The 41,393-nt window shown below is 34.8% G+C and carries 36 protein-coding genes and 1 tRNA gene (1 of these 37 cut by a window edge); 25 read left to right on the plus strand and 12 right to left on the minus strand.

The features are described from left to right. The 3 genes from FNW38_RS04800 to thiL all read right to left on the minus strand — a co-directional run. On the minus strand, nt 1-287 hold the 5' portion of the coding sequence (locus FNW38_RS04800; protein WP_143387004.1) for a type II toxin-antitoxin system RelE/ParE family toxin. Its footprint begins 7 nt before the window's first position; 287 of the gene's 294 nt are visible here — the first part of the coding sequence; it begins with the start codon at nt 285-287; its stop codon lies off the left edge, out of view. Next, the gene (locus FNW38_RS04805) at nt 284-523 is read right to left on the minus strand and encodes a hypothetical protein (RefSeq protein ID WP_143387005.1); all 240 of its coding nucleotides are present in this window, start codon (nt 521-523) and stop codon (nt 284-286) included. Before FNW38_RS04805 ends, FNW38_RS04800 begins: the two co-directional genes overlap by 4 nt. A gap of 430 nt (nt 524-953) precedes the next feature. Next, entirely contained in the window at nt 954-2,000 is a 1,047-nt protein-coding gene (gene thiL, locus FNW38_RS04810; RefSeq protein ID WP_143387006.1) for a thiamine-phosphate kinase, read from the minus strand. Nucleotides 2,001-2,106: 106 nt separating this feature from the next. On the opposite strand from thiL, the gene FNW38_RS04815 reads away from it, so the two are divergent. Then, a complete protein-coding gene (locus tag FNW38_RS04815) occupies nt 2,107-3,039 on the plus strand; it encodes a 1-phosphofructokinase family hexose kinase (RefSeq protein WP_144064618.1) in 933 nt (310 codons plus the stop codon). A gap of 327 nt (nt 3,040-3,366) precedes the next feature. On the opposite strand, the gene lepA is transcribed toward FNW38_RS04815, so the two are convergent. Then, nucleotides 3,367-5,163, minus strand: a complete 1,797-nt coding sequence (lepA, locus tag FNW38_RS04820; RefSeq protein WP_144064619.1) for a translation elongation factor 4 — start codon at nt 5,161-5,163, stop codon at nt 3,367-3,369. A 324-nt stretch (nt 5,164-5,487) separates the two neighbouring features. Between lepA and dusB the strand changes: the two genes are divergently transcribed. Continuing rightward, nucleotides 5,488-6,480: a tRNA dihydrouridine synthase DusB gene (dusB, locus tag FNW38_RS04825; protein WP_144064620.1), complete on the plus strand. Its 993-nt coding sequence runs from the start codon at nt 5,488-5,490 to the stop codon at nt 6,478-6,480. Between the two features lie 120 nt (nt 6,481-6,600). On the opposite strand, the gene FNW38_RS04830 is transcribed toward dusB, so the two are convergent. Both FNW38_RS04830 and rbfA read right to left on the minus strand, forming a co-directional pair. Continuing rightward, the gene (locus FNW38_RS04830; RefSeq protein ID WP_143387010.1) at nt 6,601-7,800 is read right to left on the minus strand and encodes an ABC transporter permease; all 1,200 of its coding nucleotides are present in this window, start codon (nt 7,798-7,800) and stop codon (nt 6,601-6,603) included. 3 nt (nt 7,801-7,803) lie between these two features. Then, the gene (gene rbfA / locus FNW38_RS04835) at nt 7,804-8,196 is read right to left on the minus strand and encodes a 30S ribosome-binding factor RbfA (RefSeq protein WP_143387011.1); all 393 of its coding nucleotides are present in this window, start codon (nt 8,194-8,196) and stop codon (nt 7,804-7,806) included. A gap of 252 nt (nt 8,197-8,448) precedes the next feature. Between rbfA and FNW38_RS04840 the strand changes: the two genes are divergently transcribed. The 5 genes from FNW38_RS04840 to FNW38_RS04860 all read left to right on the plus strand — a co-directional run bounded on the left by FNW38_RS04840 (nt 8,449) and on the right by FNW38_RS04860 (nt 18,759). Continuing rightward, on the plus strand, nt 8,449-12,147 hold the full coding sequence (locus tag FNW38_RS04840) for a UvrD-helicase domain-containing protein (RefSeq protein ID WP_143387012.1): 3,699 nt from the start codon (nt 8,449-8,451) through the stop codon (nt 12,145-12,147). Nucleotides 12,148-12,194: 47 nt separating this feature from the next. Next, a complete protein-coding gene (gene kbl, locus FNW38_RS04845; protein WP_143387013.1) occupies nt 12,195-13,388 on the plus strand; it encodes a glycine C-acetyltransferase in 1,194 nt (397 codons plus the stop codon). A gap of 134 nt (nt 13,389-13,522) precedes the next feature. Beyond that, on the plus strand, nt 13,523-14,956 hold the full coding sequence (locus FNW38_RS04850; protein WP_143387014.1) for an OmpA family protein: 1,434 nt from the start codon (nt 13,523-13,525) through the stop codon (nt 14,954-14,956). A gap of 63 nt (nt 14,957-15,019) precedes the next feature. Next, nucleotides 15,020-17,785, plus strand: coding sequence for a PD-(D/E)XK nuclease family protein (locus tag FNW38_RS04855; RefSeq protein WP_143387015.1), 2,766 nt, complete (start codon nt 15,020-15,022; stop codon nt 17,783-17,785). A 302-nt stretch (nt 17,786-18,087) separates the two neighbouring features. Then, nucleotides 18,088-18,759: an ATP-binding cassette domain-containing protein gene (locus FNW38_RS04860; RefSeq protein WP_143387016.1), complete on the plus strand. Its 672-nt coding sequence runs from the start codon at nt 18,088-18,090 to the stop codon at nt 18,757-18,759. On the opposite strand, the gene FNW38_RS04865 is transcribed toward FNW38_RS04860, so the two are convergent. The 4 genes from FNW38_RS04865 to FNW38_RS04880 form a co-directional block, all read right to left on the minus strand. Further along, nucleotides 18,756-19,538 (minus strand): alpha/beta fold hydrolase, encoded by a 783-nt coding sequence (locus tag FNW38_RS04865; RefSeq protein WP_143387017.1) that lies wholly within the window; start codon nt 19,536-19,538, stop codon nt 18,756-18,758. The two genes, FNW38_RS04860 and FNW38_RS04865, sit on opposite strands and share 4 nt — an antisense overlap. Nucleotides 19,539-19,808: 270 nt before the next feature. Beyond that, nucleotides 19,809-20,609 carry a TIGR00266 family protein gene (locus tag FNW38_RS04870; RefSeq protein WP_143387018.1) on the minus strand — a complete coding sequence of 267 codons (801 nt, stop codon included), beginning with the start codon at nt 20,607-20,609 and terminating at the stop codon, nt 19,809-19,811. Between the two features lie 328 nt (nt 20,610-20,937). Continuing rightward, complete coding sequence (locus tag FNW38_RS04875; RefSeq protein ID WP_143387019.1) at nt 20,938-22,230, minus strand: aminopeptidase P family protein; 1,293 nt, start codon at nt 22,228-22,230, stop codon at nt 20,938-20,940. Between the two features lie 154 nt (nt 22,231-22,384). Beyond that, nucleotides 22,385-23,746, minus strand: coding sequence for a hydroxymethylglutaryl-CoA synthase family protein (locus tag FNW38_RS04880; RefSeq protein ID WP_143387020.1), 1,362 nt, complete (start codon nt 23,744-23,746; stop codon nt 22,385-22,387). Between the two features lie 369 nt (nt 23,747-24,115). On the opposite strand from FNW38_RS04880, the gene FNW38_RS04885 reads away from it, so the two are divergent. The 4 genes from FNW38_RS04885 (at nt 24,116) to FNW38_RS04900 (ending at nt 28,474) form a co-directional block, all read left to right on the plus strand. Further along, a complete protein-coding gene (locus FNW38_RS04885) occupies nt 24,116-24,781 on the plus strand; it encodes a succinate dehydrogenase cytochrome b subunit (protein WP_143387021.1) in 666 nt (221 codons plus the stop codon). Between the two features lie 13 nt (nt 24,782-24,794). Beyond that, complete coding sequence (locus FNW38_RS04890; protein WP_143387022.1) at nt 24,795-26,795, plus strand: fumarate reductase/succinate dehydrogenase flavoprotein subunit; 2,001 nt, start codon at nt 24,795-24,797, stop codon at nt 26,793-26,795. 83 nt (nt 26,796-26,878) lie between these two features. Then, nucleotides 26,879-27,625, plus strand: coding sequence for a succinate dehydrogenase/fumarate reductase iron-sulfur subunit (locus FNW38_RS04895; RefSeq protein ID WP_143387023.1), 747 nt, complete (start codon nt 26,879-26,881; stop codon nt 27,623-27,625). Between the two features lie 81 nt (nt 27,626-27,706). Next, entirely contained in the window at nt 27,707-28,474 is a 768-nt protein-coding gene (locus FNW38_RS04900; RefSeq protein WP_143387024.1) for a nitrilase family protein, read from the plus strand. A 5-nt stretch (nt 28,475-28,479) separates the two neighbouring features. On the opposite strand, the gene FNW38_RS04905 is transcribed toward FNW38_RS04900, so the two are convergent. Then, nucleotides 28,480-30,132, minus strand: coding sequence for an Ig-like domain-containing protein (locus FNW38_RS04905; RefSeq protein ID WP_143387025.1), 1,653 nt, complete (start codon nt 30,130-30,132; stop codon nt 28,480-28,482). 227 nt (nt 30,133-30,359) lie between these two features. On the opposite strand from FNW38_RS04905, the gene mce reads away from it, so the two are divergent. The 3 genes from mce (at nt 30,360) to FNW38_RS04920 (ending at nt 31,401) form a co-directional block, all read left to right on the plus strand. After that, a complete protein-coding gene (gene mce, locus FNW38_RS04910; RefSeq protein WP_143387026.1) occupies nt 30,360-30,761 on the plus strand; it encodes a methylmalonyl-CoA epimerase in 402 nt (133 codons plus the stop codon). Nucleotides 30,762-30,903: 142 nt separating this feature from the next. Continuing rightward, nucleotides 30,904-30,977 (plus strand) — tRNA-Ile (locus FNW38_RS04915). Between the two features lie 238 nt (nt 30,978-31,215). After that, entirely contained in the window at nt 31,216-31,401 is a 186-nt protein-coding gene (locus FNW38_RS04920; RefSeq protein ID WP_143387027.1) for a hypothetical protein, read from the plus strand. A 38-nt stretch (nt 31,402-31,439) separates the two neighbouring features. Here FNW38_RS04920 and FNW38_RS04925 read toward each other — a convergent pair whose 3' ends face one another. Continuing rightward, nucleotides 31,440-32,027 carry a riboflavin synthase gene (locus FNW38_RS04925; RefSeq protein ID WP_143387028.1) on the minus strand — a complete coding sequence of 196 codons (588 nt, stop codon included), beginning with the start codon at nt 32,025-32,027 and terminating at the stop codon, nt 31,440-31,442. A gap of 58 nt (nt 32,028-32,085) precedes the next feature. Between FNW38_RS04925 and pdxA the strand changes: the two genes are divergently transcribed. From pdxA to FNW38_RS18045, 11 genes are all read left to right on the plus strand, one after another. Then, on the plus strand, nt 32,086-33,135 hold the full coding sequence (pdxA, locus tag FNW38_RS04930) for a 4-hydroxythreonine-4-phosphate dehydrogenase PdxA (protein WP_143387029.1): 1,050 nt from the start codon (nt 32,086-32,088) through the stop codon (nt 33,133-33,135). An 84-nt stretch (nt 33,136-33,219) separates the two neighbouring features. Further along, nucleotides 33,220-33,771: a YceD family protein gene (locus FNW38_RS04935; protein ID WP_143387030.1), complete on the plus strand. Its 552-nt coding sequence runs from the start codon at nt 33,220-33,222 to the stop codon at nt 33,769-33,771. A gap of 9 nt (nt 33,772-33,780) precedes the next feature. Further along, complete coding sequence (gene rpmF / locus FNW38_RS04940) at nt 33,781-33,975, plus strand: 50S ribosomal protein L32 (RefSeq protein WP_007137315.1); 195 nt, start codon at nt 33,781-33,783, stop codon at nt 33,973-33,975. 173 nt (nt 33,976-34,148) lie between these two features. Beyond that, on the plus strand, nt 34,149-35,147 hold the full coding sequence (locus FNW38_RS04945) for a beta-ketoacyl-ACP synthase III (protein WP_143387031.1): 999 nt from the start codon (nt 34,149-34,151) through the stop codon (nt 35,145-35,147). A 22-nt stretch (nt 35,148-35,169) separates the two neighbouring features. Continuing rightward, nucleotides 35,170-35,649 carry an acetyl-CoA carboxylase biotin carboxyl carrier protein gene (accB, locus tag FNW38_RS04950; protein WP_143387032.1) on the plus strand — a complete coding sequence of 160 codons (480 nt, stop codon included), beginning with the start codon at nt 35,170-35,172 and terminating at the stop codon, nt 35,647-35,649. 93 nt (nt 35,650-35,742) lie between these two features. Then, entirely contained in the window at nt 35,743-37,089 is a 1,347-nt protein-coding gene (gene accC, locus FNW38_RS04955) for an acetyl-CoA carboxylase biotin carboxylase subunit (protein ID WP_143387033.1), read from the plus strand. 408 nt (nt 37,090-37,497) lie between these two features. Beyond that, nucleotides 37,498-38,343, plus strand: a complete 846-nt coding sequence (locus tag FNW38_RS04960) for a helix-turn-helix domain-containing protein (RefSeq protein WP_235891378.1) — start codon at nt 37,498-37,500, stop codon at nt 38,341-38,343. Between the two features lie 105 nt (nt 38,344-38,448). After that, a complete protein-coding gene (locus FNW38_RS04965; protein WP_143387034.1) occupies nt 38,449-39,024 on the plus strand; it encodes a sugar O-acetyltransferase in 576 nt (191 codons plus the stop codon). Between the two features lie 99 nt (nt 39,025-39,123). Further along, entirely contained in the window at nt 39,124-40,092 is a 969-nt protein-coding gene (locus tag FNW38_RS04970) for an alpha/beta hydrolase (RefSeq protein ID WP_235890146.1), read from the plus strand. A gap of 366 nt (nt 40,093-40,458) precedes the next feature. After that, the gene (locus tag FNW38_RS18040; RefSeq protein WP_262710397.1) at nt 40,459-40,797 is read left to right on the plus strand and encodes an SDR family NAD(P)-dependent oxidoreductase; all 339 of its coding nucleotides are present in this window, start codon (nt 40,459-40,461) and stop codon (nt 40,795-40,797) included. Between the two features lies 1 nt (nt 40,798). Continuing rightward, the gene (locus FNW38_RS18045; RefSeq protein WP_262710396.1) at nt 40,799-41,212 is read left to right on the plus strand and encodes an SDR family oxidoreductase; all 414 of its coding nucleotides are present in this window, start codon (nt 40,799-40,801) and stop codon (nt 41,210-41,212) included. The last annotated feature ends 181 nt before the right edge of the window (nt 41,213-41,393 follow it).

Genomic DNA, 41,393 nt, shown 5'->3' on the forward strand with positions numbered 1-41,393 from the left:
ATAAACTTTTTTGGATTTCTACGAGTAGAAAATATATCAAGGATATAAATTCTTTCAACTTCTATTCGATAAACAATTTTATAATTCCATTTTGGAAAAAAGCGAATCATTTTTGAATTAAATAGAGGTTCAATAGGGTTTTTCTCTGGAAAAATATTAAGGTTTTCTCCTATCTCAAATAGCGTATTGATAACTAATTCCGCATTTTGAGGACTGTCAAAAAAAATAAAATCATATATGTCCTGAATGGATTTGATAGATTCATTTGACCAAATTACAGGCTTCATTTTCTAACTATATTACTTCTGGCTTCTTCTGTGGTATATCCTTTTTCTCCAGAATCAGAGGCAATCATAATTTGGTTCAGGTGGTTTTCGTATTCTTTCACAGAAAGCGGTTTTCCTGAAGTAGTATAGGTATAAATCTCATCGTCCAATAATGCTTCAATTTTGCTTAATAACCGTGAATTGGAGACATCTAAAATCCTGTGAACAATGTTTTTGCGTTGGGTTTCTACATTCATGATTTTTAATTTATTTCAAAATGATTAAAGTTTTCATTACTATAAAATATAAAACACAAATATACAAAAATCGTGCTATCTTGTTGCGTTACAATTTATGGCAAATGGATTGCACATTATAGGTATAGTTTGTATAAAACCATTTAGTCTTTGAAATTACTGTATTATTTTTTTATCAATTGCCGCTGGTTTTAACCAGCGGATTGGAATGAATAAGTTGATTGGCTTTAGCCAAAATGAGCACTGTATTTTGGCTAAAGCCAATGCTAGCTTGAAATTTAAAATTCCGTTGGTTAAAACCAACGGCAATTCATCTGAGTTGTTTGATTATAATTTTTAGCCTTAAACAGGTTACAGTAATTTCTAACCAAAAATGGTATAAAACCAGATTGTAGAATTTAGGGTAGTTTTTTGTTTCTTTAAAGACTTTTTATTCGCTCAAAGCATCCCAACCACGGGCTTTTAAAGCAATTTTTGTGTTGGCTCGAGTGACTAAGTGAATGCCTTCACTTTCTTGTGTCATGTGACCAATAATGGTGAAATTTGGATTACCTTTTATTTTTTCAAAGTCTTCCATGGCAATGGTAAAAAGTAATTCATAATCTTCCCCTCCATTTATCGCAACTGTCGTGCTATCGATATTGAATTCTTCACAAACATTAATAAATTGAGGATCGATTGGTAATTTGTCCTCATATAAATTACAGCCCACTTTGGATTGCTTGCACAAGTGCATAATTTCAGATGACAATCCATCAGAAATATCAATCATAGAAGTCGGTTTTATCTCTAAAGCATGCAATAAAGTGCGCACATCCTTACGTGCTTCCGGTTTTAATTGTCGTTCTATAAGATAGGTGTAAGCGTCTAAATCAGGTTGTGAATTTGGATTCACCTGAAACACTTGTTTCTCGCGCTCCAAAACTTGTAAGCCCATATAAGCAGCACCAATATCGCCTGTTACAACTAATAAATCGGTTTGTTTGGCACCGTTTCTGTACACTATTTCATTTTCATCAGCTTCGCCAATAGCGGTAATGCTGATAATCAATCCTTTTTGTGATGAAGTAGTGTCGCCACCTATAACATCTACATTATATTCACGTGCTGCATGCGTAATTCCTGCAAATAATTCATCTAAAGCTTCTAATGGAAAACGATTAGACACCGCAATTGAAACCGTGATTTGTGTTGGCTTTGCATTCATGGCGCAAATATCAGAAACATTGACCACGACCGCTTTGTAACCTAAATGTTTTAACGGCATATAAGCCAAATCAAAATGTACACCTTCAATCAATAAATCAGTAGAAATAACTACTTTTTTAGCTGCAAAATCCAAAACGGCAGCATCATCTCCAATTCCTTTTAAAGTCGAAGGTTGATTGATTTCAAAGTTTTTTGTCAAATGGTCTATCAATCCAAATTCTCCTAATTGAGCTATACTTGTGCGTTGTGGGGTTTTATCTTCGATCATTTTTTTTCTTTGTTTTGAGGTTGCAAATATACGAAGAAATATTCGCCTTGAATTGCATCCGTTTTTACGAATTTTATCCGACCTTTAGGGTATTAAATTTGTAAAAATGAAGTCATTTGATATTGTTACACTTACGGTTAATCCTGCTTTGGATAAAAGTGCTCATTTTAGAGGTTTAGTCCCGGAACAAAAAATTCGATGCGGATTACCACGTTATGATGCAGGTGGAGGCGGAATTAATGTTTCGAAAGCAATTTCTCGTTTAGGGGGCCAATCATACTGTGTGTTCACTTCGGGCGGACCTATTGGCACGATGCTCAAAGAACTTGTTCAGAAAGAAAAAATAGAATATGAAGCCATAGAAATCCAGAGTTGGACAAGAGAAAGCTTTGTTGCGGTTGATGATAATACAAATTTACAATACCGTTTTAGTTTCCAAGGAGCCGAAATAACAACATTGGAAAAAGACAAAATTATTCAGACAATTCAAAAATTAAAATCCAAATATTTAGTTATCAGTGGGGGTTTGAATGAAGGATTGTCATCAGATTTTTATCAAGTTTTTGCTACTATCGCGAAAGAATCCAATTCCAAATTGATTGTGGATACTTCGGGTGAAGCTTTGAAAAAAGTGATTGAAGCGGGTGTTTATATGATAAAACCGAATATTGGCGAATTAGCAAAACTGATAGATGTCGAAAGTCTCGAAATGGAAGAAGTAAATAAAGCCGCAAAACAAATCATTGCCAAAGGCGGAGCCGAAATCGTAGTCGTTTCCCTTGGTCCACAAGGTGCAGTATTGGTTACAAAAGATTCTTATGATTTTGTTCCTGCTCCCAATGTGGTAAAAAAAAGTACCGTTGGTGCAGGTGACAGTATGGTTGGTGGAATGGTTTGGGCACTTTCGCAAAATAAAAACCTGAAAGAAGTTATTCGTTGGGGTGTAGCCTGCGGATCAGCAGCAACGATGAATGAAGGAACCCAATTGTTTAGATTCGAAGATGCCAAACGATTGTTTGAATGGTTGAAGAATAAATAAATTTGAAATCCGATTATTATTTGAATTGTTGTTTGAATTGCCGTTGGTTTTAACCAACGGAAGGAAATGTATAAATCTTGCTGGCTTTAGCCAAAATTGCGCTCTATTTTGGCTAAAGCCAATGCTACTTGAATCCCTATTCCGTTGGTTAAAACCAACGGCAATTCATACGGGCAGTGCGAATGTAATCATAGGTTCTTTATAAACAGATGTAAATATTTCTAAATCAGAAATGACTATGTATAAAAAAACCTGACAATTTTCATTGTCAGGTTTCCTATTTATTTCAACAAAGTCCTTCCTTTCGGGAAGGATTTAGGATGGAATTTAATCATTCAATTTCAAAACCGCCATAAACGCTTCTTGCGGAATTTCAACATTCCCCACAAGTCTCATACGTTTTTTACCTTTTTTCTGTTTTTCCAATAATTTACGTTTACGAGAAATATCCCCACCATAACATTTGGCGGTAACGTCTTTACGCAATGCTTTTATCGTTTCACGCGAAATTACTTTAACACCGATTGCTGCTTGGACAGGAATGTCAAATTGTTGGCGTGGGATTAATTCTTTCAGTTTTTCACACATTTTTTTACCAATAGAATACGCATTATCGGCATGCATCAAAGATGACAAAGCATCCACAATGGTAGCGTTCAACAAGATATCAACTTTAACCAAATTAGAAGTTCGCATCCCAATTGGCGTATAATCAAAGGAAGCATATCCTTTAGAAACTGTTTTCAAACGGTCATAAAAGTCAAATACAATCTCTGCCAACGGCATATCAAAAGTCAATTCTACACGTTCCGTAGTCAAATACGTTTGATTGGTAATCAACCCACGTTTTTCGATACACAAACTCATTACATTCCCAACATAATCGGATTTAGTGATGATAGTTGCTTTAATAAAAGGTTCTTCAACATGGTCTAAACGAGATGGCTCGGGCAAGTCCGAAGGATTGTTTACTATAAGTGGTGTTGTAGGATCTTTTTTGGTATAAGCTAAATACGAAACGTTGGGAACCGTAGTAATAACAGTCATATTGAACTCACGCTCCAATCGTTCTTGGATAATTTCCATGTGCAACATTCCTAAGAATCCACAACGGAAACCAAATCCCAAAGCTGCCGAGCTTTCCGGTAAAAACACCAGAGAAGCATCATTCAACTGCAATTTTTCCATAGAGTTTCTCAACTCTTCGTAATCTTCGGTATCTACGGGATAGATTCCAGCAAAAACCATTGGTTTCACATCTTCAAAACCATGAATTATATTCGTTGTTGGATTTTTTGCATCCGTCAATGTATCTCCTACTTTTACTTCTTTGGCTTCTTTAATTCCAGAAATCAAATAACCAACATCACCTGCCGAAATTACTTGTTTCGGAACTTGGTTTAATTTCAAAGTACCAATTTCATCCGCAAAATATTCGTTTCCGGTAGCCATGAATTTAATCTTTTGGCCTTTTTTTATTTGCCCGTTTTTCACACGAAAAATAACTTCGATTCCTCGAAACGGATTGTAATGCGAGTCAAAAATTAAGGCTTGTAATGGCTCATCAATATTTCCTGTTGGAGGTGGAATTCTTTCGATAATGGCTGCCAAAATATTTTCTACACCCAAACCGGTTTTACCCGAAGCATGAATAATATCTTCCAGTTTGCAACCTAACAAGTCCACGATATCATCGCTCACTTCTTCAGGATTGGCACTTGGTAAATCCACTTTATTCAAAACCGGAATAATTTCCAAGTCATTCTCCAAAGCCAAATATAAATTCGAAATCGTTTGTGCCTGAATACTTTGTGCTGCATCTACAATCAAAAGTGCACCTTCACAAGCCGCGATCGACCGGGAAACCTCATACGAAAAATCCACGTGTCCCGGAGTATCAATCAAATTCAGGATGTATTCTTGTCCTTTATAAGTGTATTCCATCTGAATCGCATGACTCTTAATCGTAATCCCACGTTCGCGTTCCAAGTCCATGTTATCAAGCAATTGCGCTTTTTCTTCACGAGCGGTAACGGTTTGTGTTGCGCCTAATAATCGGTCAGCAAGCGTACTTTTTCCGTGATCAATATGTGCAATAATGCAAAAATTCCGTATGTTTTTCATTTTCTGTTTATATCAAATTTATTTAGGTTTACCCTGAATTTGTTTCAGGGCGTGACCACAAGGGTCGGGCTATTCGTTTCAAGTCCTCACAAAGTTCCGCTGTCGCTGCACTTTGTTGCGGGCTTTCCACTTTTATCCCTCACGCAAACCGTCGCTTCCTCAAAATCTCGTTTAAATAGCGGCAATTAATCTGCAAATATAAGCTAAATTCAACAGTTTCAAAGTCCCGAATTCGCAAACTAATCGGTTTAATACTAAGTCTTTCTTCTTTCTTCTTTTATCCTTTCATCTAAAAAACGTAATTTTGCACCAAATTAAATGAAGATGATTAAGATTGGCAACATAATATTACCCGAATTTCCTTTACTTCTCGCACCTATGGAAGATGTGAGCGATCCGCCTTTTCGCAGATTGTGCAAAGCCCATGGTGCCGATTTGATGTACTCGGAATTTATTTCTTCTGAAGGATTAATTCGGGATGCCATCAAAAGTCGAATGAAATTAGACATTTTTGATTACGAAAGACCTGTTGGAATCCAGATTTTTGGGGGAGACGAAGAAGCGATGGCCATGTCTTCCAAAATTGTTTCAGCAGTAAATCCGGATTTAATAGATATTAATTTTGGTTGTCCCGTTAAGAAAGTGGTTTGCAAAGGTGCCGGTGCCGGTGTTTTGAAAGACGTTGATTTGATGATTCGTTTGACTCAGGCTGTGATCGATAGTACCCATTTGCCTGTAACCGTAAAAACCCGTTTGGGTTGGGACGATAATTCCATTAATATTGATGAAGTTGCGGAGCGTTTGCAAGACATTGGTGTTGCCGCTTTGAGCATACACGCCAGAACTCGTGCCCAAATGTACAAAGGACACTCTGATTGGTCGCACATTGCCCGAGTAAAAAACAACCCTAGAATTACCATGCCTATTTTTGGGAACGGTGATATTGATTCTCCGGAAAAAGCATTACACTATAAAAATGAATATGGTATTGACGGAATAATGATTGGTCGTGCCGCTATTGGTTATCCTTGGATTTTCGACGAAATCAAGCATTACTTCAAAACCGGAGAACATTTACCAAAACCCACCGTTGTTGATAGAGTTGAAGCAGTGAGAAATCACCTCACCTGGGCGATGGAATGGAAAGGAGAGCGTTTAGGTATTGTTGAAACCAGACCACATTATACCAATTATTTCAAAGGAATTCATTCTTTTAAAACCTTCAAACAAAAATTAGTAACGCTAGATCGACCTGAAGAGTTGTTTGCTGCTTTGAATGAGATTGAAGAAGCGTATGCGGGTTATGAAGTAGTGTAGCTAAATAATTTAAACACGAATTCCGCTAATTTGCACAAATTAATTCGTGTAAATTAGTGGAATTCGTGTTTTATTTTTTTAAACCTGAAACCTGAAACCTGAAATCATTAATCTTCAATCTTAATCCAACAACTTCTTACTCACGCGACTACTTGCAATCAGCGAAGCAATAAAGCCAAGCGAGACAATAGTTCCCATAACAATCAATACATTTTCGAGAGAGAAAACTACGGGATACGCCAGTGTAGGTGTAATCATAACCAGTTGAAAATGTTGTTGCAGTAACACAATTATAATTCCTAAAACCAACCCGATAATTCCGCCGAAAACACTCAATAAAGTGCCTTGAAGCAGGAATATTTTTCGTAAATCCTTGATTTCAGTTCCTAGATTAAAAAGGGTTTTTAGGTTTCCTTTTTTATCCAAAATCATCATAATCAGCGCGCCAATTAAGTTGAAAAGTGCCACAACAATCACCAAAGTAAAGATTAAATACACGGCAATATTCTCCGTATTCAACATTTTATAGAGCGATTCGTTGAGTTGAGCCCTGTTTTTTACGGTAATGGTATTGTTGAAAATTGTTTGAAGTTGGTCTGTGATGGCATTTTCATCAGCGCCAGCTTTTTCTTTGATTTCAATCCCTGAAACCTGATTGGTTTTATATTCCAATAATTCCTGCGCTAAACCTAAATCGGCAAAAACATATTTAGAATCAAGATCTTCGCTGATGGCGTAAATCCCAACAGGAATAATCTCAGTTTTATTAAAAGCCTGTTCTGGATTTTCGATAGCGCCTTTCCCTGGTTTTGGAACTAAAACTTCCAATTGATGATTGAAATCAAGCAATCCCATCGAGAATTTTTGGGCAATTCCGTAACCAACTACTACTTGATAGGTGTCCGGTTTGAGCCACTGCCCGTTGAAAAGTTTCTTTTCAATAGCATTTACTTTGCTAAAGTTGGAATCAACTCCCTTGAGATAAGTAACTTCTTGTTTTCCGTCAAAAGTGAATAAAACACGCTCTTCTATTATTTTTGTATAAGAAGCTAGCCCATCAATTTTCTTGATTTGGCTTTCTTGCGTTGGAGAAATAAGGAATGATTTCCCTAAAGTACTGCTTATTTTTAAATCGGGATCAATGTCATTCGTAAACGAAAGACTAAAAACTTTCAACCCGCTAAAAACAGATAAAACCACAAACAAAGCCATTGCGCCAACAATAATCCCCATGCTGGCAATTCGATTGATGATATTGATCGCATTGTTTTTACTGTTGCTAAGAATATAGCGTTTGGCTATGTAAAGGGGGAAATTCAAATTTTATGAATGTCTGCGTTTTTCTAGAAGATCTCTGTTTTCTATAGGATTTTCCTTGTTGTTCAGTGCATTGTCAATCTTTTCGATGTAGTCTAACGAATCATCGATAAAGAATACCAAATTAGGTACTTTTCTCAATTGCAAGCGAACGCGTTGTGATAAATCATGTTTTATCAAAGTCGAATTCGTCTTAATCGCTGCCAAAGTTTCCTTAGCTTTATCCTGAGGAAAAATGCTTAAATGTACCGTAGCTACTGATAAATCTGAAGTTACAACAACCTTGGATACCGAAATTATCAAATTTGTAACTCCGTTTTTTCTCACTTCACCTTGCAGAATGTCAACCAAATCTTTTTGGATAACCCCACCTATTTTTTTCTGTCTATTTGTTTCCATGCTGCAAAAATACTACTTTTAAGTTTTATACGAACAAATTTTGAAAGTAACCTATTAATACTTGTGTTTTTAGGAGCTATTTCCTGCTGTACGCTATATCTTTCCTGCCGAACACCGGCAGGAAAGGATGCCGCTTCCATCAGGGCTAAGGCATTTGGAAACTATCGAAATTTAGATTATAGACAAACTAATTCCGCCCTGTCTCCCTTCCCTTTGGGGAGGGCCGGGGAGGGGAAAATATAAAACATCAAAATGCAAAGACCTTCATTCTCCATATACGACGCATCGGCAGGTTCTGGAAAAACCTATGCGCTTGTCAAAGAATATCTGAAAATCATACTGGTTGCTAAGAAAAATGATGCCTACCGAAACATTCTCGCCATTACGTTTACCAATAAAGCGGTGCACGAAATGAAAAGCCGAATCGTAGGCAGTTTATCCGAATTTGCCAAAGACGAACCAAGTTCAAAAGCACAGGATTTAATGCAGGATTTGTCCGTAGACACAGAGCTTTCTATTATTGAAATCAAAACCAAATCACAGCAAATCATCAAGCATATTATTCATAATTATGCCGCTTTTGATATTTCGACCATTGATAAATTCACACATAAAGTGATTCGTGCTTTTGCGCATGATTTGAATTTACCCATGACTTTCGAGGTCACTTTGGATACCGAAAATTTATTGATAGAAGCCGTCGATGCCATAATTGCCCAAGCCGGAGAAGATGAAACATTAACAAAACTGTTAATCGATTTCACGATGGAAAAAACCGATGATGACAAATCTTGGGATATTTCGCGTGAAATTCTCGAAACCGGTCGTTTAGTTTTAAACGAAAATAATAGAAATGAAATTACCCATTTTCAGGATAAATCCATTGCTGAGTTTGTCGAAATAAAAAACAAACTAGCCGAAGCCTGTAAAGTTTTGGAAAAAGAAAGTGTCGTTTTTGCGGAGGAAGCATTGTCATTAATTGAAAAAAACGGAATTGATACCAAATCCTTTTCAGCAGGACATTTTCCAAAACATTTGTCGAGTATTCAAGAAGGAAAATTTAATCCAAAAAACAAAACCTATCACGAATTTGATGACATAAAAATCAATAAAACGGCAAAAGACCGTGCAATTATTGAAAACATAATTCCTGATTTATTGCAATTTCTAGACAAAGTTTACAAAACTTTCGAAAAGATAAATTTCTATAAAGCCTTCTTAAAAAACATTACACCTTTGTCATTGCTAAATACGGTCAGTAATGAATTGGCCAAAATTCAGGAAGAACAAAACGTACTTTCTATTTCCGAATTCAATGCAATCATTCACCGTGAAATTCAAAATCAACCTGCGCCTTTTATTTATGAACGATTGGGGGAACGTTACCGTCATTTTTTCATTGATGAATTTCAGGACACTTCCGAAATGCAATGGCAGAACCTGATTCCGCTGATTGATAATGCACTTTCGGGTCAGGATGATTTTGGTGTAAAAGGGACTTTGATGATTGTGGGTGACCCGAAACAGTCTATTTATAGATGGCGTGGTGGAAAAGCGGAACAGTTTATTGAATTGAGTAAAGACCAAAATCCGTTCAATAATCCCGATAAAAAACTCGAACATTTAGATAAAAATTACCGCAGTTATTCGCAAATAATCGAATTCAATAATGATCTCTTTAAATTGTTGTCGAATGAATTCGAACATCTGGATTATAAAGATTTGTATGAAAATCACAGTTATCAAAAGACAAACAACAAAACGGGTGGCTATGTAAATATTTCCTTTATCCCGAAAGTAGAGGAAATAGATAATAATCCCGAAGCTTCGGGAGATGAAGAAGCCTTGGATAAAACCGATTTGTATGTTTTAGCAACATTAAATACGATTCAAAAAGTACTACAACAAGGATTTGAATATAAGGATATTGTGATTCTGACCAGAAAGCGAGATCAGGGAATTGCAATTGCAAATTATTTGACGGAGCAAGGAATTCCGCTTTTGTCCTCAGAAACGCTAATGATTCAAAACGCTACCGAAGTTCGGTTAATTATTCATTTATTAAAATACCTGAAAAATAGTTCTGATTTGGAATCCAAAGCGCATTTCCTTCAATATTTAGCTCAAAACAGTCAGGATAAATTACCGATTCACGATTTTATTGCTCAAGGAATGGCATTATTTAAGGAAACTGATTTCGAAAATTGGTTGATGAGTTTTGATGTTTCACTTTCATTTCAAAACATTAGAAAAAAATCATTATATGAAGCAGTGGAAACTATAATAGCAAAGTTTCTCCCCCCAGCCCCCTCCGAAGGAAGGGGTGACGGAGTGGTTAACTATGTGAATGATAGTTTTGATAAATTAGGGTATATGACAGGCGGAAATTATTCTCATCTTTTGATAGAAAAAGCAAAAAAAATGAGGAAGAACCCGACAAATGCTGAAAAAATATTGTGGTTGGAGCTTAAGTCCCAGTCTTTAGATAGTAAATTTAGACAACAACATTTGATAGATGATTTTATTATTGATTTTGTTTGTTTGTCAAAAAAACTGGTAATTGAAGTTGATGGCGATTATCATTTTACTGAAGAACAAGTTGAGTTAGACAATGATAGAACAATTACCCTAAATAAATTAGGGTATAAAGTCATTCGATTTAAAAACGAAGAAATCATAGGGAGTATTTCGATAGTTTTAGAAAAAATAAAAAACGAATTAATTTCACAAGAGAATTTTTTTATTGAGAATTCGACGGTATCGGATAAAACGGAAGAGAATTTTTCTATTGACAAAGTAACCGTTCAGTCTCCCTCCCCTTTGGGGAGGGTCGGGGAGGGGAATGCCTACGTTCAATATTTTCTGGACATTGTTCTCGAACGAGACATTCGCAACCAAGCTGGAATTTCTGATTTCTTAAATTATTGGGATAAAAATGCGGATAAATTTAGTATTCCGTCTCCGGAAGGGACTAATGCAGTTCGGATTATGACCATTCACAAGTCAAAAGGTTTGGAATTTCCGGTTGTCATTTTTCCTTTTGCCGAGGAAGATTACAATCGAAAACCAAAAGATAAATTATGGCTCAATACCGAGGAACAAGATTTCGGTTTGCCCAAAGTTTTAATCGACAACAGCAGTGCGGTAGAAGGATTTGGAGAGGAAGCTGCTGAGGTTTACAATCAAAAAAAGCAGGAAGAATTATTGGATAATATCAATGTTTTGTATGTGGCTTTGACCCGAGCAGAGGAACAATTGTATGTGATTTCGAATATGAACTTGTCCAGTAAAGGAGAAGTTCCAAAAAATAATATGTGTGCCTTTTTTATTAATTATTTAGGTAATAAAGGCGAATTCGATGAAAATAAATTGAAATATGAATTTGGGAGCTCAACGAAATTATCTTCAGCAAAACAACACATCGATACTTCAAAAAAGATTCCTTTAGTTTTAGAAATTCTAAATCCAAAGAATATAAAAATCGCACAGCGAGAAGCATTAATGTGGGGGACACTCCAACAAGAAGCTATAGAATATGGGAATGTTATTCACGAAATTTTATCTTTTGTAAAAACTAAAAACGATGTCGATTTGGCAATTACAAAGTCTATTGAAAACGGATTAATTACACTAAATCAAAAGGAATTGGTTTATAAAACGATTCAGGAAATTGTCGATCATTTAGAGCTTTCAACTTATTTTGCTGAAGGAAATGAAATTTTGAATGAACAAACGATTATTCAAAAAGAAGGGAAAACAGTAAAACCGGATCGAATGGTTTTAACGAAAAACAAAGAAGTATTGTTGCTGGATTATAAAACAGGAACGCATAATGTTAAATACCAACAACAATTGGAGAATTATCAGGATGCTATTGAGAAAATGGGGTATAAAGTAGTTAAAAAGGCACTGGTATACATAGGGAAAGAAATCGATGTAGTAAATTTGTAAGCTACTATTGAAATGAATAAATAACAGCCTAAATAAACATATCAAAAATGTACGGAAAAATCAAAGAATACTTACAGTCAGAATTGCAAACTATTGAAGATAATGGAATTTTCAAAAAAGAAAGAATCATCACTTCTCCGCAAGGAGCAGAAATCACGATTTCGACAGGGGAGAAAGTTTTAAATTTTTGTGCCAATAATTACCTTGGATTGTCATCGCATCCAGAAGTGATCCAGGCTGCTAAAGATACTTTGGACACGCATGGTTTCGGGATGTCATCGGTACGTTTTATCTGTGGAACCCAAGATATTCATAAAACACTGGAAAAAAAGATTTCTGAGTTTTACGGAACAGAAGATACTATTCTTTATGCAGCGGCTTTTGATGCCAATGGTGGTGTTTTCGAACCCTTATTAGGAGAGAACGATGCAATAATCTCGGATAGTTTGAATCATGCTTCTATTATAGATGGTGTTCGTTTGTGTAAAGCGGCTCGTTATCGCTATGAAAATAGTAACATGGAAGATTTGGAAGAGCAATTAATCAAAGCTAACGAAGCTGGAGCCCGATTCAAATTAATTGTTACTGATGGCGTTTTTTCTATGGATGGTGTTGTGGCTCCTTTGGATAAAATTTGTGATTTGGCTGATAAATATGATGCCATGGTTATGGTGGATGAATGTCATGCTGCTGGATTCATTGGTGCAACCGGAAAAGGAACATTGGAGGCAAAAGGTGTAATGGGAAGAGTTGATATCATCACCGGAACATTAGGGAAAGCACTTGGTGGTGCCATGGGAGGATATACCACAGCCAAAAAAGAAATTATTGAAATATTACGTCAACGTTCCAGACCTTACTTGTTCTCTAATTCTTTAGCACCAGCAATTGTTGGAGCTTCAATAAAAGTATTTGAACTATTAGAAAAGGATACTTCATTGCGTGATAAGCTAGAATGGAATACAAACTATTTCAAAGAAGGAATGAAAAAGGCTGGTTTTGATATTATTGATGGTGATTCTGCGATTGTTCCTGTGATGCTTTATGATGCAAAATTGTCTCAAACTATGGCAAATGAGCTCTTAAAAAAAGGTATTTATGTTATAGGCTTCTTTTTTCCGGTGGTTCCTAAGGATAAAGCGAGAATTAGAGTGCAGCTCTCCGCAGCACATACAAAGGCGCATTTGGATAAGGCAATTGGTGCTTTTGTTGAAGTTGGGCGTCTGTTGGATGTTATATAATTTCTGTTGAATGTTATATAATTTCCACTTTGCATCCATATTTTTGTTTTTTTTTAACATTTCATTTTGTAGTTAAAAATTTACGAGTTACTTTTGTCTGTAATTAACTAAATTGTAATTAAAAAAAATTAAGTATGAAACATCTTAACAAACTTCTAGTTGCTGTGATGATGGTGATGGGTTTAAGCTCTCACGCACAAGACGGTAACAATCCATGGGCAATCTCTTTTGGGGTTAATGCCGTTGACACTAAAACTAGTGCAGGTGGTGGGCATAATTGGTTAGACAAACATTTTTCTCAGCCATTCGCTGTTAAAGATAACTGGAATATTCTTCCTTCTGTATCATACCTTAGTGTATCTAGATTCATAGGAGATAATTTCTCTTTTGGACTTAGTGGTTCTGTAAATAAAATTGATAAATATGTGAAATTTGATCCAACTGCTGTTGGTCATGATTCTCGCGGATACGTAGTATCTAATCCTGGGGATTTAATGTATTATGGTATTGATGCAACTATCAAATACAGTTTGATGAACTTAATCAACTCTAAAGTAATTGATCCGTCATTATCTGTTGGTGGAGGATATACATTCTTTGGTGATAGTAGTTATGGAACTCTTAATCCAGGTGCTGGTCTTACTTTATGGTTTACTGAAGCTATTGGGCTAGAACTTGCAACAAAATACAAAAAATCTTTTGGTGATAGAGAAGATGCTTCTGGAACTCCAGACGCTCCATCACATTTTCAACATTCTGCAGGTCTTGTTTTCAAATTTGGAGGTAAAGATACTGATGGTGATGGAATATATGACAAAGATGATGCATGTCCAGAAGTTGCTGGTTTAAAACAATTCAACGGATGCCCTGATACTGATGGTGATGGAATTCAAGATAGTGCTGATGCTTGTCCAGAAGTTGCTGGTTTAGCTGCATTAAATGGTTGTCCTGATGCTGATGGCGATGGAATTGCTGATGGTAATGATGCTTGTCCAGATGTATTTGGTTTAGCTGCATTAAAAGGTTGTCCAGATGCTGATGGCGATGGAGTTGCTGATAAAGATGATAAATGTCCAACTGTTGCAGGTCCTAAAGAAAACGCAGGTTGTCCTTGGCCAGACACTGATGGAGATGGTGTTTTAGATAAAGATGATGCATGTCCTGAAGTAAAAGGTACTGTTGCTAACAACGGTTGTCCTGAAATTACAGAAGAGCAAGTAATGAAATTAAATACTTATGTTAAAACAATTTTGTTCAACAGTGGTAAATCTACTTTTAAAGAAGAAACTTACCCTGTATTGCAAAACATTGTAGCTATCTTAAAAGAATATCCTACAGCAAAATTCATGATTGAAGGACATACTGATAGTGATGGTAGTAATGCTATGAACCAAACGTTATCTGAAAACAGAGCTGCTGCAGTTAAAAATTATTTAATTGAAAACGGAATTGCTGCTGATAGACTTAGATCTACAGGTTTTGGTGAAACTAAACCAATTGGCACTAATAAAACAGCTAAAGGAAAAGCGAAAAACAGAAGAGTTGAAGTGAAATTAATCAAAGAATAATTTCTTTCAAATATTTATAGAAAACGCCTCGATTTATCGAGGCGTTTTTTTTATTTTTATAAAATGACAAATACTTCTTTTCTTGATAAGATAGCTTCGGTTTTAATCGAAAACTATTCAGACAATCTTTCGAATACGATTGTAGTATTACCAAACAAAAGAGCCAAAATATTCTTAATTGAGGCTCTAAAAAATCAAGTAACGACAAACATACTTTCGCCTGAAATTATAAGTATTGAAGACTTTGTTCAAAACATAGCAGGCATCCGTACGATTGATCCGATAGAGCTGTTATTCGAATTCTATGAAGTCTATTTGTCAATTACTGAAAAAGTAAATCAACAATCATTTGAATTATTTGCGAATTGGGCTAAAACGCTTTTACAGGATTTTAATGAAATCGACCGCTATTTATTGGAACCTTCGCATGTTCTTTCTTATTTGAAAGATATCGAGGATATCAAAAAATGGGGAATTGAAGTCGAAAATAAAACTGTCTTATTAGAAAAATACATCGATTTTTGGAAATTACTGCCCAATTACTATCAATCCCTTTATACCCATTTATTGAATAAAGGAATCGGGTATCAAGGATTGATTTATCGTGAAGCGGTAAACAACTTAAACCATTTTTCGAATTCAGTACAAAACAAACAATTCCTGTTTGCGGGTTTTAATGCGCTGAATACAGCCGAAGAAAAAATAATCCAACATCTTATTGCTTCTGATCAAGCAAAAATATATTGGGATGTAGATCAAACGTTCCTAAATGACCCGTATCATGATGCAGGACTGTTTGTAAGGCGTTTTAAAGAAAGTTGGAAGTATTACAAGTCCAATCCTTTTGAATGGATTCTAAATGATTTTTCGCAGACTAAAAATATTCAGGTTATTGGGACACCAAAAACTATCGGTCAAGCTAAAATCGCCGGAAGTATTATTGAAAATGTCATCAATGAAAATCCTGAGGGTAAGTTAGATAAAGTAGCAGTTGTACTGGGTGAGGAAAATCTTTTGGTTCCGCTTTTATATTCGTTGCCATCAACTGTTGGTGCTTTGAATATTACAATGGGTTATTCGAGTAAGAACAATCCAGCGCAGATTTTGATTGCAAAATTGTTTAAAATGCATACGAATGCTTTGTCCAGAAATGCCAAAAGTTATGTATTGTATTATAAAGATGTATTGGATATTTTGACACATCCTTTGGTGGAACCTTTTGCAAAAACGAATGCATTAGTTAAGATCATTAATCAAAATAATTACACATTTATCACCCATCATAAATTGATGGAGCTTAATGGGAATCCATCGGAGTTATTTCTTTTATTATTCCAAAAATGGAAAAACGGATCGATTCCAGTATTAGAGACTATTTCTAAATTATTGCAAACCATAAAGAACAATTTGAGTAACGACAATGAAGAAGAGAAAATCACCAAAGCTTTCGTTTTTGCAATTTTCAAAGTGATTAATAAACTAATTAATTACTATTCGAAACACAAACATATTGATAAAATAGAAACGCTTTATGCTATTTACAAGCAAGTAATTGATTTAGCCGAAGTTTCCTTTGAAGGAGAGCCGTTGAATGGTTTACAGATTATGGGAGTCTTAGAAAGTCGGGTATTGGACTTTGATACTGTAATCGTTACCTCTATGAATGAAGGGAAATTTCCAGCCGGAAAATCGCAAAATTCATTTATTCCGTATGATGTAAAACGCGAATTAGGTTTGCCAACTTTTAAAGAAAAAGATGCGATTTATACGTACCATTTCTACCATTTATTACAACGCACTAAAAATATTTACTTGCTTTATAATACCGAAAGCGAAGGTTTGGATGCGGGTGAAAAAAGCAGATTCATCACGCAATTGGAAGTGGAAAAACAAGGGAATCATACTTTGTCTCATGAAATTTACAATGCTGTTCTTCCTGAAACTGCCTATCAGCCGATGGTAATTCCAAAGTCGGAAAGTGTTATGGTTCGTTTGAAAGAAATTGCCGAGAAAGGTTTTTCTCCATCTGCTTTGACGAGTTATATCAGGAATCCAATTCAGTTTTATTTCCAGAAGATTTTACGCATCAGCGAAGTCGAAGAAGTCGAAGAAAATATAGCACTAAACACGTTAGGAACTATTATTCACGAAACGCTGAAAGTCCTTTACGAACCGTTCATTGGGAAGTTTATTTCGGAAAGTGATATTTTAAATTGTTTCAAACAAATTGATGTTGAGGTTCTGAAACAATTCAAATTGGTTTACAAAGAAGGAGAAATCAAAAAAGGAAGAAATTTATTGGCTTTTGAAGTTGCAAAACGAAATGTTTCGAATTTCCTGAAAGTAGAATTAGAGAGTATTAAGAATGGTGACGCAATCAAAATTATCGCTTTGGAACAAACATTCGAGCGACTATTAAATCATCCTAATTTGCCTTTTCCGGTATTGATAAAAGGAAATGTGGACAGAATTGAAGAGCGTAACGGAATCATTAGAATTATCGATTACAAAACGGGTAAAGTAGAAAAAGCAAGCGTCACTTTAAAGTCATGGAAAGGATTAACAGAAGATATTAAAAGCGACAAAATCATTCAGGTTTTGGCTTATGCGTTTATGTACGAAAATGAGGCAAAGGGAAAACCAATTGAAGCCGGAATTATTTCTTTTAAGAACTTGAAAGCAGGATTTCTTCCGTTTAATTTTAAAGAAGACAAAGAGGTCAATTCAATCATAAACGAGGATATTTTGAGTAATTATCTCGAACAAATGGTTCTTTTATTAAGCGAAATTTTGGATGAGAATATTCCTTTTGAAGAAAAAATAATTTAAACATAAATCCCCATTAGAAAATTAGCCAACATCTTTGAGTTTTATAAAAGCACTTTGACGATAGCCTTGTCTATAAGTGCTTTGTCATGGGTTTTTGGGGGATTTGAAACCTTCAAATACGTACTTATTGTTTTTGGTTTCTTCATTAGTATTTTGATAAAAGAAGTGAATTCTAAAAATGAATATTTGTTTTATTACAACAACGGAATTTCAAAACTGAAATTGTTGACTTTTAGTTTTCTAATGAATATTGTTTTTTCAATGCTGTTTATTTTAGTCATTAATTTAATGCTGCAATTAATATGACTAAAAGTATTTTAGAAGTTGACAGCGTTCAAAAACAATACGATGGGAAAATCATAGTTTCAGATGTGTATTTGAAATGTGAAACTGCTGATATTATTGGCATTTTAGGAAGGAATGGTTCTGGAAAATCGACATTGTTAAAAATCATTTTCGGAATTGTAACTGCCGATTTTAAATTTGTTCATGTAGATGGTGAAGTGAAATTAAAAACCAGTGATTTACTAAACCAAATAAGTTATTTGTCTCAAGATAATTTTATTCCAAATTTATTTTCTGTAAAAAAGACTATTGTATTGTCTATTGCCAAAGATAAACTGCAGGAATTTTATGCTGACGACATGATTCAAACGATACTTAATAAAAAAATAAAGAATTTGTCCGGCGGAGAATTGCGGTATTTAGGAATTAAATTAATACTCAATAACCCTTCAAAATTTGTTTTGCTTGACGAGCCTTATAACGGTTTGTCGCCAATTATGATTGAAAAGATAAATGGATTAATCACTGAAATGTCAATTGCAAAAGGAATTATCATTACGGATCATAATTATGAAAATGTGATTAAAGTCTCCACAAAATTAGCGTTGATGAAAGAAGGAAAACTGCACCACTTAAATGATAGAAGTGAATTGGTTGAAAAAGGTTATTTGAACTCAGAAATGATTTAGATACTTTTAAAAAAAGTTAACAATACTTTCAATAATTCCTCTTGGTTCTCAATATGACTCATGTGTCCATCTGGAAAAGAAACCAGTTGCACAGTAGTATTTTCTATTTGTTCTTTAGTTTCTTCGTAATTTAAAACAGGATCTTTTTCGCCCAGAATCAATAGTTTTGGATAGGGGGTAAGGTGTAATAAAACTTCACGATCTTTTCTTATTTTCATTCCTTCGAGTGAAGCAACAATTCCTTGAAGGGGCGTTTTTAAAGCTTCTTTTTTAACGCTTTCAATTTCTGATGAAAGTCTTTCTCGATTCGACTCGCTGAATAAATTAGCGATGGATAGTGAAACAAAATTCATAAAAGATTGTTTTACCGCTTTAATAGCTCGGTCCCGATTTGTTTTTCGTTCCTCGCTGTCGGCTCTTGCGGTTGAATTTAATAAAACGGATCCTTTTATGTTTTCAGGATATAATTCTGCGAAAGCCAAAGCTACATAACCACCCATAGAATGTCCTACAAAAATTGCTTTCCTGATGCGCAATTCCGATAAAACGGCGTGAACGGCATCGGCATTATCCTCCATTGTTTGTACATAACTCAAACATTCCGATTCGCCATGTCCTAATAAATCAATGGTAATAACACGGTTTTTTTTAGCAAATTCCGGAATGTAAAAATCCCACATGTCTTTGTTCTCCAAAAAACCGTGGAGCAAGACAATAGCAGTTCCTTTTCCAGTATCGGAATAGGAGATGTTGGTGTTTTTAAAGAGAATTTGTTTCAAAATGGAAATTTAGTCTACAAAAATAACATTTTTATTTTTTATGATTATCCATTATAATAACCATGCAAAATTGGTTGCCTCCGATTAGGTAAAAAAGCATTAATTAAAAATTGGTAAAATTAGTTAAAGGGAATAATTAAATAAAAAAAGGGGCTCGCACTCCTGAAAGCCGTTATCATTTTGTCATTTCGACGAAGGAGAAATCACATAAAGCATAGGGATGCGATTTCTCCTGCGTCGAAATGACAAATGGAAAGTTTAAATTACATGCTAAAATCGATTATCCCCATCAAGAAGGTTTCCTAATCCACCTAATAAACTGCCTTCGTCACGACTGCTTCCGCCAGCTTTTGGTGCGGATGCGATGATTCTGTCGGCAAGTCGGCTGAAAGGCAATGATTGCACATAAACGGTTCCTGGTCCACGAAGTGTGGCGTAAAACAATCCTTCACCACCAAAAATGGAATTCTTGATGCCACCTATAAATTCAATGTCATAATCCACATCTTTAGTATAACCTACAATACAACCAGTGTCTACTTTTAGGATTTCGCCTGTTGCTAATTCTTTTTTGGCTAATGTTCCGCCGGTATGTACGAACGCCAGCCCGTCGCCTTCTATTTTTTGCATGATGAAACCTTCACCGCCAAAAAGTCCGCGTCCCAGTTTTTTAGAGAATTCGATTCCAACTGAAACACCTTTGGCAGCGCAAAGAAATGAATCTTTCTGACAAATGAATTTCCCTTCAAATTGCGTTAAGTCAATTGGGATTATTTTCCCTGGATACGGTGATGCAAAGGAAACTTTGCTTTTAGTATTGTTTTGGTTAATGAAAGCGGTCATGAAGAGACTTTCACCGGTTAGGACTCTTTTTCCTGCGCTTAAAAGTTTACCAAACAATCCGGTTTGTTGTCCGGATCCGTCGCCAAAGATGGTTTCCATTTGGATATTATTGTCCATCATCATAAAACTTCCCGCTTCGGCAATTACAATTTCCTGTGGATCTAATTCTATTTCCACATATTGCATTTCCTCGCCATATATGTGATAGTCTATTTCGTGTGCTTGCATGATTTCAGTAATTTAAGGTTTTTGAATAAGTCGAATGTGAATTCAGAATGTTACAGTTTTACGAGAGGATTATGATATTGAAAAACTTTTGTTGTAGTGATTTGGCTTAGTCGCGCAAGGGATAGAAGCGAAAAGCCCGCAGTGCCGCATTTTTTTTTGCGGCACGAGGACTTACTTCACAGTGTGTTTATTTTCATAGGAGTTCAGTGAATTTCATTTGTAGCGAATAGCCCGACGCAGCCGGAGTTTACGGAGGTTGGGTTGCGCCCAAATAAAAAACGGCCTACATTGCTGTAAGCCGTTCTGGTTATAACTATTTGAAAGGAGTTTAACAGTTCATCAATGTTTCAATTTCGTCCACCTCAATCGGGATGTTTCTCATCAAATTGAATGGTTCTCCAGTTTCCTGAATGATTACATTGTCCTCCAATCGAATTCCGAAACCTTCGGCAGGAATATAAATTCCCGGTTCCACGGTGAAAACCATATTGGCTTGCATTGGTTCAGTCAGGATTCCATAATCGTGCGTGTCCAATCCCATGTGATGGGAAGTTCCGTGCATGAAATATTTTTTGTAAGCCGGCCATTCCGGGTTTTCATTTTGGACGTCAGCTTTATCTAATAATCCTAAATCAAGTAATTCTGAAGTCATAATTTTTCCCACTTCGAAATGATATTGTTTCCAAAGTGTTCCTGGAGTAAGCATTTTGGTCGCTTCGTTTTTTACTCGTAAAACAGCATTGTAAACGTCTTTTTGTCTGCCGGTGAATTTTCCTGAAATTGGAATCATTCGGGTCATGTCGCTTGAATAATTCGCATATTCTGCCGCCACATCCAATAAAATCAAATCACCTGCGTGGCATTGTTGGTTATTTTCAATATAATGCAACACATTAGCATTATTTCCGGAAGCAATAATTGGTGTGTAAGCAAAACCTTTGGAACGGTTGCGAATGAATTCGTGAATCAATTCGGCTTCAATTTCGTATTCGGTTACATTTGGTTTAACAAATGAGAGTAGTCTTCTAAAACCTAACTCAGTAATGTTACAGGCATTTTGGATTAAATCCAATTCTTCACTTTCTTTTACTGAACGTAAGCGTTGTAATATCGGATTGCTTTTTGCGACAGCATGCGCGGGATATTTTTCTTTCCACCATTTTACAAAACGCGCTTCACGGGTTTCAGTTTCTACAGTAGCGCGATAATGTTCGTTGGTATTGATGTAAATCGTATCACAATGCGTCATCATTTCGAACAAAATTTTCTCGAAATCCTGTAACCAATATACAGTTCTGATTCCTGAAACTTCATACGCCCGTTCTTTGGTCAGTTTTTCGCCTTCCCAAATCGCAATGTGTTCGCTGGTTTCTTTCAAGAACACCATCTCTCTTTGATGCTCGTATGGCGCATCTGGAAAAAGCAATAAAATACTTTCTTCTTGATCCACTCCGCTTAAATAAAAGATGTCACGGTGTTGTGCAAAAGGCATCGTGCTATCAGCACTTATTGGATAAATATCATTAGAGTTGAAAATAGCAATACTTTTTGGCTTCATTTGAGCCATGAATTTGGTGCGATTTTTTATAAATAAATCCCGGTCAATTTGATGGTATTTCATAGCAATACGGTTTAAACTTTTAATTACTCAAAAATACTAAGTTTAAATCGTTTTTTATTATGAATTTGTCAAATTTTAAATAAAAAAAACACAAAATAAAATAAACGGAAGTCTATCGTATTTTGTGTTTGTATAAAATAAGTTTTTAAATGGTCTAATCAACCCATTTGTAATAACGAGCTCCTAATAGATTCGGAATTTCTTTTTCTATTCGGTTCAAAATCCATTCGTTTTTTGGAAGTTGAATGCTTTGTTTCTGTTCTTTTTTATGAAGTTTTTCGTAAGTTGGAAAATCAATTTCAAGGCTTTCTTCTAAGGTTTCGAAAAGATTTACATTGGTAATTGCAGCTTTCCAATCTGGTTGAATTGTTCCTTCAAAGACCTTAGATTTAGAACCGCTTCCATAAGCTAAAAATCCAAATTTTGAATTTGAAATTTCTTTCTTAGTATCATAAAAATGTGCTAGAGTCGAAAGTAATCCCATAAAAATGGAACCGGTATATAAATTACCAATTAAGGAAGAAGCTAATTCGGCAGGCATTAATTTTTCATTTACAAAACGCTGGTATTCTTCAGATTTGCTGATTCCTTTCAATTTATTTTGGTATTCCGAAGCATCTTCGTTTCCAGAGATAGTTTTACTTTCGGCATCTAAAGCATAAATCTCAGATAGCATGCGACGTCCTTGAAATGCATAAGGCAAATGCATGATGATGCTTTCCCATGAATTGTAGATAGTTTCGTCAGTGTTTTTTAATTTTTTTAATGAAAAATAGGCGTTTCTGGTACGATCCATATAACATTGGTTGGAGTATTGTCCGTCAAAAACCGGTTGGTCTTTGTGGATTTCTATTTCAGCTTCAAGATTGTCAAACCACGATTCATTGTTTTTGTTTTCTGTAATTTCTTCTTTTGAAAGTGTTCTAAACGGTTTGAAAAAGTCAAAAACACCTTTTGTACTTGTCGCCCAATTGTTGTCGAATGCAATAATTCTAGGATTTGAAGTGATCAACATTGCTAAAGCTCCCGCGCCTTGAGTATATTCTCCGGTTGAATTCAAATCGTATTTTGCAAAATCAGTAGTGACAACAATTGCTTTTTTGGTTGGATTCAATTTTACAAAATCAAGGCAGTTTTGCAAAGCATCAACGCCACCGATACAGGCAAAAGTAAAATCGACTACATCGCATTCGGATAAAGTGTTTTCTCCAAATTTTTGTTCCATTAAGGCTATTAGAAAAGAGCTAATTGGTTTAGAACTGTCTATGGCACTTTCGGTTCCAACATATATTCTTGCAATTTCGTTTAGATTTAGATTGTTTTCTTGAGTCAGTTTTGTCAATGCATTTGCAGCAAAAACAACGGTGTCTTGATGAATATCTGGCAATGTCATTTTGATTAAACCTAAGCCTTTTTCTAATTTTTCAGGTTCAATATTTCTGGCTTTTGCCAAAGTTTTAATGGGTAAATGTATTTTAGCAACATCAAAAGAGATGGAATCAATTCCTGTTTTCATTATTCAATTTTTAACGTGTAAAGTTAAAAATGCATTGTCTTGGTGCAATTGTTTTAGGGGTATAAAATGAAGGTACTTGGTGTTTTTGTTAATTTAGAAATAAACAATAATAAAAATTATTGAATTGGTAATTTTAGTCTCTTTGTAGATTGATTTTTAGTAAATTTCGTTATGTCTTATTTAAGATTTTTTTCTTTTTTGTTTAACTGTTTATTTTTCTGTTTTTTGAATTTTGTTTGATTTTTAAGGATTTCTTGTTTTTTTGTGTAAAACACTTTAAAATCATTATAAATAACAACGAAAAGGTTGTAGTTCCTGTCTAATTGCTTTATTTTTGTAGAATTTTTTAAAACAAATTATATAAATCTTATGGCAAAATCTGCATTATTGAAATCGTCAATAGCAAAAAAAGTAGCTATGGCACTTTCAGGACTTTTTTTGATGTTGTTTCTAGCACAGCATTTTTTTATCAATATGACATCGGTCTTTAGTTCCGATACTTTTAATTCTATATCCCATTATATGGGAAATAATCCTCTTGTTCAATTCGTAATTCAGCCTATTTTAATTGTTGGTGTGATTTTTCACTTCATTATGGGTTTTGTTTTGGATTTCAAAAACAGAAGTGCCAGGCCAATTGCTTATGCAAAGAATAACGGAGCTGCCAATTCTTCTTGGGCTTCAAGAAACATGATTGTTACCGGTTCAGTTGTTTTGGCTTTTATAGCGTTGCATTTTTACGATTTTTGGTTTCCTGAAATGGTTTATAAGTATGTAGATGTTAGTCCGTTAAATGAGACTAGATATTTTCATGAAATGACTGAAAAATTCGAAAGTCCTGTTCGTACAGCATTGTATAGTATATCATTCTTATTGTTGTCATTGCACCTGTGGCATGGTTTTAATTCTTCCTTTCAATCGGTAGGTTTTAATAATAAATATTCAAAATCTTTGCATACATTAGGATATGCTTTTGCAATTGTAGTTCCTTTTGGTTTCATTTTCATTGCATTATTTCATCATTTTAATCATTAATATTAAATTATAAATGGCATTAGATTCAAAAATTCCTAGCGGTCCAATTTCGGACAAATGGACAAATTATAAAGATCATATTAACTTAGTAAATCCTGCTAACAAACGTAATTTAGATGTAATTATAGTTGGTACAGGTTTAGCTGGAGGTTCTGCTGCTGCAACTTTAGCAGAGTTAGGATATAACGTAAAAGCTTTTTGCTTTCAAGATTCACCTCGTCGTGCGCACTCAATTGCTGCACAAGGGGGAATTAACGCTGCAAAAAATTATCAAGGAGATGGAGATTCAACTTTCCGTTTATTTTATGATACTGTAAAAGGGGGCGATTATCGTGCTCGTGAAGCAAACGTACACCGTTTAGCAGAAGTTTCTTCGAATATTATTGACCAATGTGTGGCACAAGGTGTTCCATTGGCTCGTGAATATGGGGGATTATTAGATAACCGTTCTTTTGGTGGGACATTGGTTTCTAGAACTTTTTATGCAAAAGGGCAAACAGGACAACAGTTATTACTAGGTGCTTATTCAGCAATGAACCGCCAGATAGGTCGTGGAAAAATAAAAATGCACAACCGTCACGAAATGCTTGATTTAGTAGTCGTAAACGGAAAAGCAAGAGGGATTATAGCTCGTAACTTAGTTACTGGTGAAATAGAAAGACATTCAGCACATGCAGTTGTTATTGCTTCTGGAGGTTACGGAAATGTATTTTTCCTTTCTACAAATGCAATGGGAAGTAATGCGACAGCAGCTTGGAAAATCCACAAAAAAGGAGCTTTCTTCGCAAATCCTTGCTACACACAAATTCACCCAACCTGTATTCCAGTTTCTGGAGATCACCAATCGAAATTGACATTAATGTCGGAATCATTGCGTAATGACGGACGTATTTGGGTTCCTGCAAAATTAGAGGATGCCAAAGCTATTCGTGAAGGTAAAAAGAAACCAACGGATTTGTCTGAAGCGGAAAGAGATTATTACTTGGAAAGAAGATACCCAGCTTTTGGAAATCTTGTTCCTCGTGATGTTGCTTCACGTGCAGCCAAAGAGCGTTGTGATGCTGGGTTTGGTATAAATAAAACTGGTGAAGCTGTATATCTTGATTTTGCTGCAGCAATACAACGTTACGGAAAAGAACAAGTATATGTTAAAGGTTTAGATGCAAATGACACTAAATTAATCATTAAATTAGGGACAGAAGTTGTTGCTAATAAATATGGTAATTTATTCCAGATGTATGAAAAAATCGTTGATGAAAATCCATATTCAACTCCAATGATGATTTACCCAGCGGTACATTATACTATGGGAGGAACTTGGGTTGATTATAACTTACAAACTACAATTCCAGGATGTTTTTCAATTGGAGAATCTAATTTTTCTGATCACGGAGCTAACAGACTTGGAGCTTCAGCATTGATGCAAGGTTTGGCAGATGGATATTTTGTATTGCCATATACTATTGGAGATTATTTATCACCAGATATTAAAATGGGAACAATATCTACAGACTTACCTGAATTTGTTGCTGCAGAAAAAGCGGTTAAAGATCAAATTGAGAAATTCATAAACAATAAAGGAACACATTCTGTTGACTATTTTCATAAGAAATTAGGAAAAATTATGTGGGATAAAGTTGGTATGGCTCGTAACGCAAAAGGATTAAACGAAGCGATTGTAGAAATTGCTGCTTTACGTGAAGAGTTTTACAAAGAAGTAAAAGTTCCTGGAGATGCTAATGGATTGAATCAAGAATTGGAAAAAGCGACTCGTGTTGCCGATTTCCTTGAATTGGGAGAATTGTTTGCTAAAGATGCTTTACATCGTAATGAATCTTGTGGAGGACATTTCCGTGAAGAATACCAAACAGAAGAAGGTGAAGCGCAACGTGACGATGAGAATTTCGCATACGTAGCCGCATGGGAATACACTGGAAAACCAAGTGAAGCTGTTTTGCATAAAGAGCCGTTGGTATTTGATAACGTGAAACTAGTTCAAAGAAGTTATAAATAGAATTTAGTCAAAAGTTAAAAGTCAAAAGTCTTAAAGTAAAGGGCTTTCGACCTTAGACTTTCAGACTTTCAAACTAAAAAAATATGAAACTTACATTAAAAATATGGCGTCAGAAAAATGCCGCTGCAGAAGGAAAAATAGTCGAATATCCTATAGATCATATTGAACCAGATATGTCATTCCTTGAAATGCTTGACATTTTGAATGATGAATTAATCATGAAAGGAGATGAGCCTGTAGCTTTTGATCATGATTGTCGTGAAGGAATTTGCGGAATGTGTTCTTTGTATATCAATGGTGAAGCTCACGGACCAGACAGAGGTGTTACAACGTGTCAATTACACATGAGAATGTTCAAGGATGGCGATACAATTTTTATTGAGCCATTTAGAGCTAAAGCGTTTCCAGTAATTAAAGATTTAGTTGTTGACAGAAGCTCTTTTGACAGAATTCAACATGCTGGAGGATTTATATCTGTAAATACTTCTGGAAATACAATTGATGCCAATACAATTCCAATTAACAAGAAAGATGCCGATGATGCTTTTGATGCAGCTGCTTGTATTGGTTGTGGTGCTTGTGTTGCGAGTTGTAAAAACTCATCGGCTATGTTATTTGTCGCTGCAAAAGTATCTCAATATGCGTTATTGCCACAAGGAAGAATTGAAGCTACTGATAGAGTTTTAAATATGGTTAGCCAAATGGATGCTGAAGGTTTTGGGAACTGTACCAATACTGGAGCTTGTGAAGTAGAATGTCCAAAAGGAATTTCTCTTGAAAACATTGCTCGAATGAACAGAGAATATATGTCTGCAAGTCTGAAAGGATAAAACCTAATAAGTGAAATTAATAAACGCATTCAATGTAAAAGTTGAATGCGTTTTTTTTTATCTTTATAAAAATGATTTCAAATGAAAACGGCACTTATACAATCACCTTTATATTGGGAAAACCCAAAACAAAATCGAGACTATTTCGAAGAAAAAATCAATACAATTAGTGATGATATTGATTTGATTGTACTTCCGGAAATGTTTACATCTGGTTTTACTATGAGTCCGGAGAATGTTGCGGAGACGATGAAAGGCGAAACGGTAACGTGGGCTAAATCGTTGGCTAAGGCCAAAAAAACTGCCATTACGGGAAGTCTAGTTATTGAAGAAAATAGTAATTTTTACAACAGAATGGTTTTCGTGTTTCCATCAGGGGAAATTCAATTCTATGATAAAAAACACTTATTTACTCTGGCCGGAGAAGATAAAGTGTACACTAGCGGAACCCAAAAAATCATTGTAGATTATTTAGGTTGGAAAATTTGCCTGCAAGTATGTTACGATTTAAGATTTCCAGTATTCTCCAGAAATTTTGAGGACTATGATTTGCTAATTTATGTTGCAAGTTGGCCAAAAATTAGAATAAATGCATGGGATACATTACTTAAAGCGCGTGCAATAGAAAATATGAGTTATGCGATTGGGGTTAACAGAATAGGTGAGGACAATAATGGATATCAATATACCGGACACTCACAAGTGGTTGATTTTTTAGGAAATTGTATAGTCGAACCTGTGGAATCTGAAAGTATTCTGTTCGCTGAATTAAATAAAAAAGAGATGTTGCAAAGCAGACAAAAGTTAGGTTTTTTGAATGATAGGGATGCTTTTGAAATAAAAAAATAATTTATTTATTCTTTTTTATCCGTTTTCTTTTTAGGTTCAGGAATGTAAGGAAGGCTCAAATCAAATACTTGGTTTACGTCCCAGTTAGCACGAACATCTATTTCCTTAGAAAAATAAATCACTTCCTCCGCTTGACGTTTTTCTAAATAATTCCCCGAATCCCATTCCTTATTTTTGTTTTCATCATAAATGGCTCTAATCGTGTAAAGTGCAGGTTCAATTAGGTTGAAGTCAATTGTGGTGTTTTTTTCAGAGTATTCAGTGGCTAAAACTTCTCCTTTTTTATTGGTCAATTCTACAATAACAGGAAATTGTTTTGCATTTTGTAAAGACACACTTAGATTTCCATAATCAGCGGTGTTTTTTGTAGTTACTTTATAAGTCAACGAATCATTTGATTTTTCAAAAAAATCAGTTAATGCACCAGGTAGAATGGAAATAGTGTACTGCTCTGAAGGTTCTTTCTGAAAATCGAGATGTAGTTTCTGATTAAATTCGTCATATTCAGTAGTAAAAGGGATTGAGGTCTCTCCTTTGTTGGTTAATTTTATTTTTGAATTATCAAAACCTATTAGTGGCGTAGCAGTTTCTAATGTAAATCGATCCCTGAAATTTAATACACCGCTTTGTACAGCACTTATATTTAGAGTGTCCTTTTTCTGGTCTTTAATTTTAAAGCTGAAATTTCCGTTGTATTTGTCTTTGGCTACAGCCAAAGCTAACGAATCTGCTTTTATGGGTTTATACCATATCTGCAGGGAATCCTTTTTAGGTAATTGAGTAACAATTGTAGATAGGATTTCATTATTGTTTTTCAGGGTTATCTTTGGTCTGGAATTAGCTTGATTTACTTTTCCTTCATAACCCATCAGTAATCGGTTTCCAGACGCTTGGCTTGGTTTGTAAGCTTTAAATTCGGAAACTTGTCGGAATAGTGATAATTCGTAAACGGTGTCATTTGGAACGGTAATGAATTGTTTGCTAAATCCAATTTTATCTTTTTTTGGATTGAATTTATTGTTGTTATTGTAGTCTTTCATTGCTACAAGAAGGTATTTTCCTGCTTTAAGATTCTCTAAACGAAATGTTTTTAGACTGTCCAGGGTATTTGTTACGTATCTGGGGTTTTCATTATACACAATTGAATCCTTAAAGTTGTCATTTATTTCATACAACATGACTGAAACGAATGATTCTACTTCTTTTTCATAGGCATCTTTTACAGTTCCGCTAATGGATAAAGAATCGATATAGTCTCCAGTTGAAAACACATATTTGAACTGGTTGAACGGATTTCCTTCGTTATTATCAGCTATACTTTGGCCAAAGTTGAAGCTGTAAGTTGTGTTGGGTTGCAGTGTGTCTTTTATTTTGATTGTAATAAATTTACTTGCAGTTGTTGGAAGAATCAAAGGTTCATTTTTCATCGGTGGCGAAATAATCAACTGTTTGTTCAGATTCTTTAATTTAATGTTTTCGTCAAACACTAATTTAATTTCGTTTCCCTTGAAATTGGTATTGAAATTCTTTGGGAAACTCATTTTTAAAACGGGTGCAATAGTGTCTTTCAAGCCTCCGGTAATGCTTCCTCTTTTTGCACAACCAATCATAAGTAAAATCAGAAATAAGTAAATATATTTTAAATTGTTTTTCAACATATCAAATCAAAATTAGAATTTACAAAATAACAATTATAATTAATGTAATCGAAACTTTTTATCGAATTATTATGAGGTATTTAACTAGGCTTATTTTTATAATTCTTCCTGTTTTTTATGATTTTTAATGTTTAATTTTACATGGCTTTAAGGCTGGTGAATTTTAAAAAATACAATTTTTCTGCCTTTAAATTTTATAAATTAATTTTCGGTTGAATAGTTAAATAATGAGAAAAATAGAACATATTGGGATAGCAGTTAATGATTTAGAAGCTTCGAATTTAATTTTCGAAAAGTTATTAGGTGTTCCGCCCTATAAATTTGAAGAAGTGGAAAGTGAAGGGGTAACGACTTCTTTTTTTAATGTTGGTCCTAATAAAATTGAACTTCTTGCAGCAACCAACCCAGAAAGTCCTATTGCCAAATTTATAGAGAAAAAGGGAGAAGGAATACATCATATCGCTTTTGATGTTGAAGATATTATATCAGAAATCGCTCGTTTGAAAAAAGAAGGATTTGTTGTCTTGAATGAAGTTCCAAAGAAAGGCGCCGATAACAAGCTTGTTGCTTTTTTGCATCCCAAAAGCACTAATGGCGTTCTAATAGAACTATGTCAGGAAATCAGATAATTTTATTTCAGACAAAAGGGTAGAATTCTAGTATTCAGTTGGTTTCTATTTCAAAATTATCAATAATGAAACTATCTGAAAATCTAAGTCAAAAATATTTGGAGCGAATGAAAAATAGTGGTAATATTGCAAACTCTTAACCGGTCCTATAGCTCAGTTGGTTAGAGCACCTGACTCATAATCAGGTGGTCCCTGGTTCGAGCCCAGGTGGGACCACTTTAAAAAGCCTTTCAAGTAATTGAAAGGCTTTTTTTATAACAATATAAAGGCGAATTTGACGTAAAAAAATCATACTTTTGTCACGATTACTGTTGTTTTTGTTAAAGCTATGAGTTTGTTTTGTGAAAAAAATAAATATCAAATAAAAATATTTTTTGAGAGTAATTGATGCTTTATTTTTCTTATTTATTTTATGAAAATTTTTAAAAGTATTTTTTTTATTATAATCATATTTATGCTTGGCATTTTCAATGCTATAGCGGCAGATCCTCCTGTGCCATCACCAATGGGAAGAAGAAAACCGCCTCCGCCTCCGGGTTTGCCTATTGACGAACATATTTTTATAGCAATGATAATTGCGGTGCTATTCGGGATTTATATCATTTATAGCTTTAAATTAAAAACAGAAACTCTAATTTAAATTGGAGTTTCTGTTTTTTATAGGGTTTTTGTAATTTTCTATTTGTTGGCGTATAGTCTTGAAACGTATTTACCAATTACATCAAATTCAAGATTGATTTTTGTGCCAATTTCAAAGGTTTTGAAGTTGGTATGTTCATGGGTATAAGGAATGATTGCCACGCTAAATTGATTTTTCTTCGAGTTTACTACTGTTAAACTTACTCCGTTTACTGTAATGGATCCTTTTTCGATAGTGATGTTGTTGAGTTTCTCATCATATTCAAAAGTATAATACCAACTTCCGTTGGTTTCTTCTGCAGTGATACAGGTTCCTATTTGGTCAACATGTCCTTGTACGATATGTCCGTCAAGTCTGTCGCCCAGCTTCATTGCTCTTTCCAGGTTTACGTTATCACCGACTTTCCAATCAGATAAATTCGTTTTTTTTATGGTTTCGTCAATGGCCGTTACGGTGTAAAAAGTATCTTTTAAGGCGACAACTGTCAAACAAATTCCATTGTGAGCTACACTTTGATCTATTTGTAGTTCGCTGGTAATTGAAGAATCCATCGTAATATGAATATTGTCTTTTTCTTTTTTTATTTCTTGGATTACACCAAGGGTTTCTATTATTCCTGTAAACATTTCTTATTTTATTTTACTAAATTTGCACTTCAAAATTAGCAATAAATAACGTGAGGTCATGATGAAAAATGCAGAAAATATAATCGTCGGAATTTCTATAGGGGATTTGAACGGTATTGGAAGCGAAGTGGTACTGAAAACATTCGAAGATTCACGCATGCTGGAATTATGTACGCCTGTTATTTTTGCCAATGTTAAAATAATGTCGTTTGTAAAAAAGAGTTTTGAATCTACTTCAATGCTTCACGGAATTGATAGGTTGGATCAAATTGTTCTGGGAAAGATTAATGTTTTGAATCTTTGGAAAGAGGGTGTTGATTTAAATCCGGGAACAAATGATGAGAAAGTAGGGGGGTATGCTATAAAGTCATTTGTTGCAGCAACCAAAGCTTTGAAAGAAGGATTAATTGATGTATTGGTAACGGCACCAATTAACAAATACAATATACAATCAGAAACGTTTAAGTTTCCTGGTCATACGGATTATCTAAATCAAGAGCTGGAAGGAAATGCGTTAATGTTGATGGTACAGGATAATTTGAGGGTTGGTTTGTTGACAGATCATATTCCTTTAAGTGAAGTTACATCACATTTGACAGAAGGGTTGATTAAACAAAAAATAGAAACTGTAAAGCAATCGTTAATTCAGGATTTTAGTATTAATAAACCAAAAATTGCTGTTTTAGGATTGAATCCACATTGCGGTGATGGAGGAGTTATAGGTACGGAAGACGATTTGATAATAAAGCCAGCATTGAAAAAAATATTTGATAAGGGAACGTTGGTTTTTGGTCCTTTTGCGGCGGATGGTTTTTTTGGCAGCAATCAATATGAGAAATATGATGCTATTATTGCGACCTATCACGATCAGGGATTAATTCCTTTCAAAACATTATCTTTTGGAAAAGGAGTGAATTATACGGCAGGTTTAAATAAAATTAGAACCTCGCCGGATCACGGTACCGCTTACGATATTGCTGGAAAAGGTGTTGCGGATTATAACTCATTTAAGGAGGCCGTTTATCTTGCTATAGATATCTTTCATTCCAGAAATCAATACAAGGAAATCAGTCAAAAACCTTTGAAAACAAAAGAAAAACAGTTGTGAACAAAAAAAGGTGAATAACATTATTAGATTTGTAATAATTTTATATCTTTGCACTCCCGAAGTTTAGGGTAAATTGTTGTTGAAATGAACAAGACAAAAGAATATTTAATTCCTTTCGTAGGATTAAAGCTAGGGAAACATCAATTTGAATATCAAATAAGTAATGCGTTCTTTGAAATCTTTGATTATAATGAATTTCAAAATTCAGACATCAAAGTAAATGTAGTTTTAGAGAAAAAAAGTACAATGCTGGAATTAAGTTTAAAGCATAAAGGAACAGTAAATGTTCCTTGTGATCTTACCAGTGAAGATTTTGATTTGCCTGTTAAAGGGAAAATGAAATTGATTGTTCGTTTTGGAGAAATGTATAATAATGACAATGAAGAATTGTTGATTTTGCCACACGGAGAGTTTGAAATAGATATTGCACAATATATCTATGAAATGATAGTGTTGTCAGTGCCTCTAAGACGAGTTCATCCAGGAATAAAAGATGGAAGTTTAAATACGGAAGCCTTGAAAAAACTGAAAGAACTGACAATAAAAGAACAAAAAAAAGAGCATAAACAAGAACAGAAAGAAGAAAATATTGACCCGCGTTGGGACAAATTAAAGCAACTATTAACGGATAAATAATATAGTAAAATGGCGCATCCTAAGAGAAAAATCTCCAAAACAAGAAGAGATAAAAGAAGAACACATTACAAAGCTACTGTAGCACAAATCGCTACTTGCCCAATCACAGGGGAAGCACATTTATACCACAGAGCCTATTGGCATGAAGGGAAAATGTATTACAGAGGGCAAGTTGTTATAGATAAATCTGTAGCTGTTGCTTAATACATTTTTGTAAATGATATTCGAACTCTCACATCGTGAGAGTTTTTTTGTTGTTTATAATTTTCATTAAATAAGAGGTTCTAAATCAATACGCTTTGGGATTTTTTTTGTAATTTTCAAGTCTTTTAAAAAATTTTCAAATGGTAGCATTTGACAAGAAATAATCGAATACAATGAATACAATTACAGCCGCAATTACAGCAGTTGGAGCCTATGTACCGGACTTTGTACTTTCAAACAAAGTGTTAGAAACAATGGTTGACACAAATGATGAGTGGATTACCTCTCGTACAGGAATAAAAGAAAGAAGAATCCTTAAAGATGAAGATAAAGGAACTTCCTACTTAGCCATTATGGCAGCAAAGGATTTATTGGCTAAAGCAAACATTGACCCTTTAGAAATAGATTTATTAATAATGGCAACCGCTACCCCGGATATGCCAGTAGCATCGACAGGAGTATATGTGGCTACCGAAATAGGAGCTATAAATGCTTTTTCTTACGATTTACAAGCTGCATGTTCCAGTTTTTTATATGGAATGTCTACAGCAGCAGCTTACATACAATCAGGACGTTATAAAAAAGTACTTTTAATTGGGGCAGATAAAATGTCCTCTATAGTCGATTATACGGATAGATCAACTTGTATTATTTTTGGTGATGGTGCCGGAGCAGTTTTGTTTGAACCTAATTACGAAGGTCTTGGATTACAAGACGAATATTTGCGTAGTGATGGTGTAGGTCGTGACTTTTTGAAAATTCCAGCTGGAGGTTCTTTGGTTCCTACAACTTTCGAAACTGTAAAAGACAATAGACACAATATCATCCAAGATGGTAAGACTGTTTTCAAATATGCAGTAACCAATATGGCTGATGCCAGTGAACTAATTTTGAAAAGAAATAATTTGACCAATGACGATGTAGATTGGTTAGTTCCGCATCAAGCAAATAAACGAATCATTGACGCTACAGCGAGCCGAATGAATTTAGAAGACTCAAAAGTTTTAATGAACATAGAAAAATACGGAAATACTACTTCTGCAACGTTACCTTTAGTGCTTAACGATTTTGAATCTTTATTTAAAAAAGGCGATACGATTATTTTTGCAGCTTTCGGAGGAGGATTTACTTGGGGTTCTATTTACTTAAAATGGGCATACGATAAAAAATAAATTTAAACTAAAATAAATAATTATGGATTTAAAAGAAATTCAAAATCTAATCAAGTTTGTTGCAAATTCAGGTGTTGCAGAGGTTAAATTAGAGATGGATGATGTTAAAATCACCATTAGAACAACTTTAGAAGGCAATGTAACAGAGACCACGTATGTTCAACAAATGCCAGCTCAAAGCGCACTTCCACAAGCAGCAGCTCCACAACAAATTGCTCCTGTCGTAGCTGTTGTTGAAGCTCCAGCAGTAGAAAATTCTCATTATATCACTATAAAATCTCCAATTATTGGAACTTTCTATAGAAAACCATCACCAGATAAACCTATGTTTGTTGAAGTAGGTAAAACAATTTCTAAAGGAGATGTGCTTTGTGTTATTGAAGCAATGAAATTATTTAATGAAATTGAATCTGAAGTTTCTGGTAAAATTGTAAAAATATTGGTTGACGATATGTCTCCAGTAGAATTTGACCAACCATTATTCTTAGTAGATCCATCATAAGAAATTTTGAATGATGAATTTTGAATGAGAAATTGTTTTTCTATCATTCAAATAATTTAAAATTTATAATTTATAATTTATAATTTCAAGAAGATGTTTAAAAAAATATTAATTGCAAATAGGGGAGAAATTGCGCTTCGCGTAATTAGAACATGCAAGGAAATGGGTATAAAAACAGTAGCTGTTTATTCTACTGCCGATGCTGAAAGTCTGCATGTAAAGTTTGCTGACGAAGCAGTTTGTATCGGTCCGCCTCCGAGTAACTTGTCCTATTTGAAAATGTCAAATATTATTGCCGCTGCCGAAATTACAAATGCAGATGCAATACATCCAGGTTATGGATTCCTTTCTGAAAATTCAAAATTTTCTAAAATTTGTCAGGAACATGGTATCAAATTCATTGGAGCGTCTCCTGAAATGATTGATAGAATGGGTGACAAAGCTTCCGCAAAAGCAACTATGATTGAAGCTGGTGTTCCTTGTGTTCCCGGTTCAGTTGGGATTTTAGAATCATATGAACAAGCCTTACAATTATCAAGAGATTTTGGTTATCCGGTAATGCTGAAAGCAACTGCTGGTGGTGGTGGAAAAGGGATGCGAGCTGTTTGGAAAGAAGATGAATTGCTAAAAGCTTGGGAAGGCGCCCGTCAAGAATCTGCTGCTGCTTTTGGAAATGATGGTATGTATTTGGAGAAATTAATCGAAGAGCCTCGTCATATTGAAATTCAAATAGTAGGTGATGCTTACGGAAAAGCCTGTCATCTTTCAGAAAGAGATTGTTCCGTTCAAAGACGTCATCAAAAATTGACTGAAGAAACGCCATCTCCGTTTATGACTGATGAATTGCGAGCAAAAATGGGTGAAGCTGCTGTAAAAGCTGCGGAATATATTAAATATGAGGGTGCTGGTACTGTAGAATTTTTGGTTGATAAACACCGTAATTTCTACTTTATGGAAATGAATACCCGTATTCAGGTTGAGCATCCTATTACGGAACAAGTTATTGATTATGACTTAATTCGTGAGCAAATTATGGTTGCTGCAGGAATACCTATTTCTGGTAAAAATTATTTACCACAATTGCACGCCATCGAATGCAGGATTAATGCAGAAGACCCTTATAATGATTTTCGTCCATCTCCAGGAAAAATTACAACGCTGCATATGCCAGGAGGACATGGTGTTCGTTTAGATACCCATGTTTATTCAGGTTATACCATTCCGCCAAATTACGATTCAATGATTGCAAAGTTGATTACAACTGCACAATCTCGTGAAGAAGCAATTAGTAAAATGAGAAGAGCATTGGATGAATTTGTGATTGAAGGTATAAAAACTACAATTCCATTCCACAGACAATTAATGGATGATCCAAGATACATTGCAGGAGATTACACAACTGCTTTTATGGATACTTTCAAAATGAATGATCCGGAATAAGAAATAAAAACATATTTCATGGAAAAACCTTGCAGCGATGCAAGGTTTTTTTGTATCACTATTCTAGGACGAGACAAACTTCTAAACATATAGTTGTAACATTCTTACAAAAATAAAATACATTTTTTTTACCTAAAATAGATACCAAAACCCAAATAAAAACGATAGTTTTTTGGGAGTACCATTTTAGCTATAATTATATTCCTTACACTTTACTTAACACAAATTTTTTTAATATATAACGAAAAACATTCATTAATTTAGAGTGTTATATACTATGATGGTTAGACAAACCTACAAATTAACAACCTGACCAGACAGAACTTTAAAGTGAGCCTTACAGAAAGACAAAATGAACCTTACAATAAAGTCAAACAAAAGCGAAAAGTTTAAATTTACATACTAATAATGCAATATCAGCAAATTATGAATATGCAACAAGACAACAGTTTAAAAACCATAGCTTATTCAGGTATTTTTTTATCCTGTTTTTCAGATTATAGCGAAAAATGTATTCATGCAACACCAGAACACGTATTGGTCTACCTTTATTCAGGAGAACAAGTGATTGAAGATAGAAATAGGAAAATAACTCTACAGGCAGGGGAGTGTGCTTTTATCAGAAGAGATCATCGTTTGAAAATGTACAAAAACAGCAAAGGCGAAGATTTATACAAAGGTATTTCGCTTACGTTTAAACGCAGTGTATTGCGTGAGTTTTACAGTAAAATGGATAAAGCAGAAATGCCGAAAGATATAGCTGTTTCAGATGATTATGTTTTTAAATTACAACCTACGCCAGCTATAGAAAGTTTATTTCAATCTCTTACACCCTATTTTGACAGTAATGTAAAACCAACAGAAGGTGTTATCCATTTAAAATTATTGGAGGGGATTTATGCTTTGTTGAACACCACTGAACAGCTTTATCCAATCTTATTTGACTTTGCAGAACCTTGGAAAGTAGACATCTTAGAATTTCTGAATGAAAATTATGCAGATGAGCTTACGATGGAACAGATCGCTTCTTTTACCGGAAGAAGTTTAGCTACATTCAAAAGAGATTTTAAGAAAATAAGTAATCTTACACCACAAAAATGGCTGATAAAAAGGCGGCTCGAAGCTGCCTATGTCAAGCTAAAAGACGAAGGTAGAAAAGTACAGGATGTTTACGTGGAGGTTGGTTTTAAAAACCCGTCACATTTTTCTACTTCGTTCAAAAAACAATACGGCATCTCCCCAACAGATATTTGATTTATTTTAAAAATAGAGCTTCTGAGAAAGACTATTTGAGCCTCGCAGTAAAGTTTCTGCGGGGCTTTCTTTTTAATTTTGCTTCATAATCACATAGGTAGTAAAATGGGAATAGATACAACAGAAAACATATTCAGCAGGTTAGAATCGGGTAAAATTATATCACCTAACGACCCCCAGGCCTATAAAATGCTGGAAGCCACATTCGCCACAAAGAAATTACTTGTTCAAATGAACAATTCTTTGAGTCCAACAGAAATTAGGGATTTGTTGAGCCAAATTTTAGATTCCGAGATTGATGAAAGCACCATGGTTTTTACACCGCTTTATATCAATTACGGAAAGCATACCAAGATCGGTAAAAACGTTTTTATCAATTTTGACTGTGTTTTTTTAGATTTAGGAGGTATTACCATAGAAGATAATGTACTAATCGCTCCCAAAGTCAGTCTGTTGTCAGAAGGTCATCCCATTTCACCCGATGACAGGCATTCACTTGTTCCAAAGCCAATTTATATCAAAAAAAATGCGTGGATTGGAGCTAATGCAACCATTTTACCAGGAGTAACCATTGGAGAAAACGCAATTGTGGCAGCAGGTGCAGTAGTATCTAAAGATGTTCCTGACAATTCTATTGTGGGCGGTATTCCTGCTAAATTCATTAAATCAATTTCTAAATAGCAAAACAATATGAGAACATTATCAATTTTAGTCCTTGCCACTCTTATGATAGTTGGACAGGCTTACAGTCAAAATCAAAAAAATAAAAATTCAAATAAAATGAATAAGACAGAACAAGCAGAACATTACACCTTTCAATTAAGCGATAAGGTTTCAAGAGAAAAAGTAACATTTAAAAACCGCTATGGAATTATGCTGACAGGCGATTTATACGTTCCAAAAAAACATGGCAATGAACCCTTGGCGGCACTTGCCATTAGTGGTCCGTTTGGTGCAGTAAAAGAGCAATCTTCGGGACTTTATGCCCAAACTATGGCAGAACGTGGCTTCGCTACACTTGCGTTCGACCCGTCTTACACAGGCGAAAGCGGTGGCGAACCTCGCAATGTGGCTTCGCCAGATATTAATACCGAAGATTTTAGTGCAGCGGTGGACTATCTCGGATTACAGCAATTTGTTGACAGAAACCGAATAGGTATCATTGGTATTTGCGGATTTGGAGGCATGGCGTTGAATGCCACAGCTATTGACAAACGTGTTAAAGCCGTTGCCACCACCAGTATGTATGATATGACGAGGGTTATGTCAAAAGGTTATAATGATATGGTAACACTTGAACAACGCTCTCAAATGTTAGAACAATTGGGCCAACAACGTTGGGAAGATGCGGAGAAAGGAACACCTGCTCCATCATCACGTAATTTACCCAAAAAGTTGGAAGGCAACGAACCCCAATTTATAGTGGATTATTTCAATTATTATCACACACCACGTGGTTTTCATGCCAATTCTATTAATTCAAACGGTTCTTGGACTGCTACCAATCCATTGTCGTTTATGAATATGCCGCTTCTAACGTACATCAAAGAAATTTCACCAAGACCAATGCTTTTAATAGCAGGTGAAAAGGCACACTCACGTTATTTCAGCGAAGATATCTATAAAATGGCTGCTGAACCGAAAGAGTTAATGATTATTCCTAACGCTGTTCACGTGGATTTGTATGACAAGGTGGATATTATACCATTTGACAAGTTAGAAATATTTTTTAAAGAGCATTTAAAATAATAAAATCTAAGACAAGCACTTTACGCATTTTGGCAACTGCACAATTTCAAAATAATCATGAATAAAGCCAACACGCAAATCGACAACGACACGCTTAGGGCACAAAACACTACAACTTATAACGTTAGTTTCAAGTAATTGTTATGCTTTGAGTTTTTTATACCTTATAGTGTTCTAAACCAAATTTTAGTTAAATTTATTATTGTCGGTGATGAAAGTAGAAACTACTTGATGTTGGAAAAAGTGATCTGCAAGCTAATAAAAAGATGTAATTATGAGACTTTGAAAAACAAATAGGAGCTAGTCATGAAGTCGTAAAAGGATGAACATTATTATTCAAATTAAAAATTATAGATTTTGAGTATCATGAAAAACAACATTGAAGGAAAAGTAATCATTATAACAGGTGCATCCTCTGGAATAGGAGAAGCAACCGCAAAGCTACTTGCGGAAAAAGGTGCAAAGGTAGTGTTGGGTGCACGACGCACTGACAGACTGAAAAAACTGACGGATGATATTCAGGCAAAAGGAGGACAAGCTATTTACCAAAAATTGGATGTAACTATTGCTTCTGATAATGCCGCTATCATAGCACTATCTATAGAAACATTTGGAGGCGTTGATGCCATCATTTTGAACGCTGGAATTATGCCATGTGCACCATTAATCTGCATTAAAGACGAAGGAGTGGCATCAGACCGTTGATGTGAACATCAATGGGGTATTGAACGGTGTAGCAGCAGTTTTACCAATCTTTGTTAGCCAAAAATCTGGACATATCATTACCATTTCATCCGTTGCTGGACTGAAATCTTATCCAGGTGGCGCGGTGTATGGAGGGACTAAATGGTTTGTACGTGATTTTATGGAAGTCCTGCGTATGGAATCTGCCTTAGAAGGAACTAATATTCGTACGGCAGCTATGTATCCTGCGGCCATTAACACCGAATTGTTACTTCAGATTACACATAAAGAAGCAGCTGAACAGTTATCAAATGTTTATAATCAATACAGCATCTCGGCAGATAGAGTAGCAAATGTTATTGCATTTGCGATTAGTCAACCAGAAGATACAAACATTAACGAATTTACAATGGGACCAACTTCACAACCTTGGTAAGAATGGTATTAAAAGATAGTTCCTTTTTTGTTGACATATGAAATAGTTTTTAATCAACTTTTTTTAGAACAAGACAAGTTTACAAAAAAACCTCGCCATATCCTGAGGGTACTGAAAAACCTCGTTTATTTTGATTAGCGTTCTTTTTTAGACAATAAAAAAACGCTTGTAACAGGATTTT

The organism is Flavobacterium gawalongense (assembly GCF_007097265.1).
Taxonomy (GTDB): Bacteria; Bacteroidota; Bacteroidia; order Flavobacteriales; family Flavobacteriaceae; genus Flavobacterium; species Flavobacterium gawalongense.

What these genes read in the sequence shown, in the direction of transcription:
- dusB (WP_144064620.1), top strand. Translation starts at nt 5,488, where the DNA reads ATGATTAAGATTGGCAACATAATATTACCCGAATTTCCTTTACTTCTC.
- accC (WP_143387033.1), top strand. Translation starts at nt 35,743, where the DNA reads ATGTTTAAAAAAATATTAATTGCAAATAGGGGAGAAATTGCGCTTCGC.
- FNW38_RS04875 (WP_143387019.1), bottom strand. Translation starts at nt 22,230, where the DNA reads ATGAAATACCATCAAATTGACCGGGATTTATTTATAAAAAATCGCACC.
- FNW38_RS04925 (WP_143387028.1), bottom strand. Translation starts at nt 32,027, where the DNA reads ATGTTTACAGGAATAATAGAAACCCTTGGTGTAATCCAAGAAATAAAA.
- FNW38_RS04850 (WP_143387014.1), top strand. Translation starts at nt 13,523, where the DNA reads ATGAAACATCTTAACAAACTTCTAGTTGCTGTGATGATGGTGATGGGT.
- FNW38_RS04885 (WP_143387021.1), top strand. Translation starts at nt 24,116, where the DNA reads ATGGCAAAATCTGCATTATTGAAATCGTCAATAGCAAAAAAAGTAGCT.
- FNW38_RS04920 (WP_143387027.1), top strand. Translation starts at nt 31,216, where the DNA reads ATGCTTGGCATTTTCAATGCTATAGCGGCAGATCCTCCTGTGCCATCA.
- FNW38_RS04840 (WP_143387012.1), top strand. Translation starts at nt 8,449, where the DNA reads ATGCAAAGACCTTCATTCTCCATATACGACGCATCGGCAGGTTCTGGA.
- FNW38_RS04945 (WP_143387031.1), top strand. Translation starts at nt 34,149, where the DNA reads ATGAATACAATTACAGCCGCAATTACAGCAGTTGGAGCCTATGTACCG.
- kbl (WP_143387013.1), top strand. Translation starts at nt 12,195, where the DNA reads ATGTACGGAAAAATCAAAGAATACTTACAGTCAGAATTGCAAACTATT.
- FNW38_RS04900 (WP_143387024.1), top strand. Translation starts at nt 27,707, where the DNA reads ATGAAAACGGCACTTATACAATCACCTTTATATTGGGAAAACCCAAAA.
- FNW38_RS04965 (WP_143387034.1), top strand. Translation starts at nt 38,449, where the DNA reads ATGGGAATAGATACAACAGAAAACATATTCAGCAGGTTAGAATCGGGT.
- mce (WP_143387026.1), top strand. Translation starts at nt 30,360, where the DNA reads ATGAGAAAAATAGAACATATTGGGATAGCAGTTAATGATTTAGAAGCT.
- FNW38_RS04815 (WP_144064618.1), top strand. Translation starts at nt 2,107, where the DNA reads ATGAAGTCATTTGATATTGTTACACTTACGGTTAATCCTGCTTTGGAT.
- pdxA (WP_143387029.1), top strand. Translation starts at nt 32,086, where the DNA reads ATGATGAAAAATGCAGAAAATATAATCGTCGGAATTTCTATAGGGGAT.
- FNW38_RS04905 (WP_143387025.1), bottom strand. Translation starts at nt 30,132, where the DNA reads ATGTTGAAAAACAATTTAAAATATATTTACTTATTTCTGATTTTACTT.
- FNW38_RS04880 (WP_143387020.1), bottom strand. Translation starts at nt 23,746, where the DNA reads ATGAAAACAGGAATTGATTCCATCTCTTTTGATGTTGCTAAAATACAT.
- accB (WP_143387032.1), top strand. Translation starts at nt 35,170, where the DNA reads ATGGATTTAAAAGAAATTCAAAATCTAATCAAGTTTGTTGCAAATTCA.
- rbfA (WP_143387011.1), bottom strand. Translation starts at nt 8,196, where the DNA reads ATGGAAACAAATAGACAGAAAAAAATAGGTGGGGTTATCCAAAAAGAT.
- FNW38_RS04870 (WP_143387018.1), bottom strand. Translation starts at nt 20,609, where the DNA reads ATGCAAGCACACGAAATAGACTATCACATATATGGCGAGGAAATGCAA.
- rpmF (WP_007137315.1), top strand. Translation starts at nt 33,781, where the DNA reads ATGGCGCATCCTAAGAGAAAAATCTCCAAAACAAGAAGAGATAAAAGA.
- FNW38_RS04970 (WP_235890146.1), top strand. Translation starts at nt 39,124, where the DNA reads ATGAATAAGACAGAACAAGCAGAACATTACACCTTTCAATTAAGCGAT.
- FNW38_RS04855 (WP_143387015.1), top strand. Translation starts at nt 15,020, where the DNA reads ATGACAAATACTTCTTTTCTTGATAAGATAGCTTCGGTTTTAATCGAA.
- FNW38_RS04960 (WP_235891378.1), top strand. Translation starts at nt 37,498, where the DNA reads ATGCAATATCAGCAAATTATGAATATGCAACAAGACAACAGTTTAAAA.
- FNW38_RS18040 (WP_262710397.1), top strand. Translation starts at nt 40,459, where the DNA reads ATGAAAAACAACATTGAAGGAAAAGTAATCATTATAACAGGTGCATCC.
- FNW38_RS04805 (WP_143387005.1), bottom strand. Translation starts at nt 523, where the DNA reads ATGAATGTAGAAACCCAACGCAAAAACATTGTTCACAGGATTTTAGAT.
- FNW38_RS04935 (WP_143387030.1), top strand. Translation starts at nt 33,220, where the DNA reads ATGAACAAGACAAAAGAATATTTAATTCCTTTCGTAGGATTAAAGCTA.
- FNW38_RS04890 (WP_143387022.1), top strand. Translation starts at nt 24,795, where the DNA reads ATGGCATTAGATTCAAAAATTCCTAGCGGTCCAATTTCGGACAAATGG.
- FNW38_RS04895 (WP_143387023.1), top strand. Translation starts at nt 26,879, where the DNA reads ATGAAACTTACATTAAAAATATGGCGTCAGAAAAATGCCGCTGCAGAA.
- lepA (WP_144064619.1), bottom strand. Translation starts at nt 5,163, where the DNA reads ATGAAAAACATACGGAATTTTTGCATTATTGCACATATTGATCACGGA.
- thiL (WP_143387006.1), bottom strand. Translation starts at nt 2,000, where the DNA reads ATGATCGAAGATAAAACCCCACAACGCACAAGTATAGCTCAATTAGGA.
- FNW38_RS04860 (WP_143387016.1), top strand. Translation starts at nt 18,088, where the DNA reads ATGACTAAAAGTATTTTAGAAGTTGACAGCGTTCAAAAACAATACGAT.